Here is a 57,671-nt window from a genome sequence, read left to right as displayed (position 1 = left end):
GCTCCTGTAATAAGTTGTGGGCGCCGGGCACTCTGACTTAGCACGAAATGGGGACGGCCCGGCGGTCCAGGGTGACGGCTTGGTTCTTCCTTTTGCGGTACCCGTGTGACCGCTGGCGTGCTTCTGCTGCTCGCAGCGGGTCACTTAGATTTTGATCTGAGCCGCTGACGTAGGGCTTCGGTGGCCTTCGCGTCGACGGTCAGTTCGTCGCCCTCGACGTGGAGGATGACGCCGTAGAGCTCACGCGCGCGCTCGGGTGTCTCCCAGAGCTCGCGTACGTCGTTGACCACCTTTTGCAGGTCGCGGTCGAGTGGGTTGCCGTATCCGCCCCCGGAGGACTCCACACCCCGAACCGCTTCGCCCTTGTTAAGGATGATGTTGGCGTTGTTGGGCAGCAGCGTTTCGTTGCCGTCGGTGTCGATGTGCCAGCCGGCGGCGAGAGCTCCGTCATGTCCGCCCAGGACGCCCTTGGGCGCATTGATTTGCCCGTCGCATGGGTAGATTACAGAGACGTGGTCCTCTTTTGACTCGAAAGCCATGTCGAGGGTGGAGCCGCCACGATTTCTGCCCGGGGCTCCGGAAGATGTGAGCATGCGGATGTGGCGGTAGTGGATGGGCATCTTGATCTCGTCTATTTCGATGGAGTCCCGGTACGTAAGTCCCGCAGTACAGGGCAGGTTCCAGGTCAGCCAACCGTCTGACGAGGGGCTGCCGGGTCCGCCGGCGGCCCCCATGAGGAGCTGGTTTACGAACGGCTCGCCGGTGCGCGAGTCATGACCGGCGAGCACTGCGTGGGGAACGCCGAGCCCGATGGGTCCTTCCGCGAGGCCGTACGGTTCGCCGAGCTGGGCGAAGGCGGCGCCGACACAGTTCGTGAGTCTGTCTGTGAGATTCGTGGTGGCCACTGAGCAGCTATGCGGGAATTCGGGGATACCTACCGCTGCCCCCTTCCTGAGCTTTACTTCGATGCGCCGGAAGGCGCCTGCATTCTTGGGTACGCTGGCGCGTAGGCTGTTGTAGATTCCGCTGTAGACCGCTGAGATGGTGGTGGCTTCGGTCAGATTAAGGCCACAGTCGACGTTGGGGATGTTGTCGGTCAGGTCGACGTCAATGCGCCCGTCCGCCGGTTTGACCTCGATGCTGACCTTGAACGGCAGCCCCTCTGGCAGGTAGGGGAGGAACGGATCGTGGGCGCCGGTGTTGTGCAGGGTGGCCGCCGGAAGATTCCCGATAGCCTTTGCCATCAGGCTCTCCGAGTAGTTGAACCAGTTTTCGATGAAGTCCTTGACGACGTTTTTGCCGTATTTGGCGCACAATTCCTTTAGCCGGCGTTCGGCGACGCGGGCCGAGCCCAGCGATGCGAGGAAGTCCCCGTGCCACTGCTGCGGGACGCGGATGCGCGCCATGCACATGCGCATGATGTTCTCGTCACTGACGTAGTCCCGTTGGACCCGCACGGCGGGAAAGATGAGGGCACCTTCCTGATAGACGTCCTTTGCGGCGGCGAAGTATGTCGTTGGTATGGAATTGCCGATGTCCGCTTGATGTGCCTTTGCCACGGCAGTGAACATGTGCTCACCTTCAACGAATACCGGAACGAGCACGGTGTGGTCGGCGGCGTGGGAGTTGCCTCCATAGGGATTGTTATCTAGGAAGGCATCGCCTTCGGCCAGGTCCGGGTGTGCGGCCACTACGTCTGATGCTTGGAGCTGCACGCCGAAGATGTGGACGGGGATGCCTTCCGCGCAGGCTAAGAGCCGGCTGTCGGCCGTCGCGATCGCGCACGAGAAGTCGCGTCCGCTGTTGATGACCGCCGATCGGGCGGACCGGAGCATGGTGCTGGTCATTTCACGGACGATCCCGTCCATTTTATTCGCCAGGACAGAAGTCAGGATGGGGTCGAAGTCGATTGTGGTGGGGCTCGTATTGAGGGTCTGGGCCGTCATCAGAGGGCACTCCCTTCGAGGTCGTTGATGTGAAGGATGTAGTTGCCTGATCCACTGACCTCGGCGGCCATCCCAGGGTAGACCACCAGGGTGGTTGTAGGTTCCTGGATGATCGCCGGACCCGGTACGTAGGTGCCGAGGGTAAGATCGTCGGGTAGATAAATATCCGTATCCATGTGGCCGAGCGGCCCGAAATAACAGTTCCGGGTCTTGGCGGGGACACCACGCAAGCGCTCGGTGGGGCTCGTCGAAGGTTGTATGGCGGCATCGACGCTCTTGGCGATCAGACGCGCCTTCCAGCTGATAAATTCTATGCTGGTCTTTTCGTCGCGCACGGCAAAGAGTCGCTCGTGCTCGGCGTGGAAGGCGTCTGTGACGCGGTCCAAGTCTTCTGGGCCGTGAAATCGTGCGATCGGCAGGGGGACGACTATGTCCCAGACCTGGCCGGCGTACCTGGCTTCGGTGAGGTATTCAATCCGGTAGTCCCCCGGTGTCGAACCGAGACCCCCCGCAAACTTATGGAGCCCGGTTTCGAGCGTTTCCAATGTGGAATTAACCTTGTTGAAGTTGAAGTCGCCGGATCGGGTGATCATGGGCGACGACGCCTCCTTGACAATATCGGCGAAGTGCATGCCTGAGGCAGACAGTGCCGCGGCGGTCTTGGGCAGGATGACTTTCTCGCTGCCCAGTTCATATGCGATTTGCATGATGTTGATGCCGGCGGCGCCGCCACCGGCTACGACAGTGCTTTCCTTTGGATCCAAGCCTTGGGAGATGGTCATGTCGTTGACGGCCTTAACCATGTGGTCACTGGAGAGCGTGAGAATGCCCCATGCGGTCTCCTGAACCGTCTTCCCGAGCAGGCCGGCGATCCGCGCCACGGCAGTGTGGGCTGCCTCAACATCCAGCTCCATACGTCCGCCTAGAAAGTAGTGAGGGTCAAAGAATCCCAGGACGCAGGCAGCGTCCGAGAGTGTCGCTTGCGTCCCGCCCCGCCCATAGCAGGCTGGGCCAGGTTCAGAGCCCGCGGATTGGGGTCCGACCCTCAGCAGCCCACCCTCGTCGACCCAGGCGATAGATCCGCCACCCGACCCGATGGAACGGACGTCCACCGACGATATGCCGAGCAGGTCCCCTTCCCATTCGCCGCCCAGCCAGGTTTCGCGCGTGTAGATCAGTTCGGAGTTGCGTGAGAGGGCGACGTCGAAGGTTGTGCCGCCGGTGTCGCAGACGATGGTGTTGCCGCCGAGTGATTCAGCCTGGGAAAAAGTTATTGCCGCAACGGGGGCCATCGCGGGCCCCGACTTTGCGGCGTTGATCGGAGCGTCGATCATCTCGCTGATGCCCATCACACCTCCGATGCTGGAGGAGACCAACAGCTGGCCCTTGTACCCATAGTCCCGCAGGTCATTCTCGAGCCCGCGGAAGTGTCGCTGCATCAGAGGCTTGAGCGATGCATCGATCGCCGCGGCGGAGGCCCGACGATATTCTCTGACGGCAGGCGCAATCCGGTGCGAAAGTGTGTACGGAACCCCCGGGAGGACTTCTTCGATGAGTTCACCCACACGCAGTTCGTGTGCAGGGTTGATGACCGACCAAAGAAAGCAGACGGCCACTGACTCAAAGGACGCGTCCCGCAGGTGCGCAAGGATCCTCCTGACTTCGTCCTCGTCCAGTTCAGTTACGACCTGGGCCTCGGAGTTGATCCGCTCCGGCACCTCAAAGGTCCGCCGCCGAGGAATGTAGGGCTCGGGGTACTCGGTCAGATAATCGAAGACATCCCGTTTGCCGCCTTCCTTCAGCAGCAGAATGTCGGGGAATCCTGCGGTGGTCAAAAATGCCGTCTTGGCCACGGTCCGGTTGACGATGGCGTTTGTGGCGCGTGTGGTCCCGTAAATGAACAGGTCCGTGTTCTCCAGAATTTCCCTTGCGGAAATACCTAGATCCTCTCCGATCCGGCTCAGGGCTTTTTCCATGCCCTCGAAGACCCGCTCATGCGTAGTCAACGCCTTGCCGATGTACATGTTGTCGTGTTCATCGCTGACGACCAGATCGATGAAGGTTCCGCCGGTGTCGGCGGACACTGTGTAATGCATGAATGTTTCCTTCGTGAACAGTTGCCGGGGTAAATCAACCCAGCGAGATGGACGGCGACGCCTCGGCCCCGTTAGCCTCACCCGAGACGCCTCCGGATGAATGGCCTCGGACTGCGCTCGTATGTGGGGGTGCTTTCGCTCGGGAGCCCATCGGATGAATCACTTGTTACAATTTTCTCTCGATACGACCGATATGTTATGAGAGTAACATCGCTGGAAGCCTGATGGAAGACATCGAGGGCTGGAGGCGTTCCCCAGGGCTCGGTCGACTACTTCCGGAGGTTAGGCAAAACTCGCGAAGAACCTCCAACACGGGTCAGTGTCCTGAAACCTTCTGTCGCGAATAGCGTTGCCCCTGCCGCCTGGATGTGACAATCGCGTTCGCCCTCGTCGTCATGCCCCACGGGCGGACTTCTAGGCCATTGAGCAGACCGTCAACGATTGGCCGCGAGGCGGAGCGAGCGGTTCTATTGCCGCCCAATTTGCCCGCCTCGGCGGCCTCGTTACGTTCAGTCGGCGCCGGAATCCAAGACGTGGGTGCGACCGACGTCGATACGCAGAGTAACCGTTGATCCTTCGCTGATGTGGTCAATCCCTGCCCGTCTGGCGCCGGTGAATGTCCGAGGAAGCCGGACGATCAGTTCCCCAAGGGTGCTGGTGCACCGCCAGGCGACCTCTCGGCCTGCGAAGCGACGTGTCTGCACCGTTGCCTGGATGCAGTCGGCCGAGTCACTGGGTCCGTCCGTCAGGTCGAGGCGCTCGGGTCGTATGGCCACAGAGCAGTCGCCTGAGGCAGGCTTGTCTGGGCCGCACCATAGCACGACGTCGCTGTCTTTAGCGAGTACTTGCCATCCGTGGGGTCCAGGCTCTACGGTGCCGTCGATGACGTTGCAGTCTCCCACAAAGGTTGCGACGAACCGTGAGGCGGGGTAGTCGTAGATTTCCTCTGGCGGGCCGATTTGTTCGATCCTGCCGTCGCGCATGACGACGACGATGTCGGACATCGCCAGTGCTTCCTCCTGGTCGTGCGTGACGTAGAGGAATGTGCTTTTAACCCTGGCGTGGAGTTCTTTGAGCTCGATCTGCATCGCCTCGCGGAGCCTACGGTCAAGGGCCCCGAGGGGTTCATCGAGAAGCAGGACCGGCGGCTCGTAGACCAGCGCTCGAGCCAGAGCGACGCGTTGCTGCTGACCACCGCTGAGCTCAGTCGGCTTGCGTTGGCCGAGATGGCCCAGCTCGACCATGTCAAGGGCGCGAGAGACCCGTTGAGCAACCTCTGCACGCGGGATCGAGCGCGCTTCGAGGGGGAATGCGACGTTCTCGCTGACGCTCATGTGGGGAAACAGGGCGTAGTTCTGGAACACCACGCCGAGGTTCCTCCGGTCTGCGGGTACACCAACGAGGTTCCGCCCTGCCAGGCAGACGGAGCCGGAGTCGGGTTCTACGAATCCGGCGAGAATCCCAAGCATGGTGGTCTTTCCCGATCCGCTGGGGCCCAGGATCGACACGAAATCACCGTCCCGGACCTTGAGCGAGACGCCGTCCAAGGCAGTCATGTTGCCATAGGTCTTGATGAGGTTGTCAAAGACGAGATAGCTATTCGCGTCGGCATTCGTGGGGGCCATGGATGGGTCCGTACGGTGTGAGGAGATGGTTTCAACAACGGCAGGTTCGGTCATGTTTCACTCCGATTAGTATTGGCGGAACGTCGCGTGGCGTACAGCCCAAGGGCCGCGAATGCAGCGATGGCGAGGGTGAGCCCGATTAGCAGAACGCCGACCGCAGCGAGTTCGGGGCTGAGGTTCTGCCTAGCGTCGGACCAGAATTTCAGCGCCAGGTTCTGGAAGGTAATGCCGCCCACGAACAGCGTGACGGTGAACTCGTCAATCGATGTCAGGATCGCCAGAACGGCCGCTGTGAGCAGTGCTGGCCTCAGCAGGGGCAGGGTGACTCTGCGGAGCCTGCGCCAAGGCGATGCGCCGAGTGAGTGCGCGGCTTGATCCCATCGGGGATCGTAGGAGCTCAACGCGTTGAGGATGTTCACGTAGACATACGGCATCGCGATGAAGCTGTGCACGACCGCGATCGCCTGCCAGTTGCCGATGAGGCCGAGCTGCGTGAAGACGGTGTGGACCCCGGTGGCGTACATGATGGCTGGGACGATCAGCGGAAGCACCGCCGCGGCCACGATCGTCGAACGCGCGAAGGGTCGTACCTTGCTCGTGCGCAGTGCCAAGAATCCTCCCACGACGAGCGCCAGGGCGGTCGCCAACAGCGCGGTCTGTAGAGAGAGCTGGACGGCATCGCCCCACGACGGGTCATCGAACAACTGGGTGTACCAGGTCGTCGACCAACCGCCCGTCGGGAAGGCCAGGAGGGGCAGCGGCTGGAACGACATGCCGAAGAGGTAGACTAGCGGGCCGTCGATCACGATCACGGCGAGGACGACCATGGCACGGATAAGGATGTGGCGCCGGCCAGAGCCGACGGGAATCCGGCGCACCACAGCCCAGAACGACTGGTGCGAGGAGCGCTGGCGCTTGGGCTTGCTGTCCTTGCGGTTCAGACGCCCACCGGTCGTGAGCCCAAACACTTCTCCAGCGCCTAGCGAGCGTGCAGTCAGGGCCAGCACCAGCACCACGACAACAGCCAAAATGACGCTCAACGAGGCTGAGTACGCCGGCGAGACTCCGAAGGTCTCCCCCTGCACGACCTGCTGCACCACGAGAGTGACTACTGTCGACTCCGAGGGACCGCCGATCAGGGCAGGGGCCACATACATGCCTACGGTCTGGATGAAGACCAGCACGGCCCCGGACATGACACCGGATTTCGTCTGCGGCGCATATACCCTCCAGAAGCTCTCCAGATGGTTCGCGCCGAGCGTTCGCGCTGCCCGCAAATGCGATGGGTCGATCCGTGACATCGACACATAGCAGGTGAGGACGACGACGGGCAGGAACACGTTTACTAGCACGGCCAGGACGCCTATGGCAGTGTAGTCAAGCGTTGGTGTCCTGATTCCGAACCAGTGCAGTACCGCGACGACAGGGCCTTTGACGCCCAGGATCCCGATCCAGGCGTAGGTCCGGACCAAGAACGAGGTCAAGTAGGGAACAATTAGCAGGGCGAGGAGAACCGTGCGGGAGCGCCGCCCCATCAGGGTCATCGCGTAGGCCACCGGGTAGGAGATCAGGGAGATGACCAGCGTGGCCACTGCTGCGAACAGCAGCGAGCGTCCGAGGATTAGCAGGAGGGACGGGGCCACCAGCTGCTCGCCGTATGCGCGCCAGAAGGGATCGATGCCGACGCTACGCTGGAGGGCGACGAACAGCGGCACCGCTAGGCCGAACACGAGGTATGCCGCGACCAGCAGCCATGCCAGCCTGAACCCCCATCGGCGGAGCGGCATCGGGTCGCTGGTCCTCGCCGACTTGCGAAGGGAGCTTGCTCCCTGGTCGCGGACCTCGGGAGCGGTTCCGGGGTTGGTCATGGTCATGGGCTTCAGCTCCCGCTCGCCCACTTCGCGAAGCGGGCGTAGGTCGGTGCCCCGTTCTTCTCCCACCAGGTGTTGTCCTGCTTGATCGTTTGGCCGATGTTCGACGAATCCGTCACCATATATTTCTGCAGGTTGGGGTCGACTAGCTGTGCGGCCTTCGCGTACGCCGGCGAGATGCCGGTGTCCTGGGCGATCGCCGCCTGGACCTTGGGCTGCATGTAGAAGTCGATGAGCGCGACCGCCCCGTCGACATTCTTGGCCGTGGAAGGGATGCCCACGCCCATGCCCACGCGCACCGCCTGGTTGAACGTCATATCCAGTGGCAGCCCCTTGGTGATGCCCTGCATGATGACCGAGCTGAAGCCCACCGTGTAGTCATTTTCGCCGGTGCCGAGCTGGTTGACCTGGTCCGCATCAGTCGAGAAGACATGGACGGGCGCATTCTTGCGCAATGTGGTCAGTTCGTCGAACGCCTTGTTCACATCAAGCGGGTACAGGCTCGGTCCAGGTGTCCCATTTCCCAGCAGGGCTGCCTCCAAGTCGCCGAACCCCCAGCTGTACAGACCGCGGGTCCCCTTGTACTTGGAAGTGTCGAAGAAGTCTGCCCACGAGTTGGGGTGATCGTTCCCGACTTTGGTGTTCCACGCCATGACGATGCCGTAATAGCCAGCCGTGACGACATCGTCCTGGTATTCGTCACTTCCGAGCCCTCGCTCTTTGCCGATCTGCGCCAGCCGGGGATCCTTCTTGAGCACTCCCTGACTGGCCCACGCCTGCATAGGCCCATAGGAGCTGCCGAGGACAACGTCGCCGGCGAACTGATTGGACTGTACCTGCGTGAGATACGAATCACAGCAGTTCGTGGTCACCGTGACCTTCGCCCCGGTCGCGGCCTCGAAGGGCGCGGCAACATCCTTCTTCACCACATCGCCGTAGACCCCGCCGATGGTGTTGAGGACGATCGTCTGACCCTTGAGATCGGGCAGCTTGAGCACGGTGTCAACTTGCGCTGGTGAAGTGGCCGTGGTGGCCGAGCCGCCGCAGCCGGTCAAAGCCACGACAATGGCCGCACTGGTCGCAATACACCAACCTCGGATGCCGAGCGGTCGCTTGCTGCTGTTCATGTGATTCTCTTTCCTTGATTGACGTGCGCCGCGGCACTGGGTGCCGTGGGACGGTGTAGCAGGTAGCTTCGCGAGCACGGCGCTGACCAAGAGGTCCAGCCGGTCCTGCTCCGACGACGACGTCGGCGTGGAGCTCTCGCTTCTTACCTGCCCTGACGTTTCTTTCCGGGTTCACCGCGGGGATTTCTCCTGGGTGGTTTTCGATCCTGTTGAGCCAAGCGCCAGAACGGGTGTGACCGCGGTGTTGACAGCATGGAGTAACGTCGGGGACTCTTTCCGGGAGGCGATCAGGCCCGCCCATTAGGCTCGAAGTAATGTTATGTCTCATTCTTATTCCGAGTCAATGCTTCTCTCTGAGTATTTTATTACAGATCAAGTGCGCATCCGAGCGGGGCACTTTCCTTAAGAGTCGCGACACTGGCTGCCTGAAGCCGGTCATCCTTCTTCTACCTGGTGGCTGCGGCAAGGGCCCCGCAGCCTCAAGCCGGACGCGTCCACTCAACGTCCTCGTCGGTGACTTCGACAGAGCCGACGATCTCCCGCACACGGTTCGGCAGACCTTGCGAAGAAGCCTTTGGAATAGCTGCTGGACGATCGATCCCGGACGGGTCACCTCTGTCCAGCCCACGCTCGCCAGACCTCGCGAACGCTGCAGCCAGGGCGCTCCTGGGGGCGCTTGGTCGGGATAGCAGTATCCGAGGCTGCAGTTGGTCCGGACCGCTGCGTGGGAACGAAGTTCGCGGATGCCTCTGTTTCGCGACCGCGTTGGCTAACCCTGACAATCATGGTTCGCGTCTGACCATCCTTGGTGGAACAGAAATATGCCGTTCCTGATGGACACTTTTGCTGCTGGCTGGGGCGGCCGGTGCCGGACCGGAGTACTTCCAACCGGGACCAGGCAGCACCGACGGAACCATCCTTGACGATATCTGTCGGGACTCGCCGAAGGTTATAGTGACGCAGAATGTGAGGTGGACTCGAGTTATCGACTCATCGCCTGAACTGTGGCCATGCCGCCCGGGCTCTCCTGGTTCCCCCGCCTTCGCTACTCGACACTGGCTGACCTCGAAGACTTACTGACGCGCAGTCACCAGCCAGCATACGGGGCCAACTCTTCATCGCTGACGGCGCCGGTGATGGCATCGTTGATCGCCTGGTCGATGATCCGGGCGGCCCGATCAATCTCGGCGTTTGTGATCACCAGCGGTGGGGTAATCTCCAAGACATTATCGCCCACGTAGTAGAAGACGGCTCCCAGCTGCCAGGCACGGTAAACCACCTGCCGTGCCAGTTTCGGATCCGGTTCCAATGTGGCCCGGTCCTTGACCAGCTCGATGCCGATGGAGAGTCCTCTGCCTCGGACCTCCGCGATCCGTTCGGCTGCTCCCCCGCCGTACGCTCCGCGCCCGTCGGCGAGATTTTGCAAGGCGGCGACTAGCCTGTTCCCTGCCTCAAGGGCCCTTTCGGGAAGGCGGTCTTCAACGATTGTACGTAGCACCGCTCTGCCAATAGCTGTGCAAACGGGGTTGCCGGCCGTGGTCAGCAGGGCGGAGGCCACCGGGTGGTCGAGGATTGCGGCGGGGCCGATGGCAGCGGAGAGCGGTAGGCCGCCGCCGAGCGCCTTACCGAAAACGACGATGTCTGGCTCAATGCCTTCGGCGGAGAACGCGTGGAGTGTTCCGGTTCGCCCCAGCCCCACTTTTACTTCGTCGCAAATCATTGGTACGCCATATTCCCGGCATAGAGCATACAATTTGGCCAGGAATCCGTGTGGAGGAACCACGAGTCCACCATCGGAGAGAATGGGCTCGACAATCAGGCAGGCCACGGCGTTTGTCTCAAGGTTTTTGCGGGCCAGGGCGAGGACCGCGTCTACGGTTGATTCGATTTCGCCAGTAAGGGGTCTCAGGGGGTTAGGGTATGGCAAGAAGACCACATCCTGATCCGGGTCATGTCCGGCGGCCACCTGCTGGCCGGATACTGCCATTGAGGTGCCGATCCCTCCGTGATAGCTATGTTCAAACGCTAGCACCGTGCGGCGGCCCGAGTGGTGCCGGCATGCCCTAAGAACGACGTCATTGGCGTCCGAACCAGCGTGTCCAAAATAGACGCGCCGTTCACCCGAACCGGGAACCAGCGCCAGCAGTTCCTCTGCCAGGCCCACCGAATCGGGATGAACAGCGGAAAGACAGCTTGACCCGGCTGCCTTGGACACTGCCCGGTTCGCAGCCTGGACCACGGCAGGGTGTCCGTGGCCAAGACCGGAAGCAGTCCAGCTGGCTGAAAGATCTAGGAGTTCACGTCCGGAGGGCTCAATCAGAGTCGATCCTCGTCCTTCCACGACCTCGAGAGGGAAGAAGCGGAGTTTCTCAATTCCAGCAACTACTCGCGCTTCACGCTGGTACAGGCTGGTCATGACAAGCTCCCTTCCAATGTGTTGGCGTCGACACCCAGCCTGTCCAACTCAAGCTCCTGATTCAGCGAAGCGCCTACTCTTGCTGCGACACGGGATGCCGCCAAGGCCAGCAATACTCCGATTATGCACCAATAAACTCCCAGCATTGGGGCATCTGCGGGGCCTCGGGCGTCCTTCACACTGAACCACAGGACGATGGCGATCACTAGTGCCCCGACAGCCGGCAGTACGATACCGGCTATCTTGCCCCGGCCGCCATGGACGGCGACGAATTTCTTATGCCAGACGAACCGCACAGCGGCCACTTCCACCATGAAATAAGCGACCATGAGGCATACCGTACCTGCGACGGCAAACAGGAAGTACGTGTCGACCGCGGAGTTGCCCGTCCCCATTACCGGCCAGCCCGTCAGGGCACAGACCAAGCCTGCCATCAGAGCAATGGCGATGACAAACACGCTGGCGCGTTGTGGACCGTTCGTCTTTGGATGCAAGACAGAAAGCGCAGATGGGCCGAAGCCGTCCCGAGCGAAAGCATAGAGCATGCGTCCCGCCGTGGCAGTCGAGGCGACATGGCAACCAAACGCCGCGCAGCTCGCAGTGATGATAACGATCAGGCTGAATCCAGGGCCGACATACTCGTGCCCTAAGTCTCCGAGAGTGTTGGCGGAGGTCTGCATGCGGGAAAGGCCCGCGCTGTCGGTTCCAAAGCCAATGGTCTGCGCGGCCATGACCACGGTGAAGAGCACACCGGTCAGGACCAGCGTTCCTCCCAGTGCACGAGGGATGTTCCGCTTGGGATTGTCCGTCTCCTCCCCCAGTGAGGCACATGCTTCGAAGCCGGCCCATGAAAGGAACGCGGCGACCACACCGGCTAAAACCTGTTCGGTGTTAACTCCTTCGAGGCTGAACACTGTGAAGTCCATTCCAGTAGCCGGAGCCCCTCCTTTGACGAAGATAACGACGACCAAAACCACCATCGCAAGGATGCCCACCCCTTCGATCACCAGCAGGATCTTGGCGATTGTGGAAGCTTCCCTGCCGGCCAGAAGAAAGGAAATTACAGCCCCTACGATGATTACAAAGGGCCAAGGAATCTGGATTGGGTCAGCGGATCCGTTCTGAAGTTCGGCCAGGAATGCGTTGACGAACGCGCCGGTCAACGCCAGCGTCCCGATTGAGAAAGCCACATAGGTTCCGAGCATGGCGAATCCCGCGAAGAATCCGGCACGGGGACCAATGGTTACGCCCACCAGCGCGTACGCGGAACCGGCATGATTGAGGTGCCGGGTGAGCCGCACGAAGCCATAGCCAACCAATGAGACACCGACCAGACCAATCAGGAATACCAGCGGGATTGACTTGCCAACGAAGCCGACCAGACCCTGCCCGTTACCCGCCATGGCCAGGGTGGGCCCCACTGTCGCCAGTGATAAGGCCAACGCGGCCCACAGCGGGATCTTTCTCTTTGATGGTTTATTTGGCACCGGATTTGATGACATGTTTGACTCCAAACCTTTCAGGAAGTATTGGGAAACGTCCAGGCGAGCCGGAAACGCCTCCAGCGGTCTCTAGCGCAGATCTTGATGACGCACTTGCCAATGTCCACAACGGCACAACGTTGACGGGGATATGGGAGAAGGCCACCGGCCGACGGTGTGCTCCAGCCCGGCGGGGAAACTGAGTGCTCGACACTTATGGTGGGCGACCGCAGACAGTTGTGGGTGCGGCTTCCAAGCTGACCTGCTGGACATGGATGTTGTGCTCCATTGCGAGAGGAGAAGGCGGGCCTTACGGCAACCTCGGAGATGCCGAGCTGCTCCGAGAGAATAGGCACCAGAGGTATCCGCCGCGGTGGAAGGGGATTGCAATGCGTGAGATACGTTACATCCATCCACCTCAGAGGACAAGGATGAAATAAATATTTCTCGACGGCAACACGAAAGTGATCGGCCGGAGACGGCGTGCTCCCGCATGAGAAGGGTGGTCTTGTTGGTGCATCAGGCCGCGGGCTCGCCCCCGGTCCGTACGATCGCCACGATCGCCACTGTGATCTGCTCTACCGACGGGAGCAGAGGATGCCCCCGCACGCACTTGCGCGAACCGTGGACAGGGCTGCAGAACGCGGCCTGAGTTAGGGGATGGCGAAGGGCGGCCTTTTGCGACAGGAGGCATTGCGGTTGCTGTCCCTCTTCCAGACGGCCAGACGCATCTGACGGCTGCGCGACCGGCCCGGGACGACCGCTCCCTAGGGCCGGACAGTTCAACCAGAAGGACAACCCGCGGGCTCAGTAGAGTTTGGAGTCAAAGACACGAGAGGCGACGTACACAACAGTGCCAGCGTCGGGTAATGGAGACAGTGTCAGCGCGGGAGGCCGGGCAGGCCTCTCCAGACGACCTGGAAGAGCTCTGCAAGTCCGTCGCGGCCGCGCAGGCTTTCGGTCAGTACCTTGGGACTGTCACGGAGCCTGGCCATCAACGGTCTCAGTCAAGAGCTCCCACTCGGTCAAATGTGCAGCCGCAGTTGATCCGAGAAAGTCGTGCACGCTGCCCACAACAGTCTCGATGACAGCCATCGGGCCAACCAGTCCGTCCATTGGACTGGGAGCTTCAATCCTGGCAGGCAACACGATGTCTGCAAATTCTGCGATCGGGGACATCCAAGGGTCCGTTATAAGGATCACGACGGCCTGACGTTCCTTGACCAGCTTCGCCAACCGGACAGAGCCCGGTTGGTAACGCCGGACGTCGAAGATCAACAGGCAGTCGCGCCTACCGATGTCGACCGCGGCGGCGATGGCGTCTTGGATGTCCCGGTGATAGTAGACACGCCCGCGCAAGGCACGCAGGTTCAGTGCCGCATATTCGGCCAAGATGTGGGTAAAGCGACCGCCGAAGATATGGACCGCTCCCTGAGCCCCCGCGAGGGACACTGCCGCGGCCCGGACCTCACTGGCGGGAAGCTGCTCAAACGTCCGCATCAAGCTTGCGGTGATCACTGCAGTGCCCGGCGCTCCAAAAGCCTCCTCATGTTTATACGAGGAGCGGGTCTCCAGGGTCACGGGTCCGGCGGTCTTCTCTGAGATTTCTTCCCTGAGCGTGCTTTGGAAGGACTTGTAGCTCGAGTACCCGAGTCTGGAGACGAACCGGACCACAGTGGGAGCGCTGACATTCGCAATTTCAGCCAGGGAGGCTGTCGTTTCCAGACCGGCGACGGGATACTGTGCCAAGATTGCGCGCGCGACCAAGCGCTCTTTGGCCGACAACCCACCCATGGCTTCTCGAATCCGTTCGGCAACGGTACTAGTGGCGGTGGTTGTATCCTCCGTCATGGATCCCCTCTCTTGTCTGCGGGCTCGTGTAGGTAAGTACCCCAACATAGGGTTGACAGCGTTCCCATGGTGACGAATCGTTGACACCTCGCCACCAGCCCATACACTGCGGCCGGCAGCCCCTTGAGTACTTCCCGGTTGGCGGAGGCATGAACGGTTAATTACAGATTAGCGCATCTCAGACAACGGTGAACAGGTTGCAAGTCCCCACGGAGCACAAGTCTGGGCCAGCGTTTTCGCGCGGCCCCGCTACCCTCCCGAGGGAGGGAGGTCCGCCATGACGACGCGGACCTGCGGGAACCGCAGCCGTTCCCCACGGCGCAGGCCCCCAGACTTGAATGGAACCATTCAAAAATATCCATTGACGGCCAAACTGAAACAGGCATAACATTGAAGTATCCGATCCGGGGTCTGACATCAAAGGAACCTTGGATTAGCGCACACAGCCCCAAAACCATCTCAGCCAAGCAGGGCCGGCCGGGCCAAACGCCGGAACTCTTGACCCCAGCCTCGGAAGTGCCTTGCCATGATCCATCGCGTCGCTCCTGTTGACTCCAATCCGACCCACCCGCGTTCAGTTCCGGCGTCGGAGGAAGACGCCAGGCGCCGGGGTTCAACACTTTTTCCTTTGCCGGACTATGAAGGCCCATTGTTTCCCGACATGTCGGACTGAAGGGAAACATTGCGCGTTTCGCCCACTTCGGCACGCAGGTGGAGACGGCCAGGAGAAGGTAACGCGTCAGAAACTACCGCAGCCGACCAATCTGTGGGTAATAATACCGACAGACTGCAGCGGCCTCCCGGAAAAACCGAGTAGGGTGACGGGACTTCCCAGTATGAAAATTTTGATTCATAATCATTGGTAGTAGAACAATTTGAATAGTTTTGTTCTTACAATTCGTCAGGAGTCTCGCATGAGCGAAAAAACCCCGACCCCGACTGCACGTGCTGACAGTCTGCGCCCGGAACTGTGCGTTGGTGAGGGTATCGGTGTAGCCGCAGCCCTTTGTGGGTCCTTGGTACGGGGCCGATACCAGTTCCGCGAAAGCTCCGAAAGCGACAGCCGGAGGTGAGCATGACTGAGGCAACCATCGGCAGGATTGATTTACCTTTGATTGATCACCACTGTCATGGTGTCGTCGACGCCGACCTGCCAGATAGTGAGTTTCGGCGTCTAGCCACAGAGTCCGACTGGGACGCGCCGGCAGGTACTGACGGCCTCGACTCCCCTTTCGGTCTGGCTGTGCGTCGTTTCTGTGCGCCCATCATCGGACTTGAGACGCTTGCGCCACTCGACGAATACCTGGCTCACCGCAGAAGGATTGGCGCTGCGGAGGCGAACAGGCTGCTGCTCGGCAGCACGGGAACCTCCCAATACCTTCTGGACACTGGGATACCGGATTCCCGGCTTCTTGATCCTTCCGGGATGGCCTCTCGGACCGGTGCTCGTACACGTGAGATCGTCCGCATAGAGAGGGTGGCCGAAAGCCTGGCGGCGGAGTCCACCGCTGCCGGGTTTATTGCGAAATTCTCAGATACCCTGCTCGACAGGACGAGGGATGCCGTGGGGCTCAAATCCATCATCGCCTACCGCCACGGTTTCGACATCCCGGCAGAGCGACCCTCCAAGCAGGAAGCCCTCAGGGCAGCAGGGGAATGGTTCCGTACCGCCGAGAAAACCGGTAGTTTCCGGGTGACTGACCCTGTCCTGCTCAGATTCGGGCTATGGGCAGGCATTGACACCGGACTGCCCATCCAGCTCCACACAGGCTATGGCGACGGCGATGTGGAGCTCTTTCGAGCTGACCCCTCCAGGCTGACGCCCCTGTTCCAGGAAACGCGGACCACCGGGACGAACTTCATGCTCCTGCACTGCTACCCCTTTATCAGGGAAGCTGGAGTCCTGGCCCAGGTCTTTCCCCACGTCTACCTCGACGTCGGTCTGGTTTCGCACTATTTAGGTCCCAGCGCCGGAACGTCAATCCGTCAGGCTATGGAGATCGCGCCTTTCAGCAAGGTCCTCTATTCCTCTGACTCCTTTGGGCTCGCCGAGCACTATGCAGTCAGCGCCTCGATCTGGAGACACGAGTTCGCCGCCCTGATGAGTGGATGGGTGGAATCGGGTTGGGCGACCCCTAGTGATGCCCAAAGACTGGCGAAGCTGGTGGCCACGGACAACGCAGTCCGCGTCTACGACCTGGAACCGTAAATCCAGAGCAGCGCGAAAACAACGATCAATCAAAAGGATAAGCAGTGACTTCACAAGCAAAGGCAGACCTGAACCTCGATCAGATCAAAGCCCTCATGATTTCCAACCTGGACAACGCCGGCGTTTCAAGAGTCAAAGTCCTACCGGGCACCAAAGTAGAGGGCGCATTCCGCAATGGCTGCGGAATCTCAAAGAGCGTCGGAGTTCTCATGGCCGCTGACGACCATGTCACCCAGTCCTCTGATTTCGATGCGATCGTCGGCGATTTGCGCGGGATTCCGGACCGCTCTTCGCTTGCCCTCCTCGACAAGGTCAGCGGGCTCGCATGGGCGCCGGCCGATCTGGTGGATATGCACGGCGTACCGTTTCCAACCTGTCAACGCACGGCTCTGAAACGCATCGCTGCTGAATGGGCCACCGCCGGACTGGACGTATTGGTTGCCTTTGAGTTGGAATTCACCCTTTTCACAGGTACGCAGGATGCACCACTTCTCGCCCACGAAGGTCCCGGCTATGGGTTGGCTGCGTTCCTACAACTGGAAGAGTGGCATCTAGACGTTCTCACAGCCCTCTTGGAGGCCGGGGTTCCGGTCGAGCAGATCCATCCTGAATATGGACGCGGGCAGGCCGAAATCTCACTAGCACCGCGGCACCCGGTCCAGGCCGTGGACGACTATTTGCTCGCTCGGCTAATCATCACCAGGGTTTCCCGCAGACACGGGTTGCATGTTTCCTACTCCCCCATAGCCCACTCTGAAAGCGCAACCAACGGGTGCCATATCCATTTCTCTGCCAGAGACAAGGACGGGAATGTCTTCTTCGATGCCGCATCTGCGACGCAGATGACGGCAGATGGCGAAAGGATGATTGCAGGCGTGGTGGGCAGACTAGTTGAAAGCACTGCCCTGCTCGGCGGAAGCGCCCTGAGTATGGCACGGCTTCAGCCCGAACACTGGGCGGGCAGTTTTGTCTGCTGGGGTACGGGCAACCGTGAAGCCGCCGTACGCTTCGTCCCAGGCCTGAAAGGATACGAGGACAAGCAATCGAATGTAGAAGTGAAATGCGCCGACGGATCCTCCAACCAGTACCTTGCCGTCGCAGCCATACTTTCCTCCGCGATGGAGGGCTTCACGCGGCAACTTAAGCTGCCCCCCGAAATCAAGGTTGACCCCGGGACCCTGAGTGAAGAGGAGAGGAGCCAACTCGGCGTCCGCAGATTCGCCCCCGACTTGTCAACTGCGCTGGATGACTTGGATGGCAGCAGTTTCCTACGGTCCGCCCTTGGGCATGAATTGGTGAATGCCTACGTCGCAGTGAGGAGGGGCGAATCCGAACGTTTTGCCAAACTCGATCATGAGGCCGTGATCGCCGCCCTGCGCTGGCGGTACTAGCGAGTTCGCAGATCTCCATCTTCCCGCCAGCGCTGGGCCTCTGAGCATACGAGATTTCTTGTCGGACCCATGTTCGTCGAGACGCTAGTCGCACACGAAACTCGTTCCCCGGCCCTAACCCCGCCGAACGCCGTGATCATCGGGAAGACTCTTTCGTTGAAGCAGTCTGAGACTTACCAAAAAAGGGGAATAGAAATGTCGTCACTGCCCAGAGCTGGCACCAGCAGACAGACAGACTTCGATGCCGGATCCGCGTTTGACCTCCTGTCCGTTGAAGTCCAGGCCGTTGAGGGGTTGCTTAAGCGACTGCACCAGCAGCCGCGCGTTTCAGGTGATGAAGGCGACACCCTTTCCACGTTGATGGACGAGCTACCAAACTCATTCCGCAAGGAGACGTTGGAAGGCAATATCGGGGTTGTCCGCTTGGGCGGCGAAGGGGCTTCTGTGGCCATCAGGGCCGAGATGGATGCTTTGCCAATCATTGAACAGACGGAACTCCCATGGGCTTCCACAAATGGAGCCATGCACGCCTGTGGACACGACGTGCACATGGCGGCCTTCATAGCGGTCGCGCGCACCGTTGCTGCGATGACGCCCCCGCCTGTCCCGTTGGTGGGAATTCTCCAGCCGCGGGAGGAACTCGGCGAGTCGGGAGCGCGAGACGTTGTAACGGCCGGAGTCTTGGAGAAGCATCAGATCCGGACAGTTATAGGTGCGCACCTACAGCCAGCACTGAACTCCCTCGCCTACTCGTGTTCACCAGGGCCCGTCAACGCGGCAGCAGATGAGTTTAAACTAACTCTCAGTGGTGTGCCCTCGCACGGCGCTTACCCTCATCACTCTTCTGATGTTGTGCTTGCCGCTAGCGCTTTCGTCATGTCGTGCCAGCAGATCGTTGCACGCAATATCGATCCAACGCTGTCCGCCGTGCTGACTGTTGGTACCATCAATGGTGGCGGCAGCCCCAATGCGATTTCCGGCGAAGCGATACTAACCGGGACCATCCGCACGATGTCGGAATCGCAACGGCAGATGATCCATGAACGTCTGCAACAAATAGCAAACGGGGTGGCCACGGCCCACGACTGCAGTGCACGGTTGGAGATCAGCAGAGGAGAGCCGATTCTGGAAAATGACTCCGAAATCGCAACCGAAATCGCACGGCATCTGGAGTCGCAAGGGAACGAATTGCGGGAATTCCGCTCTTACGGTGCTGATGACTTCGCCTTTTATGCCTCCGCCGCACGAGCGGTAATGATTTTTTCAGGTACCTTTGCTGCCAACGGCAATCTCCACACGAGCACATTCATTCCCGACGACGCTGCCGTTCACCGTGTAGCTACAGCCATGCTTACGGGCTACCTCGCAGCGGCGCGTGTACTTGACCGGAGCAGTTACTTGGCGAAAGCCCCTCAATTCGTCGGGAACCCTGCCCAGTCATGAGGCTGTATCTGAGGCTCCATGGATTGACTCGGATGAGTGGCCGGTCTTAGTGACCGTCAAGCAAAGTGTTGACCCGGCAGAACCCGACACAGCGAGGGTCCTTTTTCGAGCGCGTCACGCCGCCCGCGTGAATCGGACCACTGCTATTGAACGGCCAGTGGAGGACCTCGTCACCAGGCAAACTTTGTACCGACTTTCTCTTCGCCGGGCCAGATCGCGCGGGCTCGATGAGGAGCGGCATGACGCCGCGAGAAAGCATCATGCGAGCCGGGCGTGATTTGCGATAGGCGTCGTAGCGCCCTGCAGCTCCAATTTTCTCAGTACAACGGCTATTGCGTGAGATGGTGAACAAAGGCGTCGCGGCAGGCCGCCGTCGAGGGGCGTCGTTCCGCTCCGGCTCGGCAGATCAGCGAAATGCTCCGGTGCTGGTGCGTGCCGAGCAGGGCGGACGGTGCGAGTTGTGCGCGGGCGTCCCGAACGAGGAGGTCGGGCAGGAACGCTGCGGCTAGTCCTGCCTCGACCATATGCAGGTGGAACAGCAGGTCGGAAGACTCGTAGGCGACGTCGGGTTCGAAACCATGTTCCCGGCATAGCTTCAACGCCCAGGCGTGGGCTTCAGTGCCGCTGGGTTCCAGTACCCAGCGAACGTGCCGTCGCGCCTCCAAGGGGTCCAGGCCGTCGTCGTCCGGCAGGTAAGCGCGGACCGGGTCGTGCATGAGCAGATCGGTGTGAAAATCCGGGCGGACGGATTCGTAGGCGTCATAACTGTCTGCCACGAGCACATCGATGCGACGCGAGGACAGCAGCAACAGCCCTTCCTCAGGCTCGACCTGCCGGAAACGGGTATCCAGCGCCGGATGTTGCCGCTTTAGCGTCTCGATCACTTGAGGCACCGTGGTGCGGCTGATTGTCGTGAAAGCGGCCAGCCGCAACGTTCCCCGAACTGCCGTATCGCTGGCCGCGAGATCCGCTTCGGCGTGCTCGAGGATGGCGAGAATGCTCTCTGCGTGGCGGGCGAGATCTTCGGCCGCCGGGGTCAACCGGACACCGCGTCCGACCCTTTCCAACAGTGGGACACCGGCTTCCTTCTCGAGCAGCCCGAGTTGTTGAGAGACCGCGGAGTGGGTGTAGGAGAGCGCCCGAGCGGCGGCGGTGATGCTTCCCCGTAGCTTCACTTCGCGCAGCAGTACCAGTCGGTGAACATCCAGCATGCGGCTAGAGTAACCCGTCTTGCCGTCGGCTCTGCCGCCGACACCGGCGCTTACGCCCTTGATTCGGGACAAGTCATTGACGGATTCGCCAGGGACCCAAGGGGTTCACGGTGGAAGCTGCACCGCGACTGCCCAACGCCGCTGGGGGACGGCGCAGCTCATTGGAGTTGAATCATCGCGTGCAAGGAGGTGCGAGGAGGTTCAAGGCCGGGCCAACGACTTGTCAGAATCGCTAACGCTTCAATGTCATTAATCGTCGCTTTTACTGCGACGTCATTGGCCATAGCTTGGATTCATAAAGCCAACCCCACGGAGGACAGAATGACCGGCAGTCCACTATCACTTGCCCACCGGGCATCCGATCTCAAGGGATCGATCATCGACTCGTCGACAACTCTTCTCGCACGCCAGACTCACGACATCGTCCGATTTGCGATGGGCGCTCCCAGCGACGAGCTCATGCCTGTCGATCTCCTCGACCACTATGCCGCCCACCTGGTGCCCGGCAAGTACAGCTATGGAGCCACGGAAGGCGAGCCGGCGCTGGTCGAGCAGATCCTCAAACTCCAAGCTGACCATGGAATCATCAGCAGCAGCGACCGGATCCTCGTCACCACCGGCGGCATGCAGGGCCTGGATCTGGCGTGCAAGCTGTTCGTCGATCCCGGTGATCTCGTAATCGTCGAGGGTCCCACCTACACCAACGGCAACGCTACCGCCCGGTCCTACGGTGCCGATCTGCTGGAGGCGCCGCTGGACGAGCACGGTCTGATCGTGGAAGCGCTGCCGGATCTCGTCGCGCAGGCCGGGCGGAGGCCCAAGGCGATCTACACGATCCCGAATTTTCAGAACCCCTCCGGTGTCACTCAATCAGAGCGGCGCCGCGAGCAGCTCCTCGAGCTCGCGGGCCAATGGGGCGCGGTCATCATCGACGACGACCCCTACGGTCTGCTGCGGTTCGGCGGCAGTCCAATCCCTGAATTCAGCCAAATCGACCCTGGAAACCCCAGGGTGTTCTCGGTGCGTACCTTCTCAAAGATCCTCGCACCCGGATTGCGGATCGGCTGGGTCGACGCTGATCCGAGCCTGCAGCCGCTGCTGATCAACGCGAAGCAAGCCATGGACACCTGCACGAGCGTGCCCACCCAGCAGACCGTCACGGATTTTCTGGCCGGCGATCACCTCCAGCCTCACCTCGACCGTGTGCGCGGCCTCTACGGCCAGCGTAAGGAGGCCATGCAGGCTGCGTTAGTGCGCCATTTCGGCGACGCCGTCCGCGCCACCGATCCCGAAGGTGGGTTCTTCCTGTGGCTCACCTTCGCCGACGAGGAGGTCGACACCACGGCCTTGTTCGATACCGCGCTTGCCGAGGGCGTGGCCTACATACCTGGCCCCGCCTTCTCCGCTGCCGGAAATTTCCGCAATGCGCTGCGCCTGTGCTTTGCCACATCCACGCCCGAGCGGATCGATGAGGGCGTGGCCCGGCTCAAGCGCGCGGTCGACGTGATCGGAGCCAACCGGTGACGCGCCGCACCGCCATCGTCACCGGGTCCACCTCGGGGATCGGTCATGACATCGCGCGCCGCTTGCACGCCGACGGTTTCAATGTGGTGATCACGGGCCGGGACCACCAACGGGGCATGAAGGTTCAGGAGGAGTTGGGCGATAACGCCACCTTCATCGCCCTGGACCTAACGGCCGACGGAGCCCCCGCAGCCCTGGCCGATGCGGCTGTCCAGACCTACGGGCGGCTCGACGTGGTCGTCAACAACGCCGCCCAGGACCACACCGGCGACTTGCTCGATGTGCCCTTGGACGAGATCCGCAAAGTATTCGAGGTCAACACCATTGCCGCTATCGCGGTGCTGCAGGAAGGCGCCAAACGGATGGACCGGGGCGGAGCCATCATCAACATCAGCTCGCGTCTGGCGACTGTCGGAGTGCCAACGATGAGCATCTACAGCGCCACCAAGGGCGCAATCAATGCACTCACCACTGCCGCAGCAGTGGAGCTCGCCCACCGCAACATCCGCGTCAACGCCGTCGCTCCGGGCATGGCCCGCACCCCGCTCTACGACGACTGGGTCAACGCCCAGGCCGACCCTGAGCAGACAGACCGTGACGTTGTCACCGCCATCCCCCTCGGCCGCCTCGCCGCCCCTGCCGACGTCGCCGCCACCGTCAGCTTCCTTGCCTCGGAGCAAGCGGCCTACATTACCGGCGCCTGCATCCCGGTCGACGGCGGCTACACCGCCCGCTGACGCCCACACACCTCCGACACGAAAGGAACAACCATGTCCACCAACCCCCGCGTCCTCCAAGGGCCCGCCCTATGGTCTGCCCAGGCGCACATCCCGTCCATCCTCGGACGACAGATCGTCATCGAGCGGGGCGAAGGCTGCTACCTGCAAACCACCGACGGCCGCCGCCTCTTCGACGGCACCGCCGGCCTCTGGCACGCGAACATCGGCCACTCCCACCCCGCGATCGCCGAAGCCGCCCACGCCCAAATGCTGAAGCTTGAGACCTACCACATCTTCGCCAGGTTCGCCAACGACCAGGCGATCGGGCTAGCCGAGCGCCTCGCCGGGCTGTCCCCCATCGACGATCCGAAGATCATTCTCAACTCAGGCGGCTCAGACGCCATCGACGTCGCCTGCAAGCTCGCCCGCCGACACTGGCAGCGCGAAGGCCGCACCACAAAGACCATCATCCTCAGCCGTGAGCACGCCTACCACGGCCTGCACGCCTACGGCACCAGCATCGCCGGACTGGACTTCAACCGCGAGGGCTACGGCACCGAGTCACTCGTCCCGGAAACCGCACGCGTCCCCGTCCACGACGCCGACGCCCTCGCCAGAACCATCGCCGAACTGGGGGCGGACAACATCGCCGCTTTCGTCACTGAACCCATCCAGGGCACCGGAGGCGTCAACCCGCCCGTTCCCGGATACCTCGAAACCGTCCAGCAGTTGTGCCGCGAGCACGACATCTTGTTCATCCTCGACGAAGTCATCACAGGTTTCGGCCGTACCGGCACAATGTTCGCCGCCGAACGTTTCGGTTTGGAACCGGACCTCGTGACCTTCGCCAAGGGCGTCACCTCCGGCTACGCACCCCTTGGTGGAGTGCTGGTCGCACCGAAGATCTGGCAGCCGTTCTACATCGATGACCCGGCCACTCCGATCTTCCGTCACGGCGCCACCTACGCCGGCCATGCAACGGCCTGCGCCGTTGCCATGGCCAACCTGGACGTCCTGGAAAAAGACAACCTCTTGGCTCGGTCCTCGGAACTAGAGCAGCAGTTGAGCAGCGAACTCAAACAACTCGCCGCACGCCGGGCCAGTGTCCGCCAAGTCCGCGTCGCAGGCTTCCTCGGCGGTGTCACGCTCGACGACAGCATCACCGCCGAGAAGGCCGCGGACGCCCTGTTGGAGCTGGGGTACATTTCCCGTCCCCTGCGCGGCAACACACTGCAGATCAGCCCCCCGTTCATCACCACAGACGACGAGCTCAAGGGCTTTGTCGACGCCATAGACCATGTCTTGTCCGAGGAGGAAGCCAAGTGACCACGAACCCGACCACCAAGACAGGCACGCCGCTGGCCAGGGCGAACCCGGACCGGGCGGCCGCCGCCGATGCGGTCCTTGCCCGCCTGGATCTGCCCGGCAGCAGCAACGTATTCGGTGTTACGGACCCGGCCACGGACGAAGTCATCGCCCAGGTGCCCGACGCCCACCCGGCCGAGGCGCTGGAAGCGGTATCAGCCGCCCACGCCGCAGGACAAGAGTGGGCCGCGCGCACCCCGCGCCAGCGTGCTGACATCCTGCGCCGCTGGTACGACCTGATCATCGAGAACGCCGAGGACATCGCCCTGCTCATCACACGCGAGATGGGCAAACCCCTGGCTGAAGCCCGCGCTGAGGTCAGTTATGGGAGCGATTTCGTCCGATGGTACGCGGAGGAAGCAGTCCGCGGCGCCGGCAACGTCCGCGACGTGCCAGCCGGCGGCGGAACCCTGCTCACCCGACGCGCCCCCGTCGGACTGTCCGTGCTGATCACCCCTTGGAACTTCCCACTGGCAATGGCCACCCGCAAGATAGCGCCCGCCTTGGCTGCCGGTTGCCCCGTGGTGATCAAGCCGGCCACCCTCACGCCCTTGACCACCTACTACGCGGTCAATCTGGCGAGGCAGGCCGGTGTACCGGTTGATCTCATTCAGATTGTCGCCACCACCAATCCTTCGGCTTTCAGCGAAGCAGTCCTCGCCGACGACCGGGTGCGCAAGGTCTCGTTCACCGGGTCCACCGGTGTGGGCAAGACACTTCTACGTCTTGCTGCGCAGAACGTCCTGCGGACCTCGATGGAGCTCGGCGGCAACGCACCCCTGATCGTGTTCGAGGACGCGGATCTCGAACGGGCAGTCAACGGCGCTTACGCTGCCAAAATGCGCAACGGCGGCCAGTCGTGCATCGCCGCCAACCGCATCTACGTCCAGGAAGGCATCGCCGACGCATTCGTCGAAGGCCTGGTCGAGAAGATGGCCGCGGCCCGTGTCGGCGACGGACTCGCCGACGAGGTCGATCTCGGCCCGCTCATCGACCACCGCGCGGTAGCAAGCATGCGACAACTCGTCGACGACGCGGTCATCCGCGGGGCGAGCGTGCACACAGGCGGCCACGCCATCGCCGGTCCCGGCAACTTCTTCCAGCCGACTGTGCTCGACAATATCCATGCGACAGCCGACATCGCCAGAAGCGAGATCTTCGGTCCCATCGCCGCGATCCAGCGCTTCAGCACAGAAGCCGACGTAATCCGCCGTGCAAACGCGACCGAATTCGGACTCGCCGGCTACGTATTCACCGAGAACCTCGACCGGGCGCTCAACGTCGCCGACGCCCTCGAAACCGGCATAGTCGGGATCAACCAAGGCGTACCCTCCAACGCCGCAGCACCCTTCGGCGGCGTCAAGCAATCCGGCCTGGGACGTGAGGGCAGCGCAGAAGGACTCGACGAATACCAGGAAATGCGCTTCTACAACGTCGCGCGCCGCGGCACCCACTAACTACCACCCGATAGTACTGAAGGACATCCACAATGCGTATCTCAACCGTCAAGGAAATCAAGACCAAGGAAGACCGCGTCGGTCTCACCCCCGCTGGTGTCGCCGTGCTGGTGCAGGACGGCCACACCGTCTTCGTTGAACGGGACGCGGGCACCGCTGCCGGGTTCGGGGACGAGCAGTACGTGCTGGCAGGCGCCCAGCTTGCGAGCCAGGCTGAGGCATGGGCGAGTGCCGAGCTGCTCGTGAAAGTCAAGGAGCCCATCGCGTCGGAGTACCAGTTCCTCCGCCCCGATCTCACGCTGTTCACTTACCTGCATCTGGCCGCGGATCGGCCTCTCACCGAAGCGCTGCTGGAAGCCAAGACTCTCGGCATCGCCTACGAGACCGTGCAAGACGGCAGTGGCCTGCCCCTGCTCGCGCCGATGAGCGAGATCGCCGGGCGCCTTGCCGCCCACGCCGCCGCAACTCACCTGACCCGCCAAGGAGGCGGCCCCGGCCTGTTGTTGGGCGGATCTCCCGGTGTGGCGCCGTGCCGGGTGCTAGTCATCGGAGGCGGCGCGGTCGGCACCCAGGCCGCACTCATCGCTCTCGGTTTGCAGGCCGAAGTCACGGTTCTTGACATGTCCGCCCAGCGGATCCGCCAACTCGACGCGCTTTTCGCAGGGCGCGCGCGCATCTTGATGTCGGACCCCGCGACCCTCGCTTCCGAGCTTGCGCAGGCCGATGTCGTCATTGGCGCAGTCCTGGTCCCCGGCCGGGCCGCACCTAAGGTGATCACCAGGGAGCAACTCGCCATTCTCCGCCCCGACGCCCTCCTTATCGACGTTGCGATCGATCAGGGCGGGGCTTTCGAGACATCGCGGCCGACGACGTACGAGGACCCCATCATTGAAGTGGACGGCATCCGCCACTACTGCGTGGCCAACATGCCCGGTGCCGTCCCGCAGACATCCACGCGCGCCCTTACCAACGCGACGGCGCCCTTCATCCGGCAGATCGCGGGCGCCGGCGTCGAGGCCGCGCTGGCTGCCAATCCCGCTCTCGCCCGCGGCGTCAACACCCGCGATGGCCGGATCTTATATCAGGGGGTCGCCGACGCCTTCCCCGACTTGCCAGGCCCTGCCATCGTCCACGAAACAGCCGCCGTCTAAGTCCCGTTACAGCAAGCGGGAGGGAATTGAATCACTATTCCCTCCCGCTCAGTCAAGAGGTCAAAGCCATGGAACCAAACCCCCACAGAACCGCCATTCCGACCACGGGCACCAGCCGGGTGAAGCGGGGCATGGCGGAGATGCTCAAGGGCGGCGTCATCATGGACGTCGTCAACGCCGGGCAGGCCCGCATCGCCGAAGATGCCGGTGCCGTGGCCGTGATGGCGCTCGAGCGCGTGCCCGCCGACATCCGCGCCCAGGGCGGCGTGTCCCGCATGTCGGACCCGGACATGATCGACGCGATCATCGCCGCCGTGTCCATCCCCGTCATGGCCAAGGCCCGCATCGGCCACTTCGTCGAAGCCCAGGTCCTGCAGTCCCTGGGCGTGGACTACCTCGACGAGTCCGAGGTCCTGACCCCGGCCGACTACACCCACCACATCGACAAGTGGAACTTCACCGTTCCCTTCGTCTGCGGTGCCACCAACCTCGGCGAGGCGCTGCGCCGTATCAACGAGGGCGCGGCCATGATCCGTTCCAAGGGCGAGGCCGGCACCGGGGACGTCTCCAACGCCACCACCCACATGCGCCAGATCCGCGCCGAGATCCTCCGCCTCTCCACCCTGCCCGAGGACGAGCTCTACGTTGCGGCCAAGGAGCTGCAGGCGCCGTACGAACTGGTCAAGGAGGTCGCCGCGACCGGCAAGCTCCCCGTCGTCCTGTTCACCGCCGGCGGCATCGCCACCCCGGCCGACGCTGCGATGATGATGCAGCTCGGTGCGGACGGCGTGTTCGTCGGTTCGGGCATCTTCAAGTCCGGCAACCCGGCCCAGCGTGCCGCCGCCGTCGTGAAGGCCACCACCTTCTTCGACGACCCCGACGTCATCGCCAAGGTCTCCCGCGGCCTCGGCGAAGCCATGGTGGGCATCAACGTCGAGGAAATCCCGGAGCCCCACCGCCTCGCCCAACGCGGCTGGTAAGCGGTTATGTACACCGTAAATCGGAAAGTTTTCCCGGCGGACAGCCCCCTCGCACTCCGAGAAGATTGGTCCGGGCTAGTGGGACGCCTCGTGGAGGTGCGACTCTCGGCACAGCGGGTGGCGACAGGGGTGGTTGAAGCTGTGTCATCTGAGGGGGACCATATCTGGATCGCGGCAGATGGCGTGAACACCCGCCAGCTCTACGACAAACCCAGCAACTACGAGGTCTGGACCCAGGAAAGCCCTGAACGGGCCCATCCAGTAGCTCCCCCTGCGTCCTGGGCAGGGGCGGGGCCGCGGTTTGGTTCCGGTGCCGCCCCCTGTGCAGACATTGGCCGACCAGACGAGAATCCAAAAAATTGAGGTGAAGAATCCATGTCAACCACCCCCGAGATGCCGCTATTCTTCGACCCGTTACGTCAAACGGGATCGCCGGAACAGGGCCGGTCCCGGCCGGGGCCAGGCAGCGTCCGGGCAGCAGAGCGCACCAGGCGCAAGAGCGCCCTTCTCAACCGATCCAGAGCACTGGAGCTCGTGGCAAACGACCTCGACGCCCTGCAGAAACGTCGGACCAAACCAGGACCAGGCAGCGCAGACCAGGCCTGAGCTGCGATCCACCGCCCCCAGGGCGTGGGGCTGCGCATACTCTTTCAGCAACCTCAATAGGTGCATGGCCGGCAGCGACGCAAGTGCCGCCCAGGAAATCCGAACGCGCACCCGAAGGCTTCCAAAAAAACAATAAACACGAGATCTGGCCCATCAACGGGACGTCCAAGCAATTTTCACGTCCATGAGAGCCCCGAATTGAAAAGAAGAACGAGAGCCACCATGCCCACAACAGCCTCAAGGATCACCGTCAAAGTTGACGACCCCGCATCAAGGGACCGGCAACTTGAGCAGACGTGCGCCCGGCTACGCAGGGAAGCGACAGATCGCGGCATTCTCGTAACCAGGTTCGACCACACCACCTTCGAGGTCGCCCTCAGCCCCGACGTCCCGTTCGGCCTCACCCGTGAACTCGACTTACTCTGAATCAGAGCCGGCAGACGCGTCCCAGACAGCCCACGCAAGCACCCGTATCCTGTGCCCTCAACTCGAAAAGGACAGCCACGTGACCGAGCCACAACAAGGCGACCCGTACCTGGTAAAAGACCAGCATCACGAAGAAGCGGAGCAACACCCCCTGTTGATTTGGACGAGTCTCAGCCCCGGCGACCTCGTATCATTTCGAGGGCGCGGCACTAAGGACACTGTCGGAACGGTCGAGTCCAGGACAAGCGACGGCCTCGTCATCTGGATACGTGGCGATCTAAATGAAAGGACAGCATTCCACTTCCGCGACTGCCAATCCGTCCGCGTAGTCCAATGATCACCGCCGAGAGCCAGGCGCTTTTGAAACCTAACATGTCGGGTCCAAAGGGTACCCACTATCCGGTGCTACGGTTGCAACCCAGCGCCACGGATCCTCAGCAGACTGGAGTCCGCTGCGTGCCGAGCGGGAGCTGTGAACGCAAAACCGGCGGCGAAGACATTGATGGCGCTCAAACGCAAGAGGAAACGCTCGTGCGGCCCGCAGCAGCACAGCTTACAGGTCCGGCCGACCGCAACTGAGACGCGATCAAGCTTGTACCACACCTCTCGCTCCTGCCGAAGATATGCGCGATTTTTCTACCAGTGGGTGGCATCAGCGGGTGCACGGGCGTAGCGTCGGTTGGAGAAAATGAAGGCAGGGATGGATGGGTCGGCACATTCACGCGGTGCCGGTAGCGGTGCTGAAACCGTGATGTTAATCCTTTGTAGGAGCCGGGATGGCTGGATGGAATGTTGCCACTGCTGCCGGGCCGCTGGGTGCCGGGACAGTCACGTTGGTGGAGGGCTCATCCTTCTGCATCTCGTCGGCGAACGGGGATATTCATCCTGAATACCCTCACGGGGTTTTCTTCGAGGACACCCGGATCCTGTCCCGCTGGAATCTGACCGTCAATGGTGAGCCCTTGGAGCCACTGGCAGCCAAGACGAAGGAGCCCTACCGTGCCCTCTTTGTTGGCCGCATACCCCGCTCGGACGGGTACGCGGACAGCCCGCTGATCGTCGAACGCCTCCGCGAGGTAGGTGCCGGAATCCTGGAGACGATCACCGTCTGGAACCACTCGCTGGCCCCTGCCGAGTGCACGGTTTGCCTTAAAGTCGAGGTGGACTTTGCGGACCTCTTCGAGGTGAAAGAGGCCCGCATCCAGCGGCGTTGGGATGAGTCCCGCGAAGCCGACGGTGAATCGCTGACGATCCGGGCCGCGTGGCAGGATGTCCGGAAGAGCGTCGTCGTGTCGGCCAGCGGCGCCGACGTCGCATCGGAGGCCCTGACGTACCGTGCTGTTGTCCCGCCGCACGGACAGTGGAGCGCCAGCGTGAGCGTGGCCCCTACTATCGACGGAACCCGCGCAGTGGCGCCGTTTGTTCGTCCCAACGAGGCCGAAATGTCTCCGCGCGACCTGCGCCGGAAGGAGTGGGTGTCCAAGATTCCGGTGCTACGAATGGGCAATCGCTCCATCGAGCGGACCTTGCGGCGCAGCTACGACGACTTGGGAGCACTGCGCATCGAGGATCCTGACCATCCCGACAGGATCGTGGTGGCTGCCGGCGCGCCATGGTTCATGGCGCTGTTCGGCCGGGACTCGCTGTGGGCTTCCATCATGGCGCTGCCGGTAGATCCGTCCCTGGCCCTCGGCACCATCCAGACGCTGGCGGACCGCCAGGGCAGTGTGGTGAACGAGCTGAGCGAGGAGGAGCCGGGCAAGATCCTCCATGAGGTCAGACTTGACGTCTCCAGCGGGCTGGCCCTGGGCGGCAAATCCGCCTACTACGGTAGCGTCGACGCGACACCGCTGTTTGTGGCTCTGTTCGGGGAATTGAGCCGTTGGGGTTTCGCTACAGGTACGATCGTCGCCCTGATTCCCCATGTGGACCGGGCTCTGGACTGGATCCGGAACTACGGCGACAAGGACGGCGACGGGTTCGTTGAGTATGCCCGACTCAACGACCGCGGGCTGATCAACCAGGGCTGGAAAGACTCATGGGACGGCATCAACTTTGCGGACGGCAGGATGGCCGAACCGCCGATCGCGCTGTGCGAGGTGCAGGCCTACGTCTACAGCGCGTATTTGGCCCGCTCCTGGCTAGCCTACGACGCCGGCGAGGTGGAGTTGGCCGTCAAATACCGGGATCGCGCGGCACGGCTCAAACAGCAGTTCAACGAACAGTTCTGGCTACCCAACCGCGGCTACTACGCCATCGCCTTGGACGGCAGGAAGCGACCGGTCGACGCATGCGCTTCCAACATGGGGCACGGACTGTTGTTCGGACTCATCGATGAGGACAAGGCCCCGCTGGTCGTTGAACGGCTGATGTCCCCGGAGATGTTCAGCGGCTGGGGTGTGCGAACCTTGGCGAGCAACATGGGCGCCTACAACCCCGCGAGCTACCATAACGGGTCCGTATGGCCCCATGACAATGCCATTATCGTGGCCGGCCTACTGCGTTACGGCTTCGTAGCGGAAGCGCAGCGGATCTCCACAGCACTGTTTGAGGCGGCAGAGTATTCGAACGGCCGCCTCCCGGAACTGTTCTGCGGCTTCAGCCGCGAGCAATTCGACGAACCAGTGCCCTATCCCACAGCGTGCTCGCCGCAGGCGTGGGCAGCGACCACCCCGATCTATCTGGTGAAGAGCCTGATGGGCTACTACGCGGATGTCGCCCTTGGCGGCCTCTGGATGGATCCGGTGCTCCCGGAATCGTACGGAGATCTGCACATCACCAACGCTCCCATGGCCGAGGGCCGGATCACCATCGACATTTCCGGTCCCAACGCGTCGGTCCAGGGGTTGCCGGAGGGCATGCGATTCCAGCACGGAGCTCGCCCGTGGGCTGCTGACCTGGTGGAACAGGCTAGACGGCGCGGAACAGGCTAGCCGCGGTGGTTATCGGCTCCCAAGTGGCGCTGGGATGCGCATGGAACCCGAGCCTCGCCCGTCCTGGCCGTTCATTAGCGAAGGCTGCGTCTGCCATATGGCCCTCGCCAACGTTTGAAGCCAATGGCCCGAGGACTCTAACTTGCAAGTGGCCTCTGCGCATCCTGCCTGCAGTATGCGCAGTTGCCTAGCTGGCAACAAGCCCTGCACTCCCCTGCAGTGCTTGTCCAGAACTGACTGGAGCCTTAGCAATGGCCGGGAGTCCAGTCCATCCTGACGGCAGACGGACGTTCTGCTTCGCTCTGCAAGCGTCCTCCACTGTTCGCCCGCTACGGGAGGAACCAGAGCCCAGCCGCAGACATGGGATAAGGGCCGACACTCACTGGTTTGGTGATTCTAGGAGCAGACCATGCGCATTCTAGTGTGCTCCATTGCAGGAATTTTCTCGGTTGATGACTCCAGGTTATGGAGCCGCTCGATGCCGGATTTCGCCGGGATGAGTGAGGCCGAAGGCCGGACAGACCGCGCTCCGTAACACCAACCTTAAGGAGCGGGCTCGCCGTGTCCGGCGTCCATTGCGCTCGTTATCACGCGCACGATGCGCGTGGCCGGCACAAGATCAAGGCATGAAATTTGCCGGAACCCCTTGCAAACGTGACCCAGGTTACCTATGGTCATTCGGATCTTACGAAAGGCGTTTGCATATTATGAACACTTCGAGAACTTCGAGCACGGTCAGCTCAGCCCTGCAGATAATGCGGCTCCTTGCCACGCGGCCCGAAGGAATGAAGCTCAGCGATGTGGCGGCGGCTTGCGGGATCGGCAAGAGCAGCGCCCACCTCCTCCTAAGCACGCTTGTTGAGCAGGGATTCGCCCAGAAACTCAACTCCGGAAACTATGGCCTCGGGCTCACAGCATTCGAGGTCGGCTCAGCTGTCCCGGACAACGTCCGCTTCGGGGGTGCTATCGCACGGCCGATGCGCGAGCTGGCCGACGTGTCCGGCGAAGCAGTCTCGCTTGCCGTGGTCCACGGAAAACATGCCGTCATGGTCCAGCGCTTCGAAAGCCGACAGATCCTGCGCGCAGAGATCCGGATCGGTACCAGGATGCCCCTGTTCGCGTGCGCATCCGGCAAGTACTTCCTGGCCAACATGTCGAGGGAGGAAGTCGATTCGATCTATCCCGACCGGGAGCTCCCCCAGGGAATATCGCCCTCGAAGCTCCGCACGAAGGCAGCGTTGGTCGAGCAGTTCCAGGAAATACGGGACCGCGGCTATGCAATCAACATCGGCGAGTACGCCGTTGGCATCAATGGCCTGGCCACCGGCGTCCGGAATGCTGCCGGCGAGATATTCGCGGCACTCAGTATCGCCGGCCCCTCGAACCGGTTCGAGTACGAGCCCTGGGTTAAGCCTCTGCTTGACACGGCCCAGGCCATGACACTTATCCGCCAAAAACGCGGATAAGCCTCCGGTGGTCCAGGACCATCTTTTCCCTTTAGAAAGGTACAACCCATGACATACGTCGCAGGCATCGACGTCGGTGGAACGTTCACGGACGTCCTACTCTACGAAAAAGAAAAGCGAAAGCTCCGGCTCGCGAAGGTCTTTTCGACCCCCGCCATGCAAGCCGACGGACTCCTGAACGGGCTTCGCCAGTTCGGAGTTCCGTTGTCCGAACTGGATGCGCTCCTCCACGGAACCACGGTCGCCACCAACGCCGTACTGGAGCGCAAAGGCGCGCGAACGGCTCTGGTGACTACGCGTGGCTTCCGGGACGTCCTTGAACTGCGTCGCCGGGACCGCCCGACGACCTATGGTCTGACTGGCCAGTACACGCCCATCGTTCCACGCTCCAGGTCTTACGAAATCACCGAACGCGTCGGAGCCCGGGGGGAAATCATCACCCCACTGGACGAAGCCAACGTCGACGAGCTTATCGAAATCCTGCGGTGCGATGAGATCGAAGCGGTGGCTCTGTGCCTGATTAACAGCTACGTCAATTCCGACCACGAGCGCCGACTGGCCGCCCGCATCGAGCAGAGGCTGCCGGGCGTGTCAGTTTCGGCTTCTTATGAAATTTCTCCGCAGGCCGGCGAGTACGAGAGGGCGAGCACGACTGCGATCAACGCTTTTGTGTGCAAACAGATGTCCCTGTATCTGGACACTGTGCAGGAGCGGATGAACGCCGAAGGCTTCGGCCAGGACGTTCTGGTCATGCAATCCAACGGAGGCGTCATCCCAGCCAAGCAAGCCGGCCAGTTCGCAGTAAGAACCCTCCTTTCCGGTCCTGCCGCCGGCACGGTGGCTGCCGCCTACTTCGGCCAGGCCGCTGGTCTGCCGAACGTGATTTCCTGCGACATGGGCGGCACAAGCTTCGATGTAGCCCTCATACCCAATGCCTCGCCCTCGATCACCAACGAAAGCGAAATCGAATACGGACTGCCGATCAAGATACCGATGATCGACATCAAAACCATTGGCGCCGGCGGCGGATCCATTGCCAGCATCGACCGTGCAGGAATCATCAAAGTCGGTCCGGAAAGCGCCGGTTCACTCCCTGGCCCCGCCTGCTATGGGAGGGGCGGAACCCGGCCGACCATCAGTGACGCCAACATGGTGTTGGGCCGGATCGCTGCCACCCAGACTCTCGGAACCCAGGACGGGTTCCAGCTGGACTATCAGGCAGCCTGGGACGCCATCGAGAAGCACATCGCAACGCCTCTGAACATGACTGTCCACGAGGCAGCACTCGCCATCGTCCGAATCGCCAACGAAATGATGGCCAACGCTATCCGCATGGTCAGCGTCGACAAAGGTCACGATCCACGCCGGTTCTCGCTGGTCGGATTCGGCGGCGCCGGGCCACTGCACATCGCGGAGCTGGCCCGGGCCATCGGCGCCAAGTCCATCATCATCCCGCCGCACCCCGGAGCGCTTAGCGCCTTCGGCTGCCTCATGGGCGACATCAAGTACGACTTCGTCACCGCGGTCGCAACAGATGTCGCGGACTGCGCCGTCGACGACATCCAGAAAATCCTGGCCGAACAAAGGAACAAGGGCACCGACAAACTCGCTGCCGAGGGATTCACGCCTGAGGACATCGAGGTCGAACACATCGCCGTCTTGAGCTACGCCAAACAGGTGTACACCGTTGACGTGCCATTGGGATCCCGCGAGGAAGGATGGAGCGCCGAGGCACTGACCGAAGCCTTCCTCGGGCAGTATGCAGAAACCTTCGGCAGCCGCCAGCGCAGCGGAGCCATCAACCTGGTTTCCCTCCGCACTGTGATCACCGGGACCCGCGAGGACGTTGAATTTGAGGCACCGGCACCGACCCAGGCAACTGAGAACCACCGCACGGTCACCTTTGAAGATGGCCCCCACGAAGTCCCGGTCCTGCGCCGGGAAACGTTCGCGGAAGGACAGACCATCCAAGGTCCGGCAGTCATCAACCAAACGGACACCACCACGATCCTGCCCCCGCGCAGCGTCGCGGTCGTCCAACCCAACGGAAGTCTCGTCGTAGAGGTACAGGCATGAAAAACGAAATCGATCCCCTGACTCTTGCTGTAATCCGCGGCCGTCTGGAACAAATCGCGGATGAGATGGACACCGTTTTCGAGCGCATGGCGTTCTCGCCTGTGATCTCGGACGCCTGGGACCGCGCTGACGGGATCTACTCCGCCACTGACGGCAGCATGATCGTTCAGGGACACCGAGGACTGCCGATCTTCGTCGGCACCATGCAGTTCACCGTCGCCTCCGTCATCGAACAGTCCGCCGAGCACGCCCCCGGCGACGTCTACCTCATCAACGACCCATTCAGCGGTGGAACCCACATCATGGACACCAAGCTGGTGCGACCCTACTACTACAAAGGTGAGCTGTTTGCGTTCCTGGCCAACACCGGCCACTGGCCGGACCTCGGCGGCCGGGTGCCCGGCGGGTTCGGCGCCTCCGCCAGCGACTGCTACCAAGAGGGGCTGCGCATACCGGCAGTCAAGCTTTTCAAGCAAGACGAACTACAGACCGACATCGTCCGCCTCGTGCAGATGAATTCCCGGATCCCGGACGACGTCCTAGGCGACATAGACGCCCAGTCAACAGCCCTCCGGGTGGGCGACACGCGCCTCACCGAGCTCCTGGACGAGTACGGCGCCGAATCAGTGAACACGGTCATCGCCACACTAAGAGAACGCAGCGAAACGCAGATGCGCTCTTACATCTCAGACATCCCCGACGGGTCCTATTCATTCGTGGAAGTGATGGACAACGACGGAATCACCAACGAGCCCCTCCGCATCGACGCCCGACTCACCGTCAAGGGCGACGAGATGGATATCGATTTCAGCCATTCCTCGGCACCGTGTACCGGGCCCATGAATTCAGTCCGCGCCGCAACGATCTCCAGCACGGTAGTGGCCATCAAGCACGTGTTCCCTGATATCCCGATCAACTCCGGAATCTTCGCACCGCTGCACTTCAACCTGCCCGAATCTGTCTTCCTGAACGCCCAGCCACCTCGCCCCGTCGCCGGCTGCGCAGCAGAAACAAGCCAGCGCATCATCACCGCAGTCATGGGAGCCCTCGCCAGTGCGGTCCCGGAAATGGTTCCGGCAGGTTCCTCGGCCACTGTCAACAACCTCTCCATGGGCGGCATCGACAAAGACGGCGAACCGTACGTGATATACGTATTCCTCGGTGGAGGCTACGGCGGACATCTGCAAGGAGACGGACTCTCCAACGGCTGCTCTCTCATGAGTATCGGCCGGGTCCAGTCCATCGAAACCCTTGAACAGCGGTACCCAATCCGGTTTAACAGGTACGGGCTTCGTGAAGGCTCCGCGGGCGATGGCCGGAGCCGAGGCGGATTCGGGGTGCACTTCGAATTCGAGCTCACATCAGATCAGGCGCAGGCCAGCCTCCTCGGCGACCAATCCCAGACCCCGCCGCAAGGCCGCAACGGAGGCACCAACGGACTGCCGTCCTCGCCCTGGTTCCGTTTGGACGGCCAGACCGTTGTTCTGCCCATGGTCAGCAAGGGCGAGAACGTCTCACTCAAGAAAGGCGACGTTGTCTGCCTACGCACACCAGGCGGAGCAGGCTACGGCCTCCCCGCTGAGCGTTCCGCCGAAGCCATCGCTCAAGACGTCGAAAACGGCTATCTCACCGCCGAGGACGCCGCCCAGCGCTACGCCGCAGTCCACGAACTCCTACCCATCTAAATCCCCAGGTGGCAGTTGAAGGTGCCACTTCAACTGCCACCACTCTCACCAACACTAAGGAGCATAAAGTGAGTGAAGTAATGCTATCTCCCCAAACTGACAGACGATCGCTTAGAAAAGCGATCGCCGGAAGCCTCGTCGGAACCACTCTTGAGTGGTACGACTTCTTCCTCTATGGCTCGGCCGCGGCCCTGGTCTTCAACCGGGTCTTTTTCCCTTCCTTCGACCCGCTCACCGGCACCCTTCTGTCCTTCCTTACATTCTCCGTTGGCTTCATTGCACGTCCCATCGGCGGCGTCATCGCCGGCCACTTCGGAGACCGGATTGGTCGCAAGAACATCCTGCTCATCACCATCTCACTGATGGGCGGCACCACTGTCGCCATCGGCCTTCTGCCGGATTACAACTCGGTCGGAATGTTGGCGCCCGTCCTTCTGGTGGCCGCCAGGCTCCTCCAAGGCTTGGCGCTGGGCGGCGAATGGGCCGGTGGGGCCCTGATGATCGCGGAACGGGCGCCCGACGCGAACCGCGGCTTCCTGACCAGCTTCGTGCAGGTCGGCGTGCCCATCGGTACCCTGCTCAGCACCGGAGTGCTCTTCCTGATGTCTGCCTTCCAGTCGAACGACGAGTTCCTGGCTTGGGGCTGGCGTGTGCCCTTCATTCTGTCCGCAGTCGTTGTCTTCATTGGCGTCTACATCCGACGCCAGATCGAGGAAACCCCGGCATTCCTTGCCTTGGAGGAAGCCCGCCAGACGAAGCCTAAGCGCACGCCGATCGTCGAGGTCTTCCGGAAGCAGCCGGGCGAAGTGTTCCGCGTCATCGGCATCCGAGCCGGCGCGGACATCGTCTACTACACCTGTGTCACCTTCATGCTCACCTACGTGGCCCAAAGCCTCGGGCTCCCCCGTGAAGTCGGCCTGATAGCCAGCCTGATCGCCGCCGCGATGCAGATCTTCACCTACCCCGCATTTGCCGCGCTGAGCGACAAATTCGGCCGCCGCCGGGTCACGGTCTTTGGTGCCGTTGGCTGCCTGCTCTGGGTCTTCGCGTTCTTCCCCCTGATGGACACGAAGAGCTCCCTGCTCATCGTCCTCGCCGTGGTCCTCGGCCTGTTCTTCCACTCCGCCATGTACGGAGTACAGGCCTCGTGGATTTGCGAGCTTTTCGACACCGAACACCGCTACAGTGGCGCCTCCGTCGGATACCAGCTCTCAGGCATCGTTGGCGGCAGCCTTGCACCAACCATTTCCTTGTGGCTTCTCGGAACGTTCCACACCACCTTCGCTGTCCAGCTTTACGTCGCCCTCGGATGCTCGATCGTGGCCATCACAGCCCTCAACGCGCGTGAAACGCGCGGCGTGAACATCCAGCCCGCCGCTTCAAATGAGGGGCTTGAGCGATGACCGCAACAACCACCTCGATCACCACCACTTTGCACAAACACGCCCTCAAGGTCTTGCCAGGCGGCAATACGCGGTCAACTGTTTTCGTTCCGCCGAACCCGCCATATGCAGCCAAGGGTGAAGGTGCCTATGTCACCGATGTAGACGGCCACACTGTCATTGACTGCAACAACAACTACACCGCTCTGATTCACGGCCACCGCTTCGAGCCCATCATCAACGCCGTGCAGGCAACCTTGAACTTCGGCACAGCTTTTGGCCTGCCCACCGAATCAGAGATCGATCTCGCCACCGAACTGACCCGCCGGCTTCCCGCCGCAGAACAATGGAGATTTGTAAATTCGGGAACCGAAGCCGTGATGCAGGCCATCCGCATCGCACGTGCCTACACAGGACGCGACCTCCTGGTCCGTTTCACCGGCAGTTACCACGGAACGTCGGACGCGGTCGTCGATACTGCCGCTCCCGGTATCCCGAACAACATCAACGAGTCGGTTATTTCCATCCCAGTCGGCGACGCTGTCGAGTACACCAGGGTCATTCGCGAGCACGGCCCAGAGATTTCCGCCGTGATTCTCGACCTCATGCCGAACCGGGCAGGGCTCGCGCCGGCCGATCCCGAATTTGTGAACCTCGTCCGCCAGACGACAGAAGCAATCGGAGCACTGCTGATCTTCGACGAAGTTATCACCTTTAGGTCAGGTTTCGGGGGGCTGCAGGAGCGATACGGAATTGAACCCGACCTAACCACCCTAGGGAAAGTGATTGGTGGTGGATTCCCAGTCGGCGCCGTCGGCGGCAAGACCGAGGTTATGGCAGTGACCAATCCTGCCTTGTCCGGAACGATTGCCTGGGGTGGAACATTCAGCGCGAATCCGGTGACGATGAGTGCAGGTCTGGCGGCCCTAAAGGCCTACGAGCGGGCCGACATTGAACTCCTGAACACAAGAGGAAACGCTCTGCGAGGGGAGCTGCAACAGGCAGGCGTCAGGTGTTCGGGCTTCGGATCCCTCATCAGAATCTTCCCCCAGGACATGACGACCACGTGGTGGAAGGCCTACAACGAAGGCCTGTTGCTGGGGACGAACGGGCTCATTTCCCTTTCAACCATCATGGACGATAACGACATCGAGCAGATCCTTCAACGGACGATTAAGATCTCGTCATGAACGAGGTGGGGCGCGGAACAATCACGCGCCCCACCGGCTTCTGTTTCGGGTGCGGCCGCATCAGATCTGCGTCGAGGCGGCCCGAGAGTCGGCGATTGCGTTCATCCCACTGACGCTATCTGGCCGCGCGGAGAGGTCGGTTTCGCCGAGGCCACGGTCAGGCTCGCGGACGAAATCGTAAACAGCGCAATGTTCCCGTCCGGCTCTCCTACTCGGGCAAAACCGTCGACAGCGTATCACTGTCGGTCGGACCGATGCCTTCTTCGAACGTCATTTCTACGCGTTCGCCGTCCCATGCGGCGTCCCGTCAAGCAAGGTCCGCTACTACAACCTCAAAGCCCTGGTCGTTACGGTTAGCTATTTTAGCCGCCAGCGGGTAGAGACCGAGCGCTGGACCGCGTTCCGGCCTGTTCCCCGTCTGGATCTCTTCAATCGCTAGCCGGGTCGCTCAAAACGGTTGGTGGTTCAGCCGTTGGTCTTGTTATGCAGGGACGAGTATGGCGTCAAGTCTGTGTCTGGCAATAGTTCGGATGTCATTGGCCTTGTTCCGTCTGCCTGGAGGCGATCAATTCGCCTCCTCGTAAACCTCTGGGGTCACGCGCCGAGGCTAGGCAGTTCTGGGTCCCGATGTAGAAAATGACGGTGCTCATCTACTGGGCCAAGGCCGCCCTTGCTCACTCAGCCATCGCAGGGAACAGCCTGATGACCGCCCCAGCAACGTGCTGACGCGGTCATGAGGTGCCAAACTGAACCCCGCCATGAATATAGTCCCGCTGACCGAGTCTTGTTCATCAGGAAAGTTGATTCGCGGCAAGGACTTCCGCGCGTGCTTCCCACTGGGTGATGGGCGGGTGCTCGTTGGGAGACACGATTACCTCGACCAAGACCGGACGCCTCGAAGCAAGCGCCGCCTCCAGCGCTGGCCGGAGTTCGGTGCCGCGCTCGACCCGAACGGCGTCCATGCCTACGGCACGAGCGATAGCCGCGTGGTCGACGGGAGAGAATTCACAAGCGGACGTGCATGCTTCGAACTGCACGAATTCCGCGTGGCGCTGGAATCCCAAAATCTGGTTGTTAAGGACGACGACGGTGACCTGCAATGACTCCCTCATCATTGTTTCCAGCTCAGACCACACGTGCCCGAACCCGCCGTCGCCGGTCAGGCAGACGACTCGTCCTCCCGGATCGGCCACCTGTGCGCCGAGTGCGAAGGGAAGTCCCCAGCCCAGGCCGGCCAACCCGCGGGGCGTCAAGAAGCGCTGCCCGACCCGCTTGGCCCGCAGATAGTTGGTGGTCCACAGCGAGGAGTAACTGGCGTCGGCCGTGAAGGTCGTCTCGCCATCCGTCAGCTCATCGAGCAGAGCAGCAACGCTTTGTGGCTTGATTGACTCCCCGGGTTCCGCAAAGGACGTGATGACTGCTTCGCGGGTGCGCCGTACCTCCGCGATCTCTGCAACTACTGCATCACGTCGGTACCGCCGATAACTGAGGTCCATGCCGGCGAGGACGTCATTGAGATCGCGGAGGGCAAGTTTTGCGTCACCGACCACCCGGACTGATGCGTAGTTGCGGCCGACCTCGTTACCGTCGCTGTCGATGTGGATGACCTTCGCAGATCCAGGGTAAAGCGTCCAAGCGTCCGTGCCGTTCTCGTTGGTGCGTGAGCCCACGAGCAGGATGACATCCGCTTTCCCGAGCAATTCACGGGCGAGGCGCTGCGGTGATTCCTTGCTCATCGCATTTCCTGTGACCCCGATCGAGAGGTCATGGAGCTCGCTGACGGCGCCCTTGCCCATGTTCGTCGTGGCAACGGGCAGCGCGGCCAATTCCTGCAGCTCTACGAGTTCCTCCACCGCTCCGGAAAGGTGAACGCCGCCTCCTGCGATGACGACGGGGTATTCAGCGGCGCTGAGGATCTCCGCGGCGCGGTCAATCGATGCGGCATCGGGACGTACCCGGTCCAAGGGGAACGATGCAGACGCTCCCTCCCGGGGACGGTCGCTCACAGTGGGTGCCTCCAAGATGAGCAGGTTCTTCGGCAGGAGGAGTACCACGGGCCCAGGACGGCCGGATAAGGCTGCCCGCAGTGCAGCCTCGACATACTCCTCGGTGCGCTCAGGGTCGCGCAGGGTCTTGATCCACTTGGTCACACCTTCAAAGAGCTTGTAGTGGTCGAGCTCCTGGAAGGCGTTCCGGTCAGCGGACGTCGTGGGGACTTCCTGCACAAGGGCGAGCATCGGCACGGAAGCCGTCATCGCCTCCGCCATCGGGGGAACCAGCAGCGTCGCGGCCGGCCCGTTCTGCGCTCCGATAACACCGATCTTCCCCGAGCGGCGGGCAAACGCATCGGCCATTGCTCCACCAGCGTTCTCGGTACGGTAGCTAACCTGTCGAAGGCCGTGTCTCTCGGCCGCAAGAAAGAAGGCAGAGGGCAGGCTCTGCCCGAAGACGTTATCAACCCCATTTCGTTTCAGTACTTTCGCGATGACATCCGCGACTGTGTTGGTCATTCGACTATCTCCTATATGTCTAGGTGCTCGTCGTCTCTCGAGAGCACACCATTGACCGCTTTGGGCCAACTGCATGGCCCGCCCGTGAACCCGGCTTGGCCACGCTGCCCGACCGAGCGACTGCATCCGCCGATCCATCAAAAACACGATGAGGCCGCACGCTGGAATCTTTGCCACCGTCAAATTCTCGCCGACCAATTTCGACCAAATGTTCGCGAGCCGAGCACACTCACGGCACTCTTGCCGCCGCTAACACGACGAAGAGCATCGAGCCCGGCGTGGTCTCCTCTGGATAACGAGGCTGGAGTTCCCGGCAGCCTGCCATCGTCCCGGGGCTAAAGCGACTTACCGTGGTCATTCGCATCCGTGCGGTCACACTTTTGTTCATTTCCATGAAACCTTCTGTGTGCGCGGGCGTCCAATAGAAACTTCAGCACCACCGATAAGAAGAAATTATCGGCCTCTTGAGAGCCCATGGCATGGTCTCCGAGGTAGATCATTCCTGCAAGATTCGCGGGCCCTCGCCGGGGTTGAGCAGGGCCGCCTGGCCATGGGATCCGCCCGATAAGCCCTGCTTATGTACGTACCGGATTCTTTTATTGGAGGCGCTGAGATGGCGGGTGCTCTAATTTATCCATCCCAACTGATGTCAATAGAAAGGACATTAAGATGAAAAGAAGTGTTTCCGCCTCAAGCGCCGTAGTGCGGCATCGCCCGAGTCACCTGAAAGCTGGAACCAGCTCGTGACACCCCGGAATTTGGATGGATCGGTTCGCTACATGGACCGGGCGCGTACGTTGATCCCCCGGGGGGTGACTTCATCGCGACGGGCCATGCTGCGACCCACGCCCCTGGTGTTCAACCACGCTGAGGGAAGCCGGGTCACGGACATCGATGGCAATACCTATGTGGATTATGTTGCCGGATACGGTCCGATGCTCCTCGGTCACCAACCCGAACCCGTTATCACGGCGGTTAAGAAACAACTGGCGGCCGGAGTCCTGTACGGCGGCCAGCATGAGGCCGAGGCTGAACTCGCCGAGCGCATCATCCACATGGTGCCTAGCGCCGAGCGGGTCCTTCTTAACGTGACGGGCAGCGAAGCGGATCAAGCCGCCGTGCGGATCGCACGGGCCGCGACCGGCCGCACGGCGGTCATCAAATTTGAAGGTCATTACCATGGCTGGATCGACCCGCTTACAGCCAATGGGCCCGGTAGCGCTCCTGGAACGGGGCCCTCGCCCCGACCGGTGCAGGCGGCCAGCTACAACGTGGTGGGTCCCGGGATTCTTGTGTGTCCATGGAATGATGTGGAGGCTCTTGCAGATCTCCTTCGCCGGCACGGTGCCGATGTCGCCGCGGTCATCATGGAGCCGGTTGCGGTCAATGGAGGCAACCTCTGGGCAGACGATGGGTATCTCGCGGCCGCAAGGGAGCTGTGCGACGAATACGGTTGCCTTCTCATTTTCGACGAAGTCGTGACCGGCTTTCGATTGGCCCCCGGCGGTGCCCAGCAGCGACTCGGAGTGGTGCCAGATCTGACTGTACTCGCCAAGGCGCTAGGCTCAGGATTTCCAATCAGTGCCGTCGTCGGGCGAGCAAACGTCATGCGTGTCGCGGAGACGACCGTAGGCCACGCTGGAACATACAACGGCAATGCTCTCGCGGTCGTAGCGGCCAACGCGACGTTGGAAACCCTTGAAACCAACCGAGCTGCCGTCTATCCGCGTCTCGAAACCCTTTCGACGAGCCTTGCCCAAGGCATCAGGGAACGAGCTGCCAATCATGGCGCGCCTCTCCAGGTACTGCAGGCAGAGGGACTGTTACGTCTCCATTGGAACGCCCCAACTCCCGTACGCACGTACTCCGACTCATTGGCAGGACAAACCAACCCTCTGCAAGACTTCTCAGAGCAACTCATTAGACGCGGTATTCACGCACGCGAGACCGGCCTTTGGTACATCTCTACAGTCCACACGGACGCAGACATCGAACAGACGCTAAGCGCTGTCGACGAAGCCTTGGCGCAGACCGTCGCGGGACGAGAGTGAACGACGCCATGCCTCAGGGCACAACCCCACCCCGCTCCCCGGCACAATAACGGATTCGCACCCGCGGAGCACGTCACCAAAACGCAAGCCACGGTTCAAGAGTCTGTACCGTGTACCGCTTCCGCAGCGCCGGTGGGAAACCACTTAGACACCCAAAAACATCCCTCATCGCTCGATGTGGGTCCCGATTGGCAGGACTTTTCAAAGATGACTACCCCGTCAGTTACCCAGCAAGTTCAGTTAACCCCGAAAACGAAATCCAAGCTCCCACCAGGAGTCTGGAACATGGCCCGCACCGAGCTTTGGGAGCGCTACTCCTTCTACGGACTACAGGGCATCCTCTCCTTCTACCTGCTGTACTCCGTCTCCCAGGGCGGGCTCGAAGTTGCGCCCGCCGCCGCCGCCGGCGTCGTGGGCGCCTACGGAGGCTCCGTTTACCTAGCCCAAATCCTCGGTGCATGGCTCGGAGATCGACTGGTAGCCCCCAGGAACATGGTTCTCTTCGGAGCCATCGTCATCACCATCGGCCACCTTGTCCTTGCCTTCGCCCAGGGGCTCGGCGGCCTCGGCGCAGGGCTCATCCTTATCGTCTTCGGAACGGGTGCCCTCAAAACGAACATCACCTCAATCGTCGGGTTCATCGTTGAAGGCAAAAAGCAGCAGGAGCGTGACGTCAGTTTCTCCTACTTCTACCTAGCAATTAACGTCGGTGCAGTAGCCGGCCCGCTCACCACCGGCTTCGCGCAGAACCAAGTTGGATTCCACCTCGGTTTTGGTCTTGCCGTAATTGGCATGGCTGCCGCACTGGTTCAGTACATCCTGTCCATGAAACGCCTGCCCGCGCGGGCCAGCCAGATCAATAACCCCCTCCCCCGGACCCGCATCCCGCTCGCCATTGGAATCGGCATAGCCGGAATCGAAGTGGTATTCGTCTCCGTATCGGCTGGACTCCTGCGGGCGGAAAATCTCGCCAGCACCACCACGGTGCTCTCCCTCATCGCTGCCGCCGCGTACTTCATCACCATGTGTACCGCAAGAACGGTGACCATGGACGAGCGACGCCGCGTCCTCGGATACTTGCCGCTCTTCCTGACTGCCGGAATCTACTTCGGCCTCCTCTTCCAGAAGTTCACAGCGATTTCAATCCTCATCAAGGAACGCATCAACCTGCACATCGGCGACTGGACACTCCCCGTCGCGTGGATCACCACAGCAAGCCCTCTCGCACTCGTGCTAGTCATCCCTGTCGTGGCGCGCCTGTGGAACAAGCTCGGCGATCGGCAGCCTTCCCCCGTCACGAAGTTTGCCATCGGGCTCATCCAGATCGGCGCGGCCTACTTCTTCCTGCTGATCATCTCCCAGAGCACCGGCAACGCATACATCCCGCTCGCACTCATCTTCATATTCATGATCATGGCGGGGTCGTCGGAAGTCTTCGTGGGGCCCATCGGGCTTTCACTTGCAACAAAAATCGGTCCGGCGACCTTCAAGTCCCAGATGGTTGGCCTGAACTTCCTGACCTTGGCCCTCGGCTCTTCGCTCTCAGGGCTGCTCGGGCAGCTTTTCACGGTCATCGAGTCGCCGACCTATTTCCTCATCGTCGCGGGCACGGGCGCGTTACTCGGAACAGTCCTGCTCTTCTTCCGCCGGCCGTTGACCAGACTGCTCACAGCGGGCCAATAGATCGCATCATCAAGCGTCCTTATAGAAGAACAGAAGCCTGCGAGGTCGCGCAGAGCCTCCCACCACTAAGCGGTGGGAGGCTCTGCGTTGCTGGTTTCGGGTTGGAACACGTGCTGTCGGCACATGGAAATGAAACGCTGCGTGGCCGATGAATGTGCAGCGTCCCGTGACCAGGCAACCCCCAAAGTTGTTGTCGGAGCGGGGTCCTGAAAGTGCTTGACGCGCACGCCAGGCGGGCAAAGCTTTTCCGCGCGATGCTCATCAAGAACGGCAATGCCGACGCCGTTGGCTACCTGGCGAAGCATATGCTCCGCTTCAGGCTGCTCCATGGCAATTTCCTGATCAGCGTCTCCCCAAATCTGCCGCTTGATCTCGTCGTAATAGTCCGGCCCCTGGTCACGGGGCCAATGCACCAATGGGTAGACACGGACCTGGGCTGTCGTCACGAACTCATCATCCACGAGAGGGTGGTCTTCGGGGGCTGCGACAACCAGCTCTTCGATTGCAACCACCATCGTCTCGATCGTCGGCCCGTCAACCACGGACCTTGCAAAGGCGATGTCTACCTCCCCGGCTTCCAGCATCTGCAAGTTCCGGCTAGTCCATGCAGAAGTCAACGACACTTCGACCTCAGGGTACAAAGAACGGAAACGGTCCACGACTTTGTACATATTCAGGTCTGCGCCCGAGCGCGTATAGGCGACGCGCAGTAGTCCGGAAATCTTCTTTTCCGCCAGGCGCACCCGCTCCACGCACAGACCGACCTGCGCCAGGACGAGTTCGCCCTGTTCCCTGAGAACTTCACCAGCGGGAGTGAGAGAAATGGGCTTGGTAGTTCTGTCTACGAGACGAACGCCCAACTCGTGTTCCAACGCCTTGATTTGCTGGGACAAACCAGGCTGGGTCATATGCAGCCGCTCCGCAGCGCGCCCAAAGTGCTCTACACGCGCGAGCACGAGGAAGTATTCAAGCTTTCTCAGATCCATTACCCACATCGTAACCATCGGGCGCTGCACTCGGTGCGCGTGTCTGTCTGTCTGTCGTTTGAGCATTATTGTGTGGCACGTCCGAATTGTCCTCCTCTTCCCGAATGCTGAGCCAGCAGGTACTCCCGCGGCGCCCCTAACACCATCTCACCGGACGTAAGTGTCCGGTCGGCGTCGTCCACAATCGACAAGGAATACGACCAGCGCGACAATGAGCGGCGTACTGGTCGTATTCCTTGTGGTGAAGTCTCAGGTGCGGAGCTTCGCAAAAACAACCCTGGGATCAGATCTGAACGCCAAGTGTGAAAATTGTTGGCTGATGCTCTTAGTCCTGTGGTCGGCGTGACGGAAGCCAGCCGCAATGATCTTCGCTATTGCGAGCCACGTTCTACGAGCTGCACGGCTCTCGATTTCCTTGCCGCTAGTGCTTGCCGGTCCTTTGTCCCGGCAACCCCGGATGTGACGGTCATGCGATTACCTTTCGCTCGTGACGCTCCCCAGCTGAGTCAGCGGCTGCTGGGCGGATTCGGCTCAGTACCCACATGCCAACAGCACTCAAAACGCTTACGCCCACCACGAAAACGATGAGGTAGATCTGGCCCACGCCGTTCCCGGCGGCGAACAACGAAGCCAGCAGAAGAGGGCCGAAGCCGCCACCAACGGTGGACGCCAGCTGATAGCCGAGGGAAGCGCCTGTGTACCGTGAGCCCGTACGGAACTGCTCACTAAGGTATGCCGCGACCGGTCCGAACATCGGGCTGACAGCAATCGCATTCATCACGACGAAGGCGATCAGCACCTGGATGAATTGACCCGTGGCGGTGAGCAGGAGGAATGGATAGGTGAACAGTGCTCCCGCGACCATGCCGAAGATCATCACGCGCATACGTCCGAACTTGTCGGAGAGTGCACCCGATGCGAGCTGGCCGATGATGCCGACGAGTCCCGCGGCAGACTGGATTGCCAAGACCAAGGAAATTTGGAGCCCGTTCGCCTTCGCGTAGGTGAGACCGAAGGAGTTCAGCAGGCTGTTGAAAATGAAGGCAGACAGGATGGCGAAGAAGACCGCGAGCAGCGTCCCCGGGCGGCGGAGCACCTGCAGGAGTGGCATGGGCAATTTCTTGCCGCTGGTGGCTCGCTTCCGTTGTTCCTCGATGAAGAGCGGAGATTCGGAGACGCGGAGGCGGATCCATAGTCCGAAGATGACGAGTACGGCGCTGATGAGGAATGGAACCCGCCAGCCCCAGGTCATGAATTGGTCTTTGGGCAAGAGAGCGAACAGGCTGAGAACGGCTGCTGCAAGCATCGTTCCTGTGGGCCCTCCGGCCATGGCGAAACTGGCGGCGAAGCCCCGATGCCTTTGGGGGGCGTGCTCGAAGGCCATCAGGGCGGCGCCGCCCCATTCACCTCCTACTGCCATCCCTTGGATGAAGCGCAGCAAGACCAGCAGGATGGGAGCCAGCGCGCCAACCTGGCTGCTTGTGGGAAGCAGGCCGATCAGGGCCGTGGCGAGTCCCATGCTCAGGAGCGTGATGACCAGAATGGATTTGCGGCCGATCTTGTCTCCAAAGTGGCCGAAGATAATAGCTCCGAGTGGCCGGCTGAGGTAGCCCACGGCCAGCGTTGACAGCGACGCGAGGGTTGCCACCACGGGTGACATGTTGCTGAAGAAGAGGTCGCCGAAGACGAGGCTGGCGGCGGTCACGTAGAGCAGGAAGTCGTAGTACTCAATCGCGCTTCCCACATAGCTCGAGGTGATGACCCGTTTCAACTCCCTTCTTTGGTCAGGGGAGCGGGTTTCCTGGGTTGCCGAGGTGTTCATTTCTTCTCCTCAAAATGGCGTGCATTTGTGGCACGGCGTTGTGCCATCGGGGGTTTGTTGGTTGGTTCTGTTGGAAAGAGCGTTTCGTGAGGGCCCATGATTCACCGCACCAAAGTGCCAAGGGTCTGAGGCGATGAGCTCATTTGGGTCAGCGCTGTCTCAGCCGCGGCGATTGTCCGGTCGATGTCGGCCATGGTGTGTGCCGCTGACACGTACCAGAGGCCGCTTTCCCGCCCGTGAATACCGAGGTCGACGAGTCGGGCCGAAAATTCGCTGAGCGATTGAGTGTCTCCGAGAAGGATGTTCTCGTAGCGATTGGTCGGCGATGGCACCCCCCAGTACAGCCGTACCACCGAGCCAACATGTGCCGCGGTCAATGGAACACCCGCCGCACGACCGGCTGCATTGATGCCGTCGACCAATGCACCGGAGGCCTGTTCGAGTCGCGGATAAATGTCCTCTCGGTGGCTGGTCAGGTGCTTGATCGTGGCCGCGGCAGCGGCCACCGCCAGTGCGTGTCCGTTGAAGGTCCCCGCCCAGGCCATCCGGTCTTCGGCGATACGAAGGACGTCCTCCCGCCCGACGACGGCACTGATTTGGTGTCCTCCGGCGATGGCTTTGCCTAGAACCGTGAGGTCCGGGTACACCGAGTAGCGCTCCTGTGCGCCGCCCAGTGCCACGCGGAACCCGGTGACGACTTCGTCGAAGATCAGTAACACCTGGTGCTTTGTGCAAAGCTCCCGGACCGCTTGGAGGTAATCGTCATCGGGTGCCAGGCAGCCGGCGTTCACAGCGACGGGTTCGAGAATGACGGCTGCTACCTCGCCACCGACCTCGGCAAGCAGTCCGCGGAGCGCTTCCGCATCGTTCCACCGGCAGATCAGGATGTCATCACTGCTGAAGGCATAGGACGGAGCGACACGGTCGTCGGGGGTTGCCGGGACCGGAGTGCCGGGGCCGTTCGCCGTGATCGGATCGATCCAGCCATGGTAGTGCCCGGCGAATTTGATGATCAGCCGCCGCTTGGTCGCAGCGCGGGCCAGGCGAAGAGCAGCATGGTCTGCTTCGCTGCCGGTCACATTGAGCAGAACCCGTTCTGCACTGGGTACCGCGTTGATGAGCAATTCTGCGAGCTCGGCTTCCCCGGCGTGCTGCCCACCAAAGAGGGTGCCCATGGCAAGCTGCTTGATCACCGCGGAGTCGACAGGCTCGAAGCCGTGGCCCAGCAGCAGGGGGCCGTAGCCGCCTACATAGTCAACGTACTCGTTTCCGTCAACGTCGACGATGTGGCTGCCGCTAGCGGAAGCGAACACGAGAGGAGTCGGACGCAGAGCCGCTCTCTTCGCAGACGTAACCCCCCGCGGAATGAGCTGCCGAGCCCGGGCCATGTAGCTGCGCGACCCCGCATATCGGTCATTCATTGAATGCTCCGAAGCTGGTCTGATGTTGTGGCCTGTCATCGGACGCCCGCCTCCGAAGTAGGGACGAAGGCTTGGGTCGAGTCATGATGCCAGGCAATAATTGGGGCTACGTGATCCATGATGTCTGCTTCTGTTGGAGTTGGGGACGCCAGTGAGTCTGGTCATATATGAGCGGGTAAGGCGGACGAGTCAGAACACCGCAGGGATCCCGTGGCCCTGCATGCGAATATCTGAACGCGGCTTTCGTCAGTTGCTTGCGCCGACGGGGCCGGACGCTGTCGATTTGAGTCGTTGCCGCAGGTCCTGGGTGGCCTGATCGTCGACGCTCAGGTCTTCGCCGTCGGCGCGGAGGACGACGCCGTAGATCTCCCGGGCGCGTTGGGGGGTCTCCCAAAGCTCCCGAACGTCGTCGGCCACCTTTTGCGGATCGCGATCGAGCGGGTTGCCGTACCCGCCTCCGGAGCATTCCACGCCGCGTATCGCTTCTCCCTTGTTGAGGACGATTTCGACGTTGTTCGGAAGGATGGTCTCATTGCCGTCTGTGTCGATGCGCCATCCGGCAGCCAAGGCGCCGTCGTGGCCGCCCAGGACGCCCTTGGGAGCGTTGATCTGCCCGTCGCAGGGGTAGATGACGGAGATCCCGTCCTCTTTGGATTCGTAGGCCATGTCCACGGTTGATCCTCCCCGGTTCCTGCCGGCGCCCCCTGCCGCGGTGAGCATGCGGATATGGCGATAGTGGATGGGCATCTTGATCTCGTCTATTTCGATGGAGTCCCGGTAGGTCAGTCCTGCAGTGCCGGGCAGATTCCAGGTCAACCACCCATCGGAGGTGGGACTGCCGGGGCCACCGGCTGCCCCCATCAATAGCTGGTTCACAAATCGTTCGCCGGTACGTGAGTCGTGGCCGGCAATAACGGCGTGGGGGACTCCCAAGCCAACAGGTCCTTCCGCAATCCCATAGGGCTCGCCAAGCTGGGCGAAGGCTGAGCCGATGCAGTTAGTCAGCCGGTCTGTAAGGTTTGTTGTGGCCACGGAGCAGCTGTGCGGGAATTCCGGGATTCCCACGACCGAGCCCTTCTTCAGCCTGACTTCGATGCGCCGGAAAGCACCGGCGTTCTTAGGCACGCTGACCCCGAGACTGTTGTAGATCCCGCTGTATACGGCCGAGACGGTGGTGGATTCGGTCAGGTTCAGTCCGCAGTCCACGTTGGGCAGGTTGTCCGTCAGGTCGACCGCGATGAGCCCTTCGGCGGGTTTGATCTCAATGGTGGCGCTGATCGGCAGACCCTCGGGCAAGTACGGGGCAAACGGGTCGTGCGCACCGGTGTTGTGCAGGGTGGCCGCCGGAAAGTTCCCGATTGCCTTCTTCATCAGGTTCTCCGAGTAGTCGAACCAGTTTTCGATGAAGTTCTTGACGACGTCCTTGCCGAACTTGGCGCACATTTCCTTCAGCCGGCGTTCGGCGACCCGGGCGGAGCCGACGGCGGCGAGGAAGTCCCCGTGCCATTGATCCGGCACGCGGATGCGGGCCATGCACATCCGCATGATGTTTTCATCGCTGACGTAGTGCCGTTGGACGCGTACAGCCGGGAAAATGAGTGCCCCCTCCTGGTACACGTCCTTCGCGGCGGCGTAGTAGGTCGTCGGGATGGAGTTGCCCACGTCCGCTTGGTGGGCCTTGGAGATCGCGGTAAACATGTGCTCGCCGTCGACGAAGACCGGCACGAGTACGGTGTGGTCGGCGGCGTGAGAGTTGCCCCCGTAGGGGTTGTTGTCCAGGAAGGCGTCGCCTTCGGCGATGTCGGGATGGGCGGCAACCACCTCCGAGGCCTGCAACTGCACGCCGAAGATGTGCACCGGTATACCCTCCGCGCAAGCCAGCAGTCTGCTGTCGGCCGTAGCGATCGCACAAGAGAAGTCACGCCCGCTGTTGATCACCGCGGAACGGGCAGAGCGGAGCATGGTGCTCGTCATTTCACGGACGATTCCGTCCATGCGGTTGGCCAGGATGGAGGTGAGAATGGGGTCGAAGCTCGTGGCTGTGACGTCGTCGACAGTCTGTGTTGTCATCGCAGGGTGCTCCCTTCGAGGTCGTTGATGTGAAGGATGTAGTTTCCGGATCCGCTGACTTCTGCGGCCATTCCGGGGTAGACCACCAGAGTGGTGGTGGGTTCCTGGATGATCGCGGGACCCGATACGTACGCGCCCGGTGTTAGACCGTTGGGAAGGTAGATGTCTGTGTCCATGTGTCCGAACGGGCCGAAATAGCAGGTACGGGTTCGGTCTGCTGCGCCACGGAACCGTTCCGCGGACACGGGGGTGGCGCGGCTGGTGTCGATGCTGCCGGCTACCAGCCGGGCCTTCCAGCTGATGAACTCGAGGCCCGCCTTCTCATCGCGGACGGCGAAGAGCCGTTCGTGCGTTTCATGGAAGGTGTCAATTACGAGGTTAAGGTCAGCGGACCCGCCAAACCGTGAACCGGGAAGCGGTACGACGATGTCCCAGACCTGGCCGGCGTATCTGGCTTCGGTGAAGTATTCGATGCGGTAGTCGTGCGTGGTCAGGCTGAGGCGCAGGCCGAAGGCGTGAAGTTCCGCTTCGAGGGTTTCGAGGGCGGTGTTAACTGCGGCGAAGTCGAACTCGCCGGAGCGGGTGATCAGGGGTGCCGAAGCTTCTTTGACGATGTCGGCGAAATGCATGCCGGAGGCGGAAAGCGCGGCAGCGGTCTTGGGCAGGATGACCTTTTCGCTGCCCAGTTCGGAGGCAATCTGCATGATGTTGAGGCCGGCGGCGCCGCCGCCGGCAACGACGGTGCTTTCTTTCGGGTCCTGGCCCTGCGAGACGGTCATATCGTTGACGGCCTTGACCATGTGGTCGCTGGAGAGGGTGAGAATGCCCCACGCGGTCTCGTGGACGCTCTTGCCGAGCCGGTCCGCGATCCGCGCCACGGCTGTGCGGGCGGCCTCGACATCGAGCTCCATCCGTCCGCCCAGGAAATACTCCGGATCGAAGAATCCCAAGACGCACGCAGCGTCCGAAAGGGTCGCCTCGGTCCCTCCTCGCCCGTAGCAGGCAGGGCCCGGCTCGGACCCGGCGGATTGGGGGCCGATCCTCAGCAGCCCGCCCTCGTCCACCCAGGCGATGGATCCACCACCGGAACCGATGGAGCGTATGTCCACCGACGAGATGCCCAGCAGGTCACCTTCCCATTCGCCGCCCAACCAGGTTTCGCGTGTGTAGATCAGCTCAGAGTTCCGTGAGAGGCCGACATCGAACGTCGTACCTCCGGTGTCGCAGACAATGGTATTACCACCCAGCAGCTCGGCCTCGGAGAACGCCACGGCCGCAACAGGCGCCATGGCCGGACCCGACTTCGCGGCGTTGATGGGCGCGGCAATCATCTCCTCGATGCTCAACACCCCACCGATGCTGGAGGAAACCAACAGCTGGCCTTCGTAGCCATAATTCCGAAGGTCCATCTCGAGTTCCCGGAAATGCCGCTGCATCAAGGGTTTGAGGGACGCGTCGATCGCCGCTGCCGAGGCACGTCGGTACTCCCTGACGACGGGCGCAATACGGTGAGAGAGGGTGTACGGTATGCCCGGTAGGACTTCTTCGATGAGCTCTCCGACACGCAATTCATGTGCAGGATTGATAATCGACCAGAGAAACGACACGGCCACCGCTTCGTAGGCCCCGTCTCGCAGCCGGGTCAGAATCCTTCGTACTTCAGCTTCGTCAAGTTCGGTTACGACCCGGGCCTCGGAGTTGACACGTTCCGGCACCTCGAATGTATTCCGCCGCGAAATGTAGGGTTTGGGGTATTCAGTCAGATAATCAAAGACGTCCCGTTTTCCGCCTTCCTTGAGGAGCAGAGTATCCGGGAAACCTGCCGTGGTCAGGAAGGCGGTTTTCGCTACCGTGCGGTTAACGATCGCGTTGGTTGCACGGGTGGTGCCATAGATGAACAAGTCCGTGTTCTCAAGGATCTCCTTTGCCGGAACGCCCAGGTCTTCCCCGACTCGGCAAAGCGCCTTCTCCATCCCCTCGAACACGCGTCCGTGCGTGGTCAGTGCCTTGCCAATGTGCATGTTCCCGTGTTCATCGCTGACTACGAGGTCAATGAAGGTTCCGCCCGTATCGGCGGACAACGTATAGCGCATGAATGCTTCCTTTGTGATTGGATTGCTGGGGAAATCGGGCTTGCGATATGAAAGCGTCGCTGCATCCGCCGCACTGTCTGCCTGACCCCGACATGCTCTCCATACTGATCGGACCTTTGTGGTCACGAAGTGTTCATTTCCATGAAACCTCCGGTTCGCGAGGGCGTCCAATAGAACATCAGGGGCATCCAATAAGCGACAATTATCGTTATCATCACAGCATGGAAATATGGCGCCTTCGGTACTTTCTTGCCCTCGCAGAAGAGCTGCATTTTGGCCGCGCTTCTAAGAAGCTCCTGATCTCCCAACCGGGCCTGTCGCAACAAATTTTCAAGCTAGAGCAAGAGCTCGGCGTCCGGTTGTTCGAGCGTGAAGGTGGCGTTACGTTGACCGTGGCCGGAAAGGCACTCCATCGCTCCGCAGCGCATCTCATCGCGGAGTTGGAGCGCGTCGAGGACGAGGTGCGGGCGTATGCATCCGGACGAGCCGGGACACTTAGCATTGTCCTCACACCCCCGCCCGCTCCTTCAGCGTTCAACAACATGCTGAGTAGCTTCCGGCGTGACTACCCTGGCGTGGAAGTTCGCATCCAAACGGCGTGGACGAACTGGAACCTCAAGGCGCTACGAAGCGGAGAGGTAGACGTGGCTCTTGTGCTGCTCCCCGTGGATACGGATGAGGACCTGGAGTTCGTTGAGGTGAGCCAGGAGGCGCCTTCGGTGGCACTTCCCGCTTCACATCCGCTTGCCTCTCAAGCAGAAGTGAGTCCCGAGGACCTTTTGGGTGAGCCGTTCTTCTTCTGGCCCCGGGAACAGGCCCCAGGCGCATATGATCGAGTCCTGGACTACCTCTCCCCACACGGGACGAGGGAAGTGGACCGGTATGAGCCAGACCCCATCCGTCTCGCCTCTGCCGTCGGAGAAGGAGACGGGTTCACGATCGCGATACGCTCACGCGGCGAGGCGATGCAGTTCCCCGGCGTCGTATGGAAACCGCTCCCGGACAACGCACCGACATTTCGTCATGGCCTGTGCTGGCGCCACGAGACAGGTACGGCAACGACAAAGCACTTCTTGGAGTACGTAGAACAGATGCTAACGGCGTGAGGACTTTATGTTGCCGGCCGGCTCGCGCCTCGAGACTAGGCACGTCGGTGGGACTCCTCGACGACACCCGCGAAGCATCACCCAGGTCAGAGCCGGTGATGGCAGGGTAACCGGCTCATCAGCCGGAATTGCGTCGTATCGTGTGGGCCGTCAAGGTCAGAGGTTGAGCGGAACCATCGAGAGCGTTGCGCGCAATGCATTCCTTCCTGTGCCCGGAAAGCCAGCGGCCAGGCAGGAGGTACCGAGGGCGCGCTGGATTTTATGACTCAATTCCTTGAAGGAGCGAGCCCCCTCGATCCGTTATGTCCGACTTGCGGCAGCAATGTCCTCGAGCTGGAGCCCGGTCGCAACGTGTGTCAAAGCCATTACGTTCTTGAGTTCAAAACCTAGTAGCTCTTCAATTTGTCGTCGCCGCCGGACGACGGTGTCATGGGGTACGAGCAACTGATCGGCGGACGCCCAGGCGTCGAGGTTATTCCCCACCGGCGCTGAAGGGTTTGGACAAGCACCGTGCCGTGGCACGAGTCGTGCTGGCATAGGGGGTCCTAGAACGTCCTCGCAATATGAGCGAAGTGCGGAAGAATCCGGCGCCTGAAGGAGCAAACCAAGTATCCCCAAAATGCGAGAACCGCGCCATGGCAACGGTCACACGTATGACCCACGGCGTTGCACGTGGCTGGGGAGGATCAGCCGGACGGCATAACCCCAGTTGGTGCCCCGGACCGGCTTTTCTCGGGGACTCCCCGATTCCATGGCCGGGGCAATATGTCAACGTCGCCGGGGTCATGAGACCTGCGCACTATAGAAGGAGCCGTCGCCGCCGGGTGGATGCCGCAGGGGGACCTGACGCCCATGACTTTAGGAGTCGCACTTCAGGCAGGCGACCCCGGCGGCGTTTTCCTTGTGTCCGTGCTGTCGGGGGTGACGCCCTTTGCCCGCAGTCCTGGGTGGTCGGGTGCCAGCCGGGGTCCTGTGCCGAGGATGGTTTCGCGGAAGGTCGCGCGGGACCCGGTGTGGGCGAGCAGCCCGCGTCGCCGCAGCTCGGGCGAAACGAGTCGGGCGAATTCGAGCAGGTCGGCGGGGCGGACGGCGGAGGTCAGGTTGAAGCCGTCCAGTCCGCCTTCCTCGGCCCAGTGCTCGAGCTCGTCCGCGACGGTCCCGGGCGAGCCGACGATGACGGGTCCGCGGCCTCCGATCGAGACGAACTTCGCGACCTCGCGGAGCGTCCAGGCCCGGTCGGGGTCGAGCGTGGTGAACTGTGCGAGGGCGGACTGGTTGCCCTCGCCCGTGATGTACTCGAGCGGTGCGTCGTGGTCGAGGCCGGAGAGGTCGATGCCTGTCCAGCCCGCGAACAGGGCCAGGGCAGCGTCGGTGTCCACATAGGCCTCGTAGTCGGCCAGCTTCGCCGCGGCCGCCTCGTCGGTCTCGGCGACGATGACCGTGGCCTGATTGAAAGCCTTGACCGAGCCGGGGGCGCGGCCGGCCGCGGCGAGCTCGGTGCGGAGGGCTTCGGTGAACTTCCGGGCCTGGGCGGGGGTCGAGCTGGAGAAGAAGACGGCCTCGGCGTGCTTGGCTGCGAACGCCTTGCCCCGGGAGGATGCGCCGGCCTGGAACAGCAGCGGCGTGCGCTGCGGCGATGGGCTCACGAGCGCGGGACCGGGGATGGTGTAGCCCTGGCCCTCGTGGCCGATTCCGTGCACGCGGGCCGGGTCCACGAAGACGTTCGCTGCCGGGTCAGCAAGGACTGCTTCCTCGCCGACAGAGGCCTCCCAGAGCTTGTAGACGACATCCATGAACTCTTCTGCCCGGTCGTAGCGCTCGTCGTGCGGGAGTTGGCGGTCCAGCCCCAGGTTCCTCGCGGCCGAGTCCTGGTAGGACGTGACGATGTTCCAGCCGATCCGTCCGCCCGTGAGGTGGTCGAGCGTTCCGAACTTGCGGGCTAGGAGGTAGGGCTGCTCGTACGTCACGGAGACCGTCACGCCGAATCCCAGGCGCTCGGTCGCCGCTGCGAGGGCCGTGACGATGAGCAGCGGATCCAGCGCGGGGTACTGGACGCCCCCGCGCGCGGCTTCGTCGGCGCTGCCGGCGTAGACGTCGTACTGGCCAAGCACGTCGGCGAAGAAGATCCCGTGGAAGCCGCCTTCTTCGAGCGCCCGGGCAAGGTCCGTCCAGTACCCAAGCTCGGCGAACCGAGAAGCCTGCGAGTCCGGGTGCCGCCACAGTCCCGGCGACTGGTGTACAGGGACGAGCATCTCGAAGGCGTTCAGGAGCAGGGGCTTGGTCATGGGGTTTCCTTTCGGGG

Annotated in this window: 36 protein-coding genes; 20 read left to right on the top strand and 16 right to left on the bottom strand. The window is 61.7% G+C overall.

The window, feature by feature from the left end:
• Positions 1-140: 140 nt before the first annotated feature.
• The 8 genes from AC3WJM_RS09905 to AC3WJM_RS09870 form a co-directional block, all read right to left on the bottom strand.
• Positions 141-1,946, bottom strand: a complete 1,806-nt coding sequence (locus tag AC3WJM_RS09905; RefSeq protein ID WP_492271790.1) for a hydantoinase B/oxoprolinase family protein — start codon at positions 1,944-1,946, stop codon at positions 141-143.
• Entirely contained in the window at positions 1,946-4,042 is a 2,097-nt protein-coding gene (locus AC3WJM_RS09900) for a hydantoinase/oxoprolinase family protein (protein WP_492271789.1), read from the bottom strand. The genes AC3WJM_RS09905 and AC3WJM_RS09900 overlap by 1 nt, the downstream gene beginning before the upstream one ends.
• Before the next feature lie 509 nt (positions 4,043-4,551).
• Positions 4,552-5,721: an ABC transporter ATP-binding protein gene (locus AC3WJM_RS09895; RefSeq protein WP_492271788.1), complete on the bottom strand. Its 1,170-nt coding sequence runs from the start codon at positions 5,719-5,721 to the stop codon at positions 4,552-4,554.
• Positions 5,718-7,607 carry an ABC transporter permease subunit gene (locus tag AC3WJM_RS09890; protein WP_492271787.1) on the bottom strand — a complete coding sequence of 630 codons (1,890 nt, stop codon included), beginning with the start codon at positions 7,605-7,607 and terminating at the stop codon, positions 5,718-5,720. The genes AC3WJM_RS09895 and AC3WJM_RS09890 overlap by 4 nt, the downstream gene beginning before the upstream one ends.
• The gene (locus tag AC3WJM_RS09885) at positions 7,547-8,665 is read right to left on the bottom strand and encodes an extracellular solute-binding protein (protein WP_492271786.1); all 1,119 of its coding nucleotides are present in this window, start codon (positions 8,663-8,665) and stop codon (positions 7,547-7,549) included. Before AC3WJM_RS09885 ends, AC3WJM_RS09890 begins: the two co-directional genes overlap by 61 nt.
• 1,087 nt (positions 8,666-9,752) lie before the next feature.
• Positions 9,753-11,081: an aspartate aminotransferase family protein gene (locus tag AC3WJM_RS09880; protein WP_492271785.1), complete on the bottom strand. Its 1,329-nt coding sequence runs from the start codon at positions 11,079-11,081 to the stop codon at positions 9,753-9,755.
• Positions 11,078-12,583, bottom strand: coding sequence for an APC family permease (locus AC3WJM_RS09875; RefSeq protein ID WP_492271784.1), 1,506 nt, complete (start codon positions 12,581-12,583; stop codon positions 11,078-11,080). The genes AC3WJM_RS09880 and AC3WJM_RS09875 overlap by 4 nt, the downstream gene beginning before the upstream one ends.
• A 957-nt stretch (positions 12,584-13,540) precedes the next feature.
• Positions 13,541-14,413 carry a MurR/RpiR family transcriptional regulator gene (locus AC3WJM_RS09870; protein ID WP_492271783.1) on the bottom strand — a complete coding sequence of 291 codons (873 nt, stop codon included), beginning with the start codon at positions 14,411-14,413 and terminating at the stop codon, positions 13,541-13,543.
• A 1,075-nt stretch (positions 14,414-15,488) separates the two neighbouring features.
• Here AC3WJM_RS09870 and AC3WJM_RS09865 point away from each other — a divergent pair.
• From AC3WJM_RS09865 to AC3WJM_RS09855, 3 genes are all read left to right on the top strand, one after another.
• Positions 15,489-16,622, top strand: a complete 1,134-nt coding sequence (locus AC3WJM_RS09865) for an amidohydrolase family protein (protein WP_492271782.1) — start codon at positions 15,489-15,491, stop codon at positions 16,620-16,622.
• 95 nt (positions 16,623-16,717) lie between these two features.
• Positions 16,718-18,013 (top strand): type I glutamate--ammonia ligase, encoded by a 1,296-nt coding sequence (locus tag AC3WJM_RS09860; protein WP_492271781.1) that lies wholly within the window; start codon positions 16,718-16,720, stop codon positions 18,011-18,013.
• Between the two features lie 195 nt (positions 18,014-18,208).
• Positions 18,209-19,456, top strand: a complete 1,248-nt coding sequence (locus tag AC3WJM_RS09855) for a M20 metallopeptidase family protein (protein WP_492271780.1) — start codon at positions 18,209-18,211, stop codon at positions 19,454-19,456.
• 329 nt (positions 19,457-19,785) lie between these two features.
• Here AC3WJM_RS09855 and AC3WJM_RS09850 read toward each other — a convergent pair whose 3' ends face one another.
• Positions 19,786-20,667, bottom strand: a complete 882-nt coding sequence (locus AC3WJM_RS09850; protein ID WP_492271779.1) for a LysR family transcriptional regulator — start codon at positions 20,665-20,667, stop codon at positions 19,786-19,788.
• A 321-nt stretch (positions 20,668-20,988) separates the two neighbouring features.
• Between AC3WJM_RS09850 and AC3WJM_RS09845 the strand changes: the two genes are divergently transcribed.
• The 14 genes from AC3WJM_RS09845 to AC3WJM_RS09780 all read left to right on the top strand — a co-directional run bounded on the left by AC3WJM_RS09845 (position 20,989) and on the right by AC3WJM_RS09780 (position 39,627).
• Positions 20,989-22,191: an aminotransferase-like domain-containing protein gene (locus AC3WJM_RS09845; RefSeq protein WP_492271778.1), complete on the top strand. Its 1,203-nt coding sequence runs from the start codon at positions 20,989-20,991 to the stop codon at positions 22,189-22,191.
• A complete protein-coding gene (locus AC3WJM_RS09840; RefSeq protein WP_492271777.1) occupies positions 22,188-22,928 on the top strand; it encodes an SDR family NAD(P)-dependent oxidoreductase in 741 nt (246 codons plus the stop codon). Before AC3WJM_RS09845 ends, AC3WJM_RS09840 begins: the two co-directional genes overlap by 4 nt.
• Positions 22,929-22,961: 33 nt before the next feature.
• A complete protein-coding gene (locus tag AC3WJM_RS09835) occupies positions 22,962-24,236 on the top strand; it encodes an aminotransferase family protein (protein WP_492271776.1) in 1,275 nt (424 codons plus the stop codon).
• The gene (locus AC3WJM_RS09830; protein WP_492271775.1) at positions 24,233-25,732 is read left to right on the top strand and encodes an NAD-dependent succinate-semialdehyde dehydrogenase; all 1,500 of its coding nucleotides are present in this window, start codon (positions 24,233-24,235) and stop codon (positions 25,730-25,732) included. Before AC3WJM_RS09835 ends, AC3WJM_RS09830 begins: the two co-directional genes overlap by 4 nt.
• Before the next feature lie 32 nt (positions 25,733-25,764).
• Positions 25,765-26,883: an alanine dehydrogenase gene (ald, locus tag AC3WJM_RS09825; protein WP_492271774.1), complete on the top strand. Its 1,119-nt coding sequence runs from the start codon at positions 25,765-25,767 to the stop codon at positions 26,881-26,883.
• A gap of 68 nt (positions 26,884-26,951) precedes the next feature.
• On the top strand, positions 26,952-27,863 hold the full coding sequence (gene pdxS, locus AC3WJM_RS09820) for a pyridoxal 5'-phosphate synthase lyase subunit PdxS (protein ID WP_492271773.1): 912 nt from the start codon (positions 26,952-26,954) through the stop codon (positions 27,861-27,863).
• Positions 27,864-28,238: 375 nt separating this feature from the next.
• Positions 28,239-28,469 carry a hypothetical protein gene (locus AC3WJM_RS09815; RefSeq protein WP_492271772.1) on the top strand — a complete coding sequence of 77 codons (231 nt, stop codon included), beginning with the start codon at positions 28,239-28,241 and terminating at the stop codon, positions 28,467-28,469.
• A 222-nt stretch (positions 28,470-28,691) separates the two neighbouring features.
• Positions 28,692-28,895, top strand: a complete 204-nt coding sequence (locus tag AC3WJM_RS09810; RefSeq protein WP_492271771.1) for a hypothetical protein — start codon at positions 28,692-28,694, stop codon at positions 28,893-28,895.
• A 776-nt stretch (positions 28,896-29,671) separates the two neighbouring features.
• Positions 29,672-31,828, top strand: a complete 2,157-nt coding sequence (locus AC3WJM_RS09805; protein WP_492271770.1) for an amylo-alpha-1,6-glucosidase — start codon at positions 29,672-29,674, stop codon at positions 31,826-31,828.
• 707 nt (positions 31,829-32,535) lie between these two features.
• Entirely contained in the window at positions 32,536-33,294 is a 759-nt protein-coding gene (locus AC3WJM_RS09800) for an IclR family transcriptional regulator (RefSeq protein WP_492271769.1), read from the top strand.
• A 48-nt stretch (positions 33,295-33,342) separates the two neighbouring features.
• The gene (locus AC3WJM_RS09795) at positions 33,343-35,370 is read left to right on the top strand and encodes a hydantoinase/oxoprolinase family protein (RefSeq protein ID WP_492271768.1); all 2,028 of its coding nucleotides are present in this window, start codon (positions 33,343-33,345) and stop codon (positions 35,368-35,370) included.
• Positions 35,367-37,055 (top strand): hydantoinase B/oxoprolinase family protein, encoded by a 1,689-nt coding sequence (locus AC3WJM_RS09790; RefSeq protein WP_492271767.1) that lies wholly within the window; start codon positions 35,367-35,369, stop codon positions 37,053-37,055. The genes AC3WJM_RS09795 and AC3WJM_RS09790 overlap by 4 nt, the downstream gene beginning before the upstream one ends.
• Before the next feature lie 68 nt (positions 37,056-37,123).
• Positions 37,124-38,458: an MFS transporter gene (locus AC3WJM_RS09785; RefSeq protein WP_492271766.1), complete on the top strand. Its 1,335-nt coding sequence runs from the start codon at positions 37,124-37,126 to the stop codon at positions 38,456-38,458.
• Positions 38,455-39,627, top strand: coding sequence for an aspartate aminotransferase family protein (locus AC3WJM_RS09780; RefSeq protein ID WP_492271765.1), 1,173 nt, complete (start codon positions 38,455-38,457; stop codon positions 39,625-39,627). Before AC3WJM_RS09785 ends, AC3WJM_RS09780 begins: the two co-directional genes overlap by 4 nt.
• Positions 39,628-40,418: 791 nt before the next feature.
• On the opposite strand, the gene AC3WJM_RS09775 is transcribed toward AC3WJM_RS09780, so the two are convergent.
• Positions 40,419-42,137 (bottom strand): acetolactate synthase catalytic subunit, encoded by a 1,719-nt coding sequence (locus AC3WJM_RS09775; protein WP_492271764.1) that lies wholly within the window; start codon positions 42,135-42,137, stop codon positions 40,419-40,421.
• Positions 42,138-42,949: 812 nt separating this feature from the next.
• On the opposite strand from AC3WJM_RS09775, the gene AC3WJM_RS09770 reads away from it, so the two are divergent.
• Together AC3WJM_RS09770 and AC3WJM_RS09765 are read left to right on the top strand one after the other, a co-directional pair.
• Positions 42,950-44,188, top strand: a complete 1,239-nt coding sequence (locus AC3WJM_RS09770) for an aspartate aminotransferase family protein (protein ID WP_492271763.1) — start codon at positions 42,950-42,952, stop codon at positions 44,186-44,188.
• A gap of 207 nt (positions 44,189-44,395) precedes the next feature.
• Positions 44,396-45,871 (top strand): peptide MFS transporter, encoded by a 1,476-nt coding sequence (locus tag AC3WJM_RS09765; protein WP_492271762.1) that lies wholly within the window; start codon positions 44,396-44,398, stop codon positions 45,869-45,871.
• 65 nt (positions 45,872-45,936) lie between these two features.
• Here the strand turns inward: AC3WJM_RS09765 and AC3WJM_RS09760 are convergent, their stop codons facing one another.
• The 5 genes from AC3WJM_RS09760 to AC3WJM_RS09740 all read right to left on the bottom strand — a co-directional run bounded on the left by AC3WJM_RS09760 (position 45,937) and on the right by AC3WJM_RS09740 (position 54,263).
• A complete protein-coding gene (locus tag AC3WJM_RS09760) occupies positions 45,937-46,857 on the bottom strand; it encodes a LysR family transcriptional regulator (protein WP_492271761.1) in 921 nt (306 codons plus the stop codon).
• A gap of 466 nt (positions 46,858-47,323) precedes the next feature.
• The gene (locus AC3WJM_RS09755) at positions 47,324-48,679 is read right to left on the bottom strand and encodes an MFS transporter (RefSeq protein WP_492271760.1); all 1,356 of its coding nucleotides are present in this window, start codon (positions 48,677-48,679) and stop codon (positions 47,324-47,326) included.
• A 101-nt stretch (positions 48,680-48,780) separates the two neighbouring features.
• A complete protein-coding gene (locus AC3WJM_RS09750) occupies positions 48,781-49,992 on the bottom strand; it encodes an aspartate aminotransferase family protein (RefSeq protein ID WP_492271759.1) in 1,212 nt (403 codons plus the stop codon).
• Positions 49,993-50,346: 354 nt separating this feature from the next.
• Positions 50,347-52,170 carry a hydantoinase B/oxoprolinase family protein gene (locus AC3WJM_RS09745; protein WP_492271758.1) on the bottom strand — a complete coding sequence of 608 codons (1,824 nt, stop codon included), beginning with the start codon at positions 52,168-52,170 and terminating at the stop codon, positions 50,347-50,349.
• Positions 52,167-54,263 (bottom strand): hydantoinase/oxoprolinase family protein, encoded by a 2,097-nt coding sequence (locus AC3WJM_RS09740; protein WP_492271757.1) that lies wholly within the window; start codon positions 54,261-54,263, stop codon positions 52,167-52,169. The genes AC3WJM_RS09745 and AC3WJM_RS09740 overlap by 4 nt, the downstream gene beginning before the upstream one ends.
• A 221-nt stretch (positions 54,264-54,484) precedes the next feature.
• On the opposite strand from AC3WJM_RS09740, the gene AC3WJM_RS09735 reads away from it, so the two are divergent.
• Positions 54,485-55,369 carry a LysR family transcriptional regulator gene (locus AC3WJM_RS09735; protein ID WP_492271756.1) on the top strand — a complete coding sequence of 295 codons (885 nt, stop codon included), beginning with the start codon at positions 54,485-54,487 and terminating at the stop codon, positions 55,367-55,369.
• 872 nt (positions 55,370-56,241) lie between these two features.
• On the opposite strand, the gene AC3WJM_RS09730 is transcribed toward AC3WJM_RS09735, so the two are convergent.
• Positions 56,242-57,654, bottom strand: coding sequence for an LLM class flavin-dependent oxidoreductase (locus AC3WJM_RS09730; RefSeq protein ID WP_492271755.1), 1,413 nt, complete (start codon positions 57,652-57,654; stop codon positions 56,242-56,244).
• Between the last annotated feature and the right edge of the window lie 17 nt (positions 57,655-57,671).

Source organism: Arthrobacter sp. FW306-1B-G06A (assembly GCF_058781765.1).
The sequence above is the reverse complement of the archived record's forward strand: the minus strand, read 5'-3'. Positions and strand labels throughout refer to the sequence as shown.

What these genes read in the sequence shown, in the direction of transcription:
- AC3WJM_RS09730 (WP_492271755.1), bottom strand. Translation starts at nt 57,654, where the DNA reads ATGACCAAGCCCCTGCTCCTGAACGCCTTCGAGATGCTCGTCCCTGTA.
- pdxS (WP_492271773.1), top strand. Translation starts at nt 26,952, where the DNA reads ATGGAACCAAACCCCCACAGAACCGCCATTCCGACCACGGGCACCAGC.
- AC3WJM_RS09860 (WP_492271781.1), top strand. Translation starts at nt 16,718, where the DNA reads ATGATTTCCAACCTGGACAACGCCGGCGTTTCAAGAGTCAAAGTCCTA.
- AC3WJM_RS09745 (WP_492271758.1), bottom strand. Translation starts at nt 52,170, where the DNA reads ATGACAACACAGACTGTCGACGACGTCACAGCCACGAGCTTCGACCCC.
- AC3WJM_RS09765 (WP_492271762.1), top strand. Translation starts at nt 44,396, where the DNA reads ATGACTACCCCGTCAGTTACCCAGCAAGTTCAGTTAACCCCGAAAACG.
- AC3WJM_RS09760 (WP_492271761.1), bottom strand. Translation starts at nt 46,857, where the DNA reads ATGGATCTGAGAAAGCTTGAATACTTCCTCGTGCTCGCGCGTGTAGAG.
- AC3WJM_RS09905 (WP_492271790.1), bottom strand. Translation starts at nt 1,946, where the DNA reads ATGACGGCCCAGACCCTCAATACGAGCCCCACCACAATCGACTTCGAC.
- AC3WJM_RS09880 (WP_492271785.1), bottom strand. Translation starts at nt 11,081, where the DNA reads ATGACCAGCCTGTACCAGCGTGAAGCGCGAGTAGTTGCTGGAATTGAG.
- ald (WP_492271774.1), top strand. Translation starts at nt 25,765, where the DNA reads ATGCGTATCTCAACCGTCAAGGAAATCAAGACCAAGGAAGACCGCGTC.
- AC3WJM_RS09780 (WP_492271765.1), top strand. Translation starts at nt 38,455, where the DNA reads ATGACCGCAACAACCACCTCGATCACCACCACTTTGCACAAACACGCC.
- AC3WJM_RS09900 (WP_492271789.1), bottom strand. Translation starts at nt 4,042, where the DNA reads ATGCATTACACAGTGTCCGCCGACACCGGCGGAACCTTCATCGATCTG.
- AC3WJM_RS09735 (WP_492271756.1), top strand. Translation starts at nt 54,485, where the DNA reads ATGGAAATATGGCGCCTTCGGTACTTTCTTGCCCTCGCAGAAGAGCTG.
- AC3WJM_RS09815 (WP_492271772.1), top strand. Translation starts at nt 28,239, where the DNA reads ATGTCAACCACCCCCGAGATGCCGCTATTCTTCGACCCGTTACGTCAA.
- AC3WJM_RS09870 (WP_492271783.1), bottom strand. Translation starts at nt 14,413, where the DNA reads ATGACGGAGGATACAACCACCGCCACTAGTACCGTTGCCGAACGGATT.
- AC3WJM_RS09855 (WP_492271780.1), top strand. Translation starts at nt 18,209, where the DNA reads ATGTCGTCACTGCCCAGAGCTGGCACCAGCAGACAGACAGACTTCGAT.
- AC3WJM_RS09790 (WP_492271767.1), top strand. Translation starts at nt 35,367, where the DNA reads ATGAAAAACGAAATCGATCCCCTGACTCTTGCTGTAATCCGCGGCCGT.
- AC3WJM_RS09845 (WP_492271778.1), top strand. Translation starts at nt 20,989, where the DNA reads ATGACCGGCAGTCCACTATCACTTGCCCACCGGGCATCCGATCTCAAG.
- AC3WJM_RS09885 (WP_492271786.1), bottom strand. Translation starts at nt 8,665, where the DNA reads ATGAACAGCAGCAAGCGACCGCTCGGCATCCGAGGTTGGTGTATTGCG.
- AC3WJM_RS09795 (WP_492271768.1), top strand. Translation starts at nt 33,343, where the DNA reads ATGACATACGTCGCAGGCATCGACGTCGGTGGAACGTTCACGGACGTC.
- AC3WJM_RS09805 (WP_492271770.1), top strand. Translation starts at nt 29,672, where the DNA reads ATGGCTGGATGGAATGTTGCCACTGCTGCCGGGCCGCTGGGTGCCGGG.
- AC3WJM_RS09895 (WP_492271788.1), bottom strand. Translation starts at nt 5,721, where the DNA reads ATGACCGAACCTGCCGTTGTTGAAACCATCTCCTCACACCGTACGGAC.
- AC3WJM_RS09755 (WP_492271760.1), bottom strand. Translation starts at nt 48,679, where the DNA reads ATGAACACCTCGGCAACCCAGGAAACCCGCTCCCCTGACCAAAGAAGG.
- AC3WJM_RS09800 (WP_492271769.1), top strand. Translation starts at nt 32,536, where the DNA reads ATGAACACTTCGAGAACTTCGAGCACGGTCAGCTCAGCCCTGCAGATA.
- AC3WJM_RS09850 (WP_492271779.1), bottom strand. Translation starts at nt 20,667, where the DNA reads ATGCTGGATGTTCACCGACTGGTACTGCTGCGCGAAGTGAAGCTACGG.
- AC3WJM_RS09810 (WP_492271771.1), top strand. Translation starts at nt 28,692, where the DNA reads ATGCCCACAACAGCCTCAAGGATCACCGTCAAAGTTGACGACCCCGCA.
- AC3WJM_RS09865 (WP_492271782.1), top strand. Translation starts at nt 15,489, where the DNA reads ATGACTGAGGCAACCATCGGCAGGATTGATTTACCTTTGATTGATCAC.
- AC3WJM_RS09835 (WP_492271776.1), top strand. Translation starts at nt 22,962, where the DNA reads ATGTCCACCAACCCCCGCGTCCTCCAAGGGCCCGCCCTATGGTCTGCC.
- AC3WJM_RS09740 (WP_492271757.1), bottom strand. Translation starts at nt 54,263, where the DNA reads ATGCGCTATACGTTGTCCGCCGATACGGGCGGAACCTTCATTGACCTC.
- AC3WJM_RS09875 (WP_492271784.1), bottom strand. Translation starts at nt 12,583, where the DNA reads ATGTCATCAAATCCGGTGCCAAATAAACCATCAAAGAGAAAGATCCCG.
- AC3WJM_RS09775 (WP_492271764.1), bottom strand. Translation starts at nt 42,137, where the DNA reads ATGACCAACACAGTCGCGGATGTCATCGCGAAAGTACTGAAACGAAAT.